The organism is Paraburkholderia aspalathi, from assembly GCF_900116445.1.
GTDB classification, from domain to species: domain Bacteria; phylum Pseudomonadota; class Gammaproteobacteria; order Burkholderiales; family Burkholderiaceae; genus Paraburkholderia; species Paraburkholderia aspalathi.
Genome location: NZ_FPBH01000045.1, coordinates 1 through 57671, shown reverse-complemented (window position 1 = coordinate 57671; position 57671 = coordinate 1). Strand labels below are relative to the sequence as shown.

The following is a 57671-nucleotide window of genomic DNA, read 5'->3' as shown; positions in this document are numbered from 1 at the left end:
CAGAAACCGCGAGGGATACGGCAACCTGTCCGAGCTGATTACGCTGGCCCGTACACGCGCTCCGAAGGGCGAATACCGCCTGACGCCGCAGGACCTGTCGCGGCCCGACAGGGAAAACCGGCACCTGCGCGGCCTACCCGACTGCCTGGCCATTCTCGTACCGGATTTTCCGGCGAAGGAAGACGTGCTAGCGGCACAGGTCGAATGGCTCGATGACACGTTCACGGGCCGCGTCTGGGTGGGTCTTGTGCTGCACCAGCGTGCGATGGATGACATCCATCGGGGTTCGGTTGAGTTTGTCGCGCGGAATCAGGACGTCCCGGTTGTCGCGCTGGGGAACGTCGTCATGCATGTGCGCTCGCGAAAGCCGCTGCAGGACACCATGACCGCGATCCGCGTTCGCAGGCCGGTGCATGAGTGCGGCTATGACCTGACACAGAACGCCGAGCAGCACCTGCGTTCCAGACTGCGGCTCGCTAACCTGTACCCCGACGACGCACTTGCCGCAACCGTCGATATTGCAAGCCGCTGCACTTTTTCGCTCGATGAACTGCGCTACGAGTATCCGGACGAACTTGTGCCAGCCGGATTCACCCCTGCCGCCTATCTGCGGCAGGAAACGTACATTGGCGCACAACGACGCTTTCCGTCAGGTATTCCGCACAAGGTGCAGGAACAGATCGAGCATGAGCTTGAACTGATAGCGGACCTCCAGTACGAACCTTACTTCCTCACGGTGTACGACATCGTGCGCTTTGCACGTAGCCAGAGCATCCTCTGCCAGGGGCGCGGCTCCGCGGCTAACTCTGCCGTCTGCTATTGCCTCGGCGTAACCGAGGTGGACCCGGCTCGCGGCAACATGCTTTTTGAGCGCTTCATCTCGAAGGAGCGTGGCGAGCCGCCGGATATCGATGTCGACTTTGAACATCAGCGCCGCGAAGAAGTCATCCAGTACATCTATCGCAAGTACGGCCGCGACCGCGCAGCAATTGCGGCGGCGGTCTCAACCTATCGACCGCGCGGTGCGCTGCGCGAAACGGGGAAGGCGCTTGGCGTTGATCCCCAGATCGTTGACGTCGTCGCAAAGTCGCATCACTGGTTTGATACGAGTCAGGATCTGCTTGCGCGATTCAGGGAATCCGGCCTCGATCCGGAAAAGCCGCTGATTCAGGCGTGGGCGAAGCTCGCATCGCAATTGCTTGGCTTCCCGCGCCATCTCTCCCAGCACTCGGGTGGTTTTGTCATCAGTCGCGGCAAGCTGACACGTCTGGTGCCTGTCGAGAATGCTGCAATGGAGGACAGGTCTGTCATCGAGTGGGACAAGGACGACCTCGAGGCGCTCGGCCTGCTGAAAATCGACGTCCTTGCACTCGGCATGCTCTCGGCCATCCGGCGCGCGCTTGATATTGTGTCGGAGCAGCGCGGCGAGCGTTTCGAAATGCAGGACATACCTGCGGAAGACCCGCAGACCTACGAGATGATTTCGGCTGCAGATACGGTCGGTGTTTTCCAGATCGAATCCCGGGCCCAGATGAGCATGCTGCCGCGGATGCAGCCCCGGACTTTCTATGACCTCGTGATCGAGGTGGCGATCGTCCGCCCAGGTCCGATTCAGGGCGGCGCCGTGCATCCCTACCTGCAGCGACGCCAGGGATTCGAGCCGGTCTCGTATCCGAGCGACGCGCTGAAAACTGCACTCGGTCGAACCCTCGGCGTTCCGATCTTTCAGGAGCAGGTCATGCAGGTGGCGATTCTGGCGGCCGGATTTACCGCCGGCGAAGCCGACCAGCTGCGTCGCGCGATGGCCGCCTGGAAACGTAAAGGCGGGCTGGAAAAATATTACGATCGAATCGTTCATGGCATGCAGGAGCGCGGCTATACCCTCGCCTTCGCCGAATCCATCTTCGAACAGATCAAGGGCTTTGGTGAATACGGCTTTCCGGAAAGTCATGCGGCCAGTTTTGCGTTGCTTGTGTACGCAAGCAGCTGGTTGAAGTGCCACGAGCCGGAGGCGTTTCTGGCGGCCATGCTGAATTCACAGCCGATGGGTTTCTACTCGCCGTCGCAGCTCGTGCAGGACGCACAACGCCACGGTGTCAAGGTTCTGCCCGTTGACGTGACAATCAGTAGCTGGGACTCGGCACTGGTAAGTCTGCCAGGCGCCGGAAGACCAGCCGTCCGGCTCGGTATGTCGCTACTGCGAGGCATGAAAGACGGCGCTGCGGAACGCATCGAAAACGCGCGCGCGGTTCGGCCCTTTGAAAGCGTCAACGACCTTGCCCGCCGCGCGCAACTGGATCGCAAGGATCTTCATGTGCTGGCCGATGCCAATGCGCTCGCCTCCCTCGCCGGCAATCGCCGTGAAGCGCTGTGGCAATCCGTTGCAGCGGTACCAGACAAGGACATGCTCGCGACAGCAGCCGTTCAGGACGAGACACCCGCTCTCGGTGCGCCAACCGAGGCAAACGACATCGTTGCTGATTACCGCTCAGTGGGTCTGACGCTAGGCCGGCACCCGCTTGAGCTGCTCAGGCCACAACTACTCGCGAACAGGCTGATGCCGGCGTCGACGCTTCGCACCTATCGCGATGGGCGACTCGCCCGTGGCTGTGGGCTCGTCACGGTGCGTCAGCGTCCGGGCACCGCCAAGGGTGTGATGTTCGTGACGCTCGAGGACGAGACCGGCAACGTGAACGTGATCGTGTGGCCAAGTCTCCTTGAAAAACAGCGACAGGAAGCGCTGGGGGCGTCACTGCTCGCCGTCTATGGGACGTGGCAATGCCAGGGGGAAGTACGACACCTGGTTGCACAGCGGCTGGTAGACATGTCACACCTGCTCGGCACGCTCGTCACGTCGACGCGAAACTTCCATTAGGAACCGGCGTACCATATTGACGCACCTTTGTTCAGGGAGAGCAACCATGTGCTACTCAGCCCAGATCCAGGCGGACTATCGCAAGTACGTCAGGATGTTTGGCGCGCACATGAGCATCCGGGAGTTCGCGCAGCTGTACTGGGAACGCGCCAAGGGCAGCAATGTCAGGATTCCGAAGGCGATGGACGCCGCGTTCTCGGCACCCCAGACGGACGAGGAGCGTCGGATCAAGGAAGCGATCGACCGGTTCAACAGCGAGCAGGCAACAAAGCTGGAACAGGAACTGTTCAAACAGCGCGCGCGACTCGCCGACGCTGAGCGCACCCTTCAGGGCAAAACGACGAAGGCGGCCACCGAAAGCAAACGGATCGCAACCAGCAAGATCGAGTCGACGTTGCGCGGACTCGACGATCTCCGGCGCACCGAACTGAAAGACCGCGACTCGCGAATTTTCCCCGGCAACTATGCTCCGATGATGATCATGGAAGACGGCAAGCGCGTCATCAAGCCGATGCGATATCACTGTCGCCCGGCTGGCAAGCCTGCGTTCTACCACAAGAAATATCCCGGGACTTACAACGCCAGATTTGACAACCTCGAAGGCTTCTGGAAGGGACTTTTTGGGTATTCGCACGGTCTTATCGTCGCGAATGCCTTCTATGAAAACGTGAAACGACATCGCCTGGAAGGGCGCGAGCTCGCTGAAGGCGAACTGGAGGAAAACGTGGTCCTGGAGTTCAAGCCGCAGCCCGCTCAGGACATGCTCGTCGCCTGCCTTTGGTCACACTGGCAAGCCCCTGGTGAGCCGGACCTTCTTTCGTTCGCTGCAATCACCGATGAACCACCACCCGAGATTGCCGCTGCGGGCCATGATCGCTGTATCATCCCGATCAAGCCGGAGCATATTGACGCGTGGCTCAGTCCCGATCCACTCAATCTCGCGGCACAGTACGCGCTTCTGGACGACCGCCATAGACCGTACTACGAACATCGCATGGCGGCCTGAGCAGCACAAGTCGAGAACGACATTGGGCTCAGCCTTGGTGCACATAAGCAGGTCGAACCGTCGCCCAATAAAGAAAGGCTCCGTGCGGCTAGAAGCAGACCTTCGACAATCACGCGGGAATCGTTGACAATTCGAACCGTGCGGCCGGGCTCATAGACATACATCCGGCGCGTCCGAACGAACACAGCGCGTCCCCTGAAAAGGGGCGATGGAGGAGGACGGGGTGATTCGCAAAATTAAGATTCAAGGTTACCGCATCCATAAGAATCTGACGGTTGAACCGAACCGGAAATTCAACCTGATCGTCGGAGCCAACGAGTCTGGCAAGTCAACACTCATGGAGGCTGTCGCGCTTGCGCTCACTGGCCGGATCAACGGCCGCAGCGTCTCCGAAGAGCTGAATCCGCATTGGTTTAACACGGCCGTCGTTGAAGAGTTCGTCAAGAAGAGAGCCAGCGGTGTCCCGGTCAGTTTTCCAGAGATATTGATTGAGCTGTCTTTCGAAGACCTTCCCGAGCTGCAAAGCTTGTGTGGTGCAATTAACTCGCATGTGCCGACAACCGCGTGTCCCGGCGTGACTATGCGGGTTTCGGCGAATCCGGAGTACGCGACAGAACTGGAGGAATGGGCCACATCTCCGACCTCTCTTCTGCCCGTTGAGTACTACCGCTGTGACTGGCGATCTTTTGCAGACAAGGAGCTGACGACGCGGCCGAAAGTGCTGGCCACGGCCGTCATTAACTCACACACCGTCCGAACGTCGTCCGGGATTGACTATCACCTGCGCCAAATCCTCGGCGATCAATTGGAGCCCGCTGAGCGAGCACAGATTTCGCTTGAATACCGCCGCGTAAAGGCTTCAATGTCAAAGACAGCGTTGAACGCGGTCAATACCAGGATGAGTTCCGTGCACGCAACCTTGCACAGCCGGCCAATCGCGCTCGCAATGGACCAAAGTGCGAGAACGTCGTGGGAAGGTGTTGTCACTCCGCACGTTGAAGACGTGCCGTTCAGCATGTCCGGTCAGGGGCAGCAATCGGCGATCAAAATCTCGCTCGCGATGAGCCGTCACGCCGGAAGCGCCAAGTTCGTCATGATCGAAGAGCCCGAGAATCATTTGACACACACAAGCCTCGTCACCCTGATGTCGAGAATCGAGTCACTTGCGGGTGAGCAGCAACAACTGTTCGTCACTACACATAGCTCATTCGTGCTCAACCGCTTGGGACTGGATGCCCTTCTTTTGATGGGCAATGATGTCGCTGCCAAGCTTTCGATTCTAGACCCGGAAACAGTCAACTACTTCAAGAGGCTGCCGGGATACGACACCCTGCGCATCGTCCTCGCGCACAAGATCGTACTGGTCGAAGGTCCATCCGATGAGATCGTGTTCGAACGGATATTCCAAGACATGTACGGCAAGCGTCCTATGGAGTGCGGGATCGACGTTCTGAGTATGCGTGGCCTCTCGCTGGCACGTGGTCTTGAACTGTGTGCTGCACTCAACAAGCCGATAACCGCTCTTCGGGACAACGATGGCGTTGATCCAGCTGAACTTCGTGGCCCTCTAGATGCGTGGCTAAAGAAGGGCGAACGCGAAGTCTTCATTGGTGAGGTCGTTCACGGCAAAACGCTTGAGCCTCAGCTGGTTCACCATAGCGGTGAGACCTTGCTGCGTGACATTCTCGGGATTGCTGCTCACGCAGACCTGCTGAAATGGATGACCCGGGAGAAAACCGAGGCGGCACTTCGGATCAGCGCTGCCAGCAAAAAGATCGTTCCACCGGCCTACATGCTCGACGCGGTCAAGTTTGCCCATGGTTAACCATTTGACGCTGGCAGTCGCAGGCTCTCGTAAGACACAAGGCCTCGTTGAGCACTGCGCGTCGCTGCCGCACGAGCGCCGTGTGCTGGTTCTGACGTATACACAGGCCAATCAGGAAGAGCTGATCAGCCGGCTGAAACAGCACGCAGGAAATCACCATTGTATCGAAGTGATGGGCTGGTTTACGTTCCTGCTTCGACATTTCGCAAGGCCTTTCTTGCCATTCAAGTTCGCCGGACAGCGCGTCCTCGGCTTCAATTTCGACGGGCGACCTTATCGTATGGCAACCGGTATCGGTCGATTCCTGGACTCCAACGGCGCTGCATACGGGTGTGAACTTGGCCGCCTTGCTCACGAGCTGGTTGCAGAAAGCAAGGGGGCACTCCTGAGGAGGCTGGAGTGCATCTACGACGAAATCCTAATCGATGAGGTTCAGGATCTCAGCGCCCACGACTGGGAAATCATCGATGTGCTGCTGCATTCTTCGATCGACATCCGCATGGTCGGTGACATCCGACAGTCGGTGCTGGCGACAAACCCGCGTAGCTCCAAGAATGCAAAGTATTCTTACAACGGAGCAATTAAATGGGCGCGCGAGCGTCAGTCAAAAGGACTGCTTGAGATCTTGGAGAGCGTGACGACCTGGCGATGCCATCCCGTCGTCGCGAAATTCTCCGACAGCATCTTCGACCCGTCCTGGAGTTTCCCCGAGACGCAATCCAAGAACGAAACGGTCACAGAGCACGATGGCGTGTTTCTGGTTTCGACGAAGCACGTCACCGAATACGTTCGCCTCTTCCAGCCTCAATGTCTGCGGCACAGCGTCAGTTCAGGCAAGGCCTTCGACCTTGACTATCTCAATTTCAAGGTTTCAAAGGGCATGACCTATGAACGCGTTCTGATAGTCCCGACCGCGCCGATTGCCAAATTCGTCGCATCTGGCACCTATCTAGAGGCTAACTCCGCTTCCAGCTTCTACGTTGCAGTTACGAGGGCGAGGCAGAGCGTTGCAATCGTTCTGGATAAAGCAGGCTCATCTTCCTTGCCCTTTTGGAGGCCAGCGGTGGTGACCGCGGAATGCATGGAACTTGAGAATTAATCTGTTCCATCACTCGAATGTGTTACCTGCTCCACATCCGCCGTACCAATCTGGAGTCGCAGGAGTTCGCCCGTCAGGAGAATGTCCGACAGTTCGGAGTCGCTGCCTCTCACTGAAAGACCGCTATAAAGTGGTCGATCGGCGACCTTCGGAACGCCACCTGGACCTCGTGTACGAAAAGGTCCGGATCCTGACGCCCCCCGCCTGAAGGCGTGTCTGGCCAGGTTCCCGGGCGCCCGGAGTTACTATTGATAAAATATGTTATCAAGAGTAGATTGGTCAGCAGCATGGCCGACAGGTCAGTGGCCAAAAAATCACCGACCCGTCACGGACAACGGGGTGACGGAGAGAACTATCGGGATTGGCGCTTAGTGAACGAGGTGCTGGATCTGGGCCACCATGATCGTCTCATGCGCATGAATGGCGGCAACCGTAATTGCCGCGAATGCATGGATGAGGGCGACGATGATCCGGGTCCGATCGACCTTTTTCATTTTTGCTTGTGCCAATAAAAAACCCGCCTCGAGGGGCGGGTCAGCAATGCAAAAGGCCGCACGAATGGCGGCCTTTTGCGAAGAGTCGGGGCGCACGAACGCCCACTGGCGAAATACTACGCGATATCCGCCAGAAACAATAGGCCCCGGTTCAATGGTTCAGGTGCCTCTCCGGATTCGCGGCCGACCGCCGCACAGCAAGGAAACAGGATGGACTACCGCGTCAGCTACGAACACAGCCTCGCCGATGCGCCGGACGACTTCATCGCCCAGGTGCCTGACCAGCTCGTCACCGACGTACCGGTCAGCGTGCCACGCGCGCTGCTGCCGGAATACATCGCCGGGCTGATCCGCGAGCGGTCTCCCAGGATCGGCAGGATCCGCAACCTGCGCATCCTGTAAGCGTCATAACAGGGAGACCTCACCGATGACCGGGACCAGGGGTGCAATCAATGCCGCGTCCGCGGCTGGCCGCCGCGAACTCACTGCGCGTCTTGACCGGCCGCTGACGGCTGCCGAATTCCACCAGCTCGCGGCTGTCCCGGCTGAAGCCGAATGGTTTGCCAATCTCGACAATCCACGCACGCGCCGTGCGTACCAGACCGATCTGCAGGACTTCATGGGTTTTGCCGGGATCCGGCAACCGGACGAATTCCGCATCGTCACCCGCGCCCATGTGCTCGCCTGGCGAAAAGTGCTCGAGGAGCGTGCATTGTCCGGCGCAACGATCCGGCGCAAGCTCGCCGCGCTGTCATCGCTGTTCGAATACCTGTGTGAAAAGAACGCCGTCGATTTCAATCCGGTCAGGGGCGCGAAGCGTCCCAAGGCCGACAGTAACGAGGGCAGGACGCCAGCGCTCGGGGACAATCAGGCCCGTGCGCTACTCGATGCGCCCGATCCCGCGACGCTCAAGGGGCAGCGTGACCGTGCGATGCTCGCCGTGCTGCTGTACCACGGGCTGCGTCGCGAGGAGCTTTGCCTGTTAAAGGTTCGCGATATTCATGATCGCCGCGGCGTGCCGCACCTGCGCGTCCACGGCAAGGGTGGCAAGACCCGGTACGTTCCGCTTCATCCGGCTAGCGCGGAACGGCTCTACACCTACCTGGAAGCAGCCGGCCACGCGAAGAAACCGGACGCCGACTTATTCCAGCCGACCCGAAAAACCGGCAAGGCGATCACGGCCGACGGCGTATACAAGTGCGTGGTCGCGTATGCGGGGCAAGCACGGATCAGCGTGGAGGGCTTCGGGGTACACAGCCTGCGTGCGACCGCGGCGACCAACGCGCTCGACCACGACGCCGACATTGCGAAGGTGCAGGAATGGCTCGGCCACGCGAACATCGCGACCACGCGGATCTACGACCGGCGCAGGAGCCGCCTCGAGGATTCGCCAACGTTTAAAGTGGCATATTGAATCGAACGACGCGGAAGTGGCGAAGAAGCAGGACGGGCAGGCACGAACGTTGAGCCGACTTAGTAAAGGAAAAGGAGCATGGCCGTCGATCCTATTTAACTTGCCGTCGCGCGAATAGCCCACGCCCTGTTGGACGGATACTACGCCTTCCTGGTAGCACACCTGGTTGCCGACAATCCGCTGTCGATCTATTCGCTGCCGCCCGCGAAGGTTTTGGGCGGAAGACATCAACCGAAAGGACGGCACGTTTCACACTTCTCGATCTCCGGTTTTATCTCGACTTGCTTCGCGAGGATCACGACCTCCAAAGGCACTTCCTTCGCGCTTGGGCTATGGGCGCGCTATTGATGTTAGGGGATGAAACCCGCGATCATCGATACTTCGACCACGCACTGAACCTTGAGCTGGTCTATCACCTGCGCAATGGCATCGCCCACGGCAACACGTTCAATATCACCGACGAGGGTAAGAAACGCTCGGCGAAGCATCCGGCCCACAACCGCAATGCGGCCGTGAAGAGCCCGCTGGGAACTGTGTACGAGATCATGCCTAACCTGACCGGGCCGGTTCTCTTTGATTTCATAGGTGCCGCAGACGTGATCGATATCTTGCGGTCGGTCGAGGTCTATCTCTCGCGATAGTCGGAACGAAAAAGGTGTGGAAACCGCTAGGACCGGACTCGAACTGGCATTTTCACTAGGCAACCCGATGCGAAAATAGCCGCCCGATAGCAGATGTCATTCCGTCACGACTTCCTCGGTATAGAACTGCGCCGACAGCAACAAGACGACAGCGCACATGGAGTCAAACATGTGCTCGAAGGTGGTTTTTTGAAAGCTTGTCTAGGTTCAGCCGGACAGGAATTCAAATACAGCTGCGTTGACAATATTCATCATCTTTCGCGATCGCACAGGACCGATATACATCGCTTTTTGGAACGTCGCCTCCGACGAAGTCAGAGCTTGGCCTACTGTTGATATGCCAATCGATTTCAGTGCCGCTTGCTGATGGTCCGTTAGATCAAGCACAGTGGTCGGTTCGCCGAGCAGGCGCTCCAATGCAGTCGAGATATCGGCGTCGACCATCTTCCCGACGCGGCCGGCAATCTCCACAAATGCCGGGAAATTCTGTCCGTATTCCGTATATCTCTTGATGGTCAGCCCACGTCGCAGTTCCGATATAAATGCGATGGGATTTGCAGATGGTGCAGCCAGACAGCCAATGTTGATGGCGTAGCGAACGCCGACCTCGCGACGCGTTGCCACGACGCCAGAGTCCAGCTTTGTAAGCACGCCGGTGTAGGTAAGCAAGCGGAGCGCTTCCTTCACAGCCTCCGGTGTGTCGCGATGAACCCAAAGGTAGCATGTGCGTTCAGGCTTCCCTTCCGCCTTCCATATTTCGTTCTTTTGGATCGCATCAGGGATTGCATACTGTTCTACAAACACGCGCCCCCAGTCAATAAGTTCCTTGTGACCGGGATAGCGTTCCGCAAGAGCGCTATGCTCCGCCCATATCGAGCTTCGATAAAAGTCCTTGAGTACAGTCTGCACTTCAGAGAATCGAAGTCGACCTGCGAGTGCAACAGTTTTAAGTAGCAGCCTCGGATTACCGTTCACAGCAAGGGCGAGCACATCGAAGTTTTCGCCATTCCTTTCGATGTCGCTCTGCAGTTCCGCACCAGATTGTCTGAGAACAATCTCACGCATCTGCTCCCGATACGTTGACGCGTACACGTCTCGATTCAGCGTCTCAATCTGCGCATCGTGAATCGCCTCGAACGATGGACCGTATGAAGTGACACCGGGATACACCGCAGCGTTACATGTCATGTACGGCGATCGAAGGTCGCGAAAGAGTGTGAAGAACTGACGTTGTTGTTCAGGTCTGAAAATATGCGCCGCCTCGTCGAACAGCACATTGATTCTTCGCAGATCGAGTTCCTCGCACAAGTCTTGAATAGCATCCTTGAACGATTCCACGTCCGGCACGGCATCATCGTCGACCACTTCACCCGGCTTCTTGAACGAATCCTCAAAACGTTGCGCGATCTTTTCTAACGGAGTCTCCTCTCCTGCCGGCCCTAACGTGCCGCCGGCAAGCACGTTTACGGACGCCGTGGGTTTTGCAAGCAGGCCTAGTTGGTACAAGGTGCGCAGGACTCGTGAAGCAAGGCGAGCCAGCATCCAGTGTTGGAACTGCTGATCGTTCCTCGTGCTCAATAGTGAGCTCTTGACAAATGAAACGTACACCGGGACGACCTTCATGGTCGCGTACTCCGCAAGCTGCTGCTGTTCACAGACGCGCAGCAAGAAGGATTTGCCCGTTCCGCGACTCCCTTCAAGAATCAGAGGGCTCGGAGACTTCAATCCCGCAGTCAATTGCAGGTCTCGCTCAGTCGGAACGAACAGGCCTAACACTTCTTCGGGACGGAGATCTTCCGTTCGGATGATGAAGCTTTTTGAATCGTTCATTTCAAACCCCAGAAGTGCATTCGACGCGGATTGCCTCGATGTGTCCCAGCTGGTCCAGAAGTAAGCTATCAATCATCGAGCGCTTCGGCTTTGGAAGTACGCGCAAATACCTAACGGCAAAAGCAAAGTGAACAACGAGGCGCACGAGCCTTGCCTTTTCATGCCACAAGTCAAAGCTCTCCTTCGAGAACTGCAAGCTCGACGGCAGGGGGATTTGATTCGGCACGTTTCCGTGAATACATTCAGACAGCTCCCGATAGAGCGTTTGGCCCAGCTGGCGGAAATGCGCCGTGTGCTCGCACAACTCCGGATAGAACGCACGGCAGAATCGCGTACTAAACGGACCGGCCTCAGGGTCAACCAAATTGGCCCAGACCGTGTCCCTCTCACCCCTCAGCCATTCTTCCCGCAATACAAGGTTTGCAGAAAGATGGACGCTCTGGATGCATAGTTCGAGGACAAGGCGCAAACCCTTAAACCCGTTGCGATACTGTCCTTGGCAAACGTTGAGCATTGATACCACGTATTCAGCAGCAGCAGCCGCTAAGAGTTGTGCTTCCGGATGCTCTGAAATCGCCTCTCGCCACGCCTCAATATCGCTGGCGAAAACGTAACTCTCACCCAAGAGAGCCTCGTTCGCGGCCTGCGTTGACGAAATTACGACTTGCGCACATTGTTCATGAAGACCTCGTAACACCGCGCCCGGACTTTGCGATACTCTTTGGTCAAGTACAGGCTTATCATTTTGGTCTCCCACCCCGCCCTCCTCAATATGCCGCCAATGGATCGAGTAATCTGCCCGATCCCGTATTTTGGTCTACGCAGTCTGTAATAGAGTCAGCCAGCGCTCAAGGCTGATGAGCCGGCCCGAATCGATGAATTCAACGATCCTCCTCATTGACGGTTCCTTGCTACCGCTATAGGTCGCCTTGAGCGCATCAGTGCTAATGTGGACCACGTGCGTGAACATGGGAGCGTTAGTTGCTAACTTCTCGCAGGCTCGCATGAGCCGCGCGGGGTCGAATTCATTGGTCACGAAGACGTACTCGAAAGGCTTGCCATCCGATTCCGCTTGTACATAGTCACCAAAGTCCGCGGCGAACTGCTTCTCGCGATCAGCACGAACGCTCCATTTCGCCGTTACCAGCGTGCGCATCGAGGGCCGAACGATTGCCAGATCGACCTTGTTGGGCTTCTCGTTTTTTTTCGGAGGATTAAACCCGGGAATGTCCTGCAGCAGACGACGCGCGCGAACATCAAGTGGGCTAGCGCTACATGTGCGCCGCACAATCTCCGCGAGCACGTCTTCAAACCCTTCGCCAACCAGATTCTTCCGTTTGTTTTCGAGTGTCAGATACTGACGGATTTGCTGAATCAGCCTCTGCCAGACTTCATCCGGAGGTGGCGTTCCAAGATATTTGTCCAGCGCATCCTTAACGATCGTCATCAGTTCCGGATCTTCGCCCGGCTTTGGAAACCCTCTGCCGCTGTAGGGCGCCCGCTGTTGGCGGGTTGCGTGCTCGATCTTTACCGCACGCCGCAAAACTTCCGCTGCAAGGTCTTCGGTCGCCCGAAGGAATAACCAGTCGATACGATGCGCGAGATCCGCGGGCGAAGTGCCAAGCGCGTTCGAAAGCCAATCATGGAAAGCCAGTGACCGCCCGTACCACGGTTTCCCCGGCTGACTTTTGTCGCTCTCGTAGCAGTGCGCAAGCCCCGTGGTCTGATCGATCCACAGCAGCAGGCGATACACATGTGCCCACGCATCGACTGCCGCGCACTGCGTGTCTTCGCCTTCTGCAAAATACCTTGCGATAAGCCGAGCGCGATTTTTTGCCCCAAACGCAGACTTAACTGCTTCAGCGTTGGTTTCTTCTTTTTCTTGGTTTTCCTGGGTCGCCACGATAATTATCCAGCTCTCTTCCGACGCGATTGTTTCTGCAGGCAAGTAGCCACCTGTGCGTACAGGCTTGCCGCCACCGACCGCGCAAGGAGTGGCGGGACCGCGTTGCCCACCTGACGATAGCGTGAGTGCGCGGGCCCTCCGTCATGGCGGCCTTCAATCGGGCCGCGGCGCGGGTCTGTCGTAAACACGAAGCGGTCGGGGAACGATTGCAGGCGTGCAAACTCGCGGACCGACAGCGCACGGGCGACGCTGTAGTGATATACCGAGTCGCCCTTCGTATTGAGCGTCCAGGCCCAGATATCAGGATGTAGTCGTCGATATGCGTAAAAGTGCTTTCGTGACAGCTTGCCAGATCCGTTGTCCTGTCCCCACCTCTGGCCAGTCAAATAACGTTCGAGCAGTTCTTCCTCAAGGTCGCGATAATTGCCACCCGGCGGAATACCATTCAAACGCAACTCCGTGTCGGCGTTGATACGCGGAACCTGGACGTTCGCCAATACTTTGTCGGCGCCTTCTCGCATCGCCCTCTGATACGCGCTACGCGGTTTTGACAACTGACTGTAAGGAAGAACGTCCACGCGGTTGCCCACAGGCAGATTGACCAGATCTCCGATTGCTTCGGCGGCGGTCACAGCCAAAAGATCGTCGAAGTTAGAGAGCGCCTCGCCTGTCCGCAAACTTCTAATGTGCTGTTGCACGACAACCTGATATCTCGGCTTTCGACTGCCGGTGAACCTGGTCAACGTGATGGAATCAGTCGCCCCGGAACCGTCTAATACTGGAGCCTCCATTCCCCTCCCGGCTCGGACACCGATGAAGAGCAGTCGTTTTCGCGTTTGTGGCACGCCGAAGTCCGCAGCGTCGACGACCTGCGGATGCACCACATACTCGCCTTCGAGCGCCAGGTCAGTGGCAATCTGCTCCCTGACCCCCATCTGATCCATGCCAGTAACGTTCTCGACGACGAATGCAAGAGGCAGCGTCTGCCTGAGAACATCGACGAATTCCCGGTAGAGGCTATTGCGGGGATCGTCGATCATCCGCGTGTGGTTCCGGACTTGCGAAAATGCCTGACACGGCGGCCCTCCCACAAGAACATCCGCTTTTCTCGCTACCGCCAGAATGCGTGCTTTGACGTGCGGAGCGCGGATGTCGCCTGTTATGACCGTTGCTTCGGGGAAATTCTTGCCATACGTAGCAGTCGCGTCCGGGTCGTTGTCCGAGCCGGCAATGATGTCAAAACCAGCCTGCCGAAAGCCTTCAGACAAACCGCCCGCACCGGCGAAAAGATCTACAACCTTTAACGCGGTCATTTGTTTTCCTCAATCAAGCTTGCCTGTCTCGGCGTGGTTCGCGTCTTGCGGAGTGCAGCCGCGCGATCGGGACGCGCTTTTCGTACACGACCACTCACGTATCCGTTGGTGTCGACCGTGAATACGGTGGCGCCGAGTTTTCGCAAGAAAGTCGCGAGCGTTGTTAGGTTCGGGAATACGCGAGCACCGCCGCGCGTGCTGGCGAGAAGGCGCTCAGAAGTCCCGTAACAAATGACAACGACGAATCCGCCCTCCTTACCGACGGCGGCCACCGAATTTATGGACCCGGCGAGCAGCAGTTCACGGAAAGTCGCCTCGACGATCGTATCGTCCACAGCCCCAGTTAAATCGGCAAATAAGATCAATGGTACACGCAGATAGCGTTATCTGTCGAGAAACCGGCGGAGGCGAGGCCGATCGGCCATTGCGTTCGCAAGCCGACCGGGGTGCTGAACCCAGCAACGATTACAGCATCTCGCCAATCCGTCTGAACCAGCCGGCCACCTCGCCGATTGGATCCCGTTCCGCAATCATCGCAGCGGTCATCCTCGGGAACGCTTTCTCTGAAAGCCTCTGTTTTGCCTTCGTATCCGACATCACGGCATCGGTGTTCTGCTTGGCAAAGAACGCTTCCGCGAAGAGCTTCGGCACCGCTTTCCCATTTGCGTCTGGCTGATCGGCCACTGCGACATTGACTCCGAACGCTTCCCAAATGGCGCCGCCATGCAGATAACACTCGATTTCGTGCTTGGTCGTCAAGGCAGCCCATGAACCGTCGCCCCGCTGATTCACTGCGGCGACGGAGTCGGCATATTTCGGAACATCGTTATCGTAGATGTGCACCTCCCTGCGATTCAGCGCACGAAGGTAATGCTGCGTGACCCAATGTCTAAGCGTCGATCCACCAAGCAGTACAAAGGCGACGCGATCGTCGTTGCTCAAATCCGGGAGGGTGTTGTCGGCTTCATGCAGGATTCGGCTGAGGTGCTTGAACGCGGGAACATCGGTCGGCCCTTCAACACAAAGGAGCACCTTCACGCGGCTGTCAGGCACAACACCCAAGGTTTCCGCCACTTGGCCAAACACGTCGGCCCCTTGTTCGATCACTGGCCGACGGTCTGCGTCACGCTTCACGAATCTGATGCTCGCGGTTGGCAACTCCGACGCGAAGCCAGGGCTATGCGTAGTCAGCAGAACCTGACAGCCGGCCTCCGATGCGAGCGTTTTGAACGATTCTATGAGAATGCGCTGATTGTTCGGGTGCTGCGCGGTTTCAGGTTCCTCGATCGCGTAGATGATGCTGCGGCTGGTGCCGATCTTAAGTCGGCGCTCAGCTTCCGCCTTGAAAAAACTGACCAGCACCAGGCGGCGCACGCCGCTACCACGCTTATTCAGCGGAATACCATCGTCAGTGTCCATGCCAACTGCAAACAGTCCCGTCCATTTGGCCACGGTCGGCGGCGTGAATTGCGGCGTTAGTTCCTGGGCCAAGCCCGGATCGATCGTCATCAGCGCCTCATGAGTGCTTTTGGCGATCTGCTCGGCCTTCTCCTGGACCTTCGCCTGGATGCGATTGATGTCGTCCTGCACCTCGGCGATGGCTGCAGCGACCGCCGCCTTCATCGGGTTTTGCACTTCGCCATCGGAATCACGGCTGCTGCGGTCACTCTGGAACAGCGCATACATCGGAAGGTAATTTTCGAGCTGATCCCAAATCCGCTTGCTGTCTTCCTTTGGCTTCGAGACGGGCAACGCAACTTCCCGCAGGCCAAGCTCACCAGCGCCAGCCCACAGCGCTTGACGCATGCCTGGATTGCCCTTCAGCGCGATATCAAGCTTTCGTTCCTTGATGAGCTTCTGCAGATCCTTTTCCTTCAGGTCAAGCAAGTCAGCAACACCATCGGCCGTTGGGTGGTTCGCAAGAATGAACACCTCGCAGCCCGGCGTTTTCTTGCTGCAATCGAAAACCTTTTGGATCTTCAGCCTGCCTGCGGCGGAGAGGAGATATTCGGCTGCGAGAGTTGTATCCGCGCCCGCGTCGAGCGTCAGCTTTTCAGGCAGACCGGAGAATTCGCAGGTTATCGTTACCAACGGGTCGCCGCTATATATGTTTGCGTCCCCCGACTCGATCTTCACTGTCTCGTTGTTGAAGAAAATTTCCAAGGCTTCGAGGACTGTGGACTTCCCGATATCGTTTTTGCCCACGAACGTGGTCAGGTCAGCCATCGAAATCGTGACCTCATCGCGGTAACAGCGGAAATTCTTTATCGATACAGATTCGAGTCTCATGGCAGCCCTCTCGTGTAAGTTTTATTCGCCCCGTGGTCTGGGCGTTTGGGATACTACTTTGAGGTGCTTCTGTCAGGGAGATTTCGCCACATTTGCCTATGAAAGATATGAAACATGCATCCGGCGATGCGCCGTCGACGCTCATTGCGGAGTAGCTATCTGATCGCATGGACGTGCCATGAAGCAAAAGTAGAGGCGCTTTGGGAGGAAAAGTAAAAGCAGCCTGGGCGCAACTGCTCGACGTCGCCCGCCCAGACGGTCGTCATGTCCATTCCGTTCGCACCCTATTCACCGCGACGTGCGCAGAGGTCCTACTGTTGTAGCATGCAACGCCGACCCCGCGGATTTCTGGTGGCCAGGAAAACATCGCTTGTTTCTTGATCTTCCGGATGTAGTCCTCGAAACGGACCATACAGACGACCGGTCATTTGCATCAGGCTTTCTCAAGCAGCGCGTTGAACGTCTTAAACAGCTGCTCGGCGCGGTCTAGCAATGTCGCCGTGTCGGCGTCCTTCGCATCGAGGAATGCGGGATTGCGGATCAACCAGCCGGAAGGCGCGAAGTGATCGAACTCGTCCACCTCAGCCGGCATGACGCGAAACGCTGCTTCGGCCTGTTTGACCACACGGTGCGTCTTCGTGTCAGCGGCTTGCAGCCGTTCGGCGGTCAGTTTGTCCCTGGCTTTTAGCCCATAAGCATCGTTCAAAAGTTCGGCATATTTCTCATGGGGGAACAGGTCCTCGACGTCGCCTTCCTCCTGCCCCGTGAAGTCGGCGATCGTGAACACGTGATCGGCCTGAAGTAGTTGATGTTTTCGCAACCCTTCGATCTTCTTTTTATCGCCGATTGCGATGTCGCATAACACGGCCATGTTCAATCGGTTCGACCCGAACAGCGACGCGAAGGATGCGATCTTATCGATGCCGCCGCCGGGGCATAGCGTCCAGCGCGGATCCAAGCCAGTGCGCTTGCGTTGGGTCAACGCCGACGACAGCGCTTGCAAATACAAGACGTCCGACGGGCCTTCGACCAACAACGTGTTTTTGCCGACGAACAGGCTTTGCGTCAGGTCATAACCCAGCGCGCCCTGCAAAGGGAATAAGGTGTCTTTGCTGACCATCAGCACATCGTCGCGGACCTTCGTGCCTTCAACCTTCGCGCGTTGGCGTTGGTCGTAGTGCACCACGTCTTCAACGATCAGCACGTCAGCGAGCCGATCGCTGGGTACCATGAACGGCGAGTGCGTCGTGAAGATCACCTGATGGTTGGGCAACAGACGTTCTTCGATATAGCGCAAGAGGTCCGCTTGCGCCCTTCCGTGTAAGGTCAAGCCGGGCTCGTCCAACAGGATGATGGCGTTGCCAGTGGTCTTTTTCAATTGCTTGAACTGCGCGAGGAACGAGAAAAACCACACGAAGCCGGCGCTGCGCTCCGACAACGGCACGCTGGCGCGATGGTGCCGGTTGGTGATCCACGCCTTAGCGACATTGCCGGCGTTCATCGGCGGCTCGTCCTCCGGAAGACCCGCGGCGATGTCGATCTTCACCGAGAGCGCGTCGTTTTGCGTCCAGAATTCGAAGATTTCATCGGAAATCTTGTTCGACGCGCCCTCGCACTTGGCTTTCAGCTCTTCAAGTTTTGTCGATGCCAGCAGCTCCTCAACGGACGTGCCCGCATACGCCAGAAAGTCGAGGAAAATCCTGTCGGACGCGTCGAGTGTGTTCGCGGCCTTGGCGGCGGCAAGGGCAGTGATTGACACCTCGCCGGACATGCGCTCAAAGTGTGAGGTCAAGAAAAACTTGGGAAGCCGTGGGGCCAGCAAGTCGATGACCGCGAGGGAAAAACGTTGGTCACGGAATGCCGTGAGTACGGCCAGCAACGCCTGCAGACGCGGGGATTGTTGGGGTTGTGCGGCGATCGCTGCAGCGGCGGCCTTCGCGTCGTCCACTCCTTTCAGCACCTCTTGCTCCACTGCGTCGAGCTCATGCTTCTTCACCAAGAACGCTAGCGCCGCAGCGTCATCTACGGGCACTTCCCATTCTTTCTTCTCGTAACCGATCCCACGGGTCAGCCCGATTACAGGCCTGATCAGCGCCTTGTCGCCCAGGACCGCGGCGACGGCAGCAACATCGGTATCATCTAAAGCCCATGAGGTGTTAACGACGATTGACCGTCCTTCAGGATGCCGCTCGTCGAAGTCGCTCACGAAACGACGCGGGTAGTCCCTGGTCTTGTCGTATATGAACGTGCCATAGGGGTTCAGACCGTAAAGCGCGGACAGTAGCGCTGTTTTGCCTGCCTCGTTTTTCCCGACGAGGCACGTCATGTTGCCCACGTTGAACTTGCCGCTGTCTTCGACGGATCGGAAGTTCGTCACCTGCACCGCGTTTAGTCTCATCGCCGGCCCCTGCTTTATTGAATTATGTGGATACGGGCCTCGGCGCCCGACGCGAAAACATAGCACAGGAATGGTACGGATTTCGATTTGTCGATTGCACTTGCTTTGGTACGGGAATCGACACAACAAGGAAGGACGTGCATCAATGATTAGGGAGCGATGACGTAAATAGAGCGGGGAAAAGTGACGCCGCGCGAGTTCACTGACTCAGTCTGATTTAACGGCTGCTGGGTCAGTCACCGTGGCGTTCGGTACCGCGCGACATATTGCCGGAAATGCGCTTCGGTTCCGGACCGCGTGACCACCGAATCAATCTCGCTGCGGATATGCTGAAAGATCGTACTCGCACGCTCATGCATCTTTGCCCCTGGCCGCATGACTCTTCTCTCCACAACCTCTACCAGCGTTCAGGGCGTCGTCGTGACTTCGCCGCACTGCGCCCTCGCCCGTCAGGCAACTTTCGCATGCAAAAACGCGCAGTCGATGCCAGATGAAGGTTCCAGTGACAGCGGCGGCTGACCAACTGGCCGTCACGCCGCCGAGAATGGGGCGCCTTACTGGGTCGCGAAAGTCGACCGGAGATGTTCATACGGCGGCGTCGCCGACAGCAGGTGGCAGTATCCGTCCAGAAACGTCACGGCCGTGCTTACGCTCCACTCGGCCGCGCCGTGGCCCATTACGCGGTCCGGGAAGTAGGGGTTGCCCGGGCCGGTCAGCGGATTATCTGCAAAGTAGGCCTGCAGCTTCTTCTCGAAGTTGCCCGGCGTCTGCTCAGCGGGCGGCTTGCCCACGTCCTGCGTCACCAGCTTGTAGTGCATCAGGCTGTTGCGCAGGGCGAGCAGCGTGTCGACTGCCTTGTACGGCTCCCCTTTCCGATCAAGGGCGGGCAGATCCAGCAGGCGCAGCGCCAGGTCGTATTTCTCCAGCACCGATTCCCGCTCGACTTTGGGCACATCGATCCAGACACGGGTGATCAGCACCGCCTTGTCAGGGGCGATGCCCAACTGGTTCTTTGCCCCTTGGTCACGGCATTCGGCAAACAGTTCATTCACGAAGGCCTCGACGGCTGCCGCACTCATCGTGATTGCGCCGGCCACGAACGCGAAATGTTCGTCGCGCTCCACGCTGGGAATGTTGTCCTTGAAGGTGCGACCTGCTTCAAGCGCGTGGGCCTTCCTCGCCAACAGCGCCGCACTGGTCAAGTAGTTCATCGACAGGTACGTGCGCATCGTGATTTGCATGGATTCGTTAAACGCAATGGTGCTCATTGGAAGGCTTCCGGAGGTGTGGTGTTTCATTGTCGATGGCGGGCTGACTGGACGGTCGGGCCGGTCAGCGCGTGCGCGTGTGTCGCGCGCATCCATACGTTGAAGCGAAGCGCGGCGGTTGCAAGGGTCAAAACAAACGATTTCTCCAGAACCCAAAATCGCCACATCTGATAACTGGAGTCATCACGAATGGCGATTTGGCCCGGCGGATTTCGCCCGTTCCACTACGCCGCGCGGAAAGCCCCGCCCGGCAAGCCTTCCAGCCGTCCTGGCTGCAGCGACGGCAAGGTAGCGACAGGTAACGCGGACGGGTGTCCCCGGCCGATGGTGCGGCCCGCGCAATCAAGCGCTTTTCGCCCGAAGAAGTCCTTTCAGGCCTCGGGTGTAGGCGTCACGGCCCCAGTTTTCGCCGCCGCAGATGTTTTGATACCCATTATTTGGGAAATCCATTTGCGGACCGACTGTTACGTACTAGACTGAATATCCCAACTCCCGCGACTCTATCGGGCGTCTCCGGACGCAACTGCTATGCGCCTGACAATCCTCATCAATGGCCCTGATCCCACCGTCAACCATGACTACGCGGTGCTGTGGCTCGACACAGGCGAGCAACGCTGGTCCCGCGAGGCCCATGCGGGCATCGATCTGCCAGAGTGGGGCGAAATACATTACAGCAGCGATTCGACGGTCCTCAGTAGATCCGCGGAACCGCTCTGCGTCCTGCATGATCTGCGTGTGAACGGTCGTGAGGACGTAAGCTGTGCGGACGGTATCGCGACGTTGTCGCCCGAAGCTTCATATGCCCAGATTGTCTGGCATTGGCGCCTGCAGGCAGTTGATCGCACGCGGATATATGCGGACAACGCACTGTTCGCGGGCGAAGTATCAGCGCGCGCATCGTCCCCTATGACCGCGCTGACCGGTGCCACGGCAGCTCGCGTGCTGCCGGGCGACGTACGGCGCCCCGGTTAGCGATCTTCCCTTCCGACGCGGCAATTCCCAGCGGAAGCTGCTCGCCGTCCGGGTTTGGTATGTACTGCCGCCGAACGGGCAGTGCCCGATATACTCCGCTCTGTACTTGCGCACGCAGACACTGGAGATGTTCTTCCAGTCCTGCTTAGTAATTCCTGTCAAACGACGGTCACAAAGTCATACAAGCGCCGCTACAACGGTTTGTCCTTCTGCGCATGGGGCTGGAGCCGGCTATGCGTGTATGCGCAAACGGCCGCCTGGCGCTGCACACGGGATTTGCCATCCAGACGTGGTCGCGGGCGGTCTTCCGGCTTCCTCCTTGCGTTGATGTCAGTTCGCGACACGCGGCAAGCGGTGTTCCCGCGCGGCTGCGATGCACCCGCGTTCCCGAGCGTACCGTTCTGCGCGGGATGCATGGTTCCGGGCACGTGTGATGCTGCAGTCAGCATATCCTGTCCCCGCGGAGCGACCGATGCCGCAACACGCCACTCACGCGCAGGACCATCATCCGGGCCAGCCGAATCCGGTGGGATGTTCAGAACGCGCTCGGCGGCGCCAGCTTGTCCGACGATACGCGAGAAACTGGTGGAAACTGCGCGCCGCGACGGCGCGAATCTGGACATCATCGATCTGGTCGACGACTCGCCCGAAAAAGTTACTACGGCCGGCGGGAGTGTCCAGGCAGAACTCGGAAACGCAGTAGTTGTCGTCGTGATTGGCCTCACGTAGCCGCGTCACGTAGTTTCATCAAGCCATTGTTGAGAAACAGGGAGCCCTATCATGAACCAGACCAATCATTCCGCCACTGAAGGCCACGCAAAGATCGCCCCCGCGAGCGACGATCCGGCCGACGGGCCGGGCCCCGATGTAATGGCGGCGGCGACGCTCGACGGCATTACCGTGCTGAGCGCGGACGGCGACGACGTCGGCAAGATCAGGGAGATCATGCTCGACGTGCGCACCGGCCGCGTAGCGTACGCGGTACTGGCAAGCGGCGGCTTTCTTGGCATGGGCGGCAAGCTTCTCGCGATCCCATGGCGCACGCTGACACTCGACAGGTCGCGCGAATATTTTGTGCTGTCAGCATCGTCCGGGCAGATCAGGAATGCACCGGGCTTCGACAGGGATAACTGGCCGGCGATGGCTGATCCGGATTGGGCCGCCACCGTGCATGCGTACTACGGCAGAAAGCCATACTGGAAAGGCCGCACGGAAGCACCCGTGGACGAGCGCGGCGATCTGCGGATCGGAGAAAGCGTTGCGGATTCGCCGGCGTCGCCGGAGCGAGGGGACGTCAAACTTTAACACTGGCGACGTCCACGTCGCGCGGAACTAACGACCGGCGCATCACCTGAAAACGGGCCGCCGGTTTTTCCAGGTGAGCCTTTCAAGCTGAGACAACCGGTGCCCCCGTCGCCGCAACGGTCACGCCGGATATAGCTCGTCTCGCCGGGAGCCAGCATGACGTACCACGTTGCTGCGAGGAGTACACGCCATGACGCTATCGAGTCTCTTGCGTTCGCCCGCGGAACAGCAGATCGCCGGCCCTGCCGTTGCCCTGTTCCGTGGCGCTCGACGGCCAGCGCATCGGAGCACAGCAGCCGCGTCTGTCGTTCGTGATCCGCGACATGCGGGCGCTGCTGCATCTGACGCAGGGTGCGATCGGGCGGCTGGTGGAAGACTATGTAGAAATGCCGTGTTTTTGAACGCTGGCATGCTAGTCGGCCCGTTGCGAGATTTCGGAGTCGGCCATGTGTCCAACAGCACGGTGACATTGAACATGCGAGAAGTCGACCGTCTGAAGGTCATACAGGTACCTTGTCGGACCATGGTCGTCCATCTGGACGGCGGAGCCATACTTAAAACTTCGAGTTGTATTTGACTCGCTTCCGCGCACGGTGCTGTCCTTGACGAAAATTATTTCGTGTCTGCCAATTCATTGAATTTGCGCGACCGACGTCAAGCGCCGAAACGATCGGGTCCCCGGACGGCCTGGAAGATCATGATCGGCGTCTAAACCATCCCGTGAGCGACATGCGGTCGCGCGTAGCAGGCAATACTTCGTGCAGCATGTCGGCGGATAGAAACACTGCGAGCCGGCTGCCGACGGGCGAGATGTCCTGCGTGCTCAAACCTTCAGGGTGTAGCCGCAACGCACCGCCGTGCTCAGGCAGCCAGTCCGCATTCAGATAGACGATGACGGACACCGTGCGGCTATCGTCATCGCGAAATTGATCGCGGTGTCGCTGATACGAAGCGCCCGGGGCGTAGTATGCGAAGTGGCTTTCGTATTCATCGAGTCCCATAAAGAGCCTGCGATTCAACGCAATGCGCAGCATTTCCATGATCGCGAGATACCGGTCGCAGGCTTCGGACCGGCCCGCCTTCAGCCACTGAATCCGGTCGCCGCGCACATCGGGCTGGAGAGAACGTGCCGCGCCCTGGCCGACAAGCGCCAAGGTGAGCGTCCCGGCCGTCGCAAGCGCTGCACATTCCGACGCCAGCGCGAGCGTCAAATCCGCCGGGAAAAAATTGTCCTGTTCCGACCAGCCATGATCATGAATGGCATCCACGATACGTCGATGCTGTTCATCTGCGGGTGCATCGAAACGCGCCGGCGGGTGTGATCCGGTCACTGCCTGTTCCTTCGAACGAAGGTGCTGTGTGGAAATTCAAAGGGCCGTCCGGGGCGGGTATCGGCAAGGGGGCTTGATCTGAGCCAAAGATGCGACGCGTCGATGCGGAACACTTTGTAGTCGAACTTCACGACCGAAAGGGTGCTCCACTCGTCGTCGCGCTGGACCAGCTGCGGGCGCCCTGCTGCGTCTCGACCTATGTCCGCCAGCTTGTTCCGGTAGTCGCAGCCAGGACAAATGAAAAAAATCCTTCGTCGTCGATTTGGGGCTTGACCTCATCGGAGGCGAACCGCGCATTGCAGTTTCGGCAGGTCCACATGGCTGCCTCCATCGCCGTTTTCGACGCCTCGCCCGCTGTGGAGGATCGGGGAGGTGACGCCGTAATTCAGAACTCGTGCTCTTGAAGCAACTTGCTGGCAAGAGCGCGCGCTGCATCTCGCGCCTGATCCTCACGCACGAATTCCTGTTCTGTTTCGTGTGGATCGTCGGACTCAGGTTCAGCGCCCACTCGCCGCAGATGCACGATGCCCCGATAAGAGCCTGTGACCGTCTTCATCACGCGAACTCGCGCCAGATGCGTGTGAGTTGCATAGATCTCATCTTCCACAGCGGGCTCCCTTGTACTTCCCAAGAATCGTAGCATGCAATACCCGACCCATCACGGCCGCGCTGGCGAGCGCGGTGCGCACATCACTGACTGCGGCGCTTGCCGGTATCGACTCCGGCGCGAGTGGGATCACTGCGGGACGCCGCAGGTGCGAGCTGCCATACGTTATTCGGACAGGGAACAACTGTGCACGATTGTTTCGTCGTTGCCTGGCGTTTGGCGTTCAGATGTTGGGTGAACTCGTAGAGCGCTCGGTAGAAGCGGTCGCCTTGAAACACGTTTACAATTCCGTTGGAGAGTGGTTGGCTCAGGGTATGCGGCTCGGTTCGACCGTACCCTTTCTCGCCCAATGGGATCCCACCCGAGGTGGAGCTTGCGCAGGCGGAGGGGGCGGCTGTTCATGCTGCGCGATCATGGTGACCGCGCGATGAGATCGTCGAACTCGCGATGACACATTGGCGGTGATTTTCTCTCGTGCTCCCGGCCGGGCAGTGAGACGGGACCGCGGCGCAGCCACGCGGCTCGTGGTCAGCAAACATCGGGGGCCAGTACACGCCTGCGCTGGCGCGCTAGCGTATCGCGATAGATGCCCGGCATGGCCGCCAGCTCGGCCGGAGAACCATCCTGAACCACGTGGCCCCGATTGATCACCACAATGCGGTCGAAGGTCTGCAGGGTGGACAGGCGGTGGGCAATTGCGATGACAGTACGGTTTTTCATCAACCGTTCCAGTGCTGACTGGATTGCAAGCTCGGATGCGGTGTCGAGCGCTGAGGTCGCTTCGTCGAGCAACAGGATCGGCGAGTCCCTGAGAATGGCGCGCGCAATGGCGATCTGCTGCCGCTGGCCGCCTGAGAGTTTCGTGCCGCGGTCGCCCGCGATCGTGTTGAGTCCCTCCGGCATGGCGACGAGAAACTCCAGGCAGTTTGCGTCCCCGCAGGCGCGGCGCACGTCGGTTTCGCTCGCGTCCTGGCAACCGTAGCGGATGTTATCCAGCAGGGAGCGGTGAAACAGCGAGGGGTCCTGTGGTACGACCGAAATCGCGGACTGCAGACTTTGCAGGGTGACGTGCGAGATATCCTGTCCCGAAATGCGCACGCAGCCGGATGCCGTTCGTAAAAGTGCTGGATCAAGGCGAAGATAGTCGATTTGCCGGCGCCGGACGGACCGATCAGACCTACGTGCTCGCCGGCGCGGATGTGCAGGTTGAGTCCGCTGAGAACCTGCCTGCGGCCAGAATACGCGAAGGTCACGTTTTCGAGATCCAGCGTCGCTTCCTGTACCTGAAGAGGTGCTGCGTGGCTGCGCTCCGTCATTGTGTGTGGTATCAGCAAGGTCGCCGAGGCCTCGCCGAGACGGGCGACGTGCTGGGTCAGATCGACCAGCGCCACCGCCAGATCACGGGTGCCATGAAGTATCGCAAAGCCGAGGGAGCCGACCAGCACCACGTCACCCGTTGTCGCGCGACCCGCACTCCACAGCCACAGGGTCCAGCCCAGCAGCGCTGCAGAGAGCGCGGCGGTGGCAATGGAGTGCTGCATCCGCAGCTTTTCGAGGTAAAGCAGACTCTGCGTGCGGGCGGTGCTTTCCATTTCCAGATGCCCGTCAAGCCGTTGGCGCTCCAGGGGCACGGCGCAGAACATCCGCACGAGACCCATGTTGCCGATGACGTCAACCAGTTCGCCGTCGACCGATGCCGCTCGTGCGGCGAACGCCTGATGCCGGGCCGTGCCCCTGCGCGCAAGCAGGAACAGGCCGAAGGCGAGCCCTGCCGAAATTGCGACGAGCGCGAGGCTCATCGGCACGCTGACCGCGGCGACCACGGCAATGGCCCCCGCTATCGTCAGGCATGGGGGCAGTGCGGTCCATGCGATGGTGTTTTCGATGACGTACACGGCGTTGGCAGTGGCTGAGACCCGGCTCGAGAGAACCCCGGGTTGCCTGTCAGCGAAAAACCCCGGGGAGTGGGTCGTCAGATAGCCGAACATTTCCTGTCTGATGTCGCCCGTCACAGCGACAAACGCGCGCGCGGCGAACCAGCCTCCGACCCGCCAGAAGAGATTGTCGGCGAAGACCAGCACGACCAGCACCAGGAAGGCCCGAATTACCGTGGCCGGATGCGCGCGCCCGGCCGGCAACGCATCGATGAGATTCCTGAGTCCATACTGCGACGCCAACGCGCAGCCCACCGCAGCGAGAACGCTTGCGAGCACGATGGCGTGCGCCAGCTTGCGCCGGCCAACATAGCGCCACAGCAGCCTGATCGGCTTGCCGGCATACCTGGCGATCTCACGCGTGCGCCTGCGCCGGCGCACGCGGCCAGCACGACTCATGTCGGTATCATCTGCAAGTTGCATCGCTTGACGCTCCCTGGCTTACCGGAGCGTCAAGCGTGCGTGCACGATCGGATGGACTGCCGCCGACAGGCGATACCCGATTGAACCACTCCCGCCACGGGAACGCGGGGATTCAGGCTGGACCATAGGTTTCTCCCCTGGCGAGCACGGCCCAGGCGACGCGGGCCAGTTCGTTGGCCGGCGCAGCAGCGATGTTCACAGACACGGTTCAACTTTCTGCTGGTGAAATTCCGGCAGAAGGTGAAACATTCACCCGCCGGGTGACTATCACCGTAAGACCCAGCGAGCCGAACGGCGGATCTAGGAGTGCAGTATCAGCAATCCGATCACCTCGGGGTCGCCGAGCGACCGGGCAAAGTCAACCCCGCGCTGGAGCGCTGACCTCGCGGCTTCTTCGGGGCCGTCGAATGGCGGACTGCAATCACCTTCGCGGAACAGAACGTTCGCGAGGGCGGGGTCGTCGATGCCAACGGAGCATTCCGATCGCCATGCGTCCCGCTCGTATCGCTCCTTCGTCACAACCACATATCGCCCGACGTTAGCCATTGCCATGGCAGCCTCAAAAAACCCGGTCTCAAACAGAAAGGATAGTCCCCGACCAACCGCAATACCAGGAACGTGGCATCTCCGCATGTAGCGGCCGTAGTCTTCGTGCGAAAAGCGTCGGCGGTTTTGTCGAAGAAACGACTATGATTCAAAGGATTGCGATGCCAGCATCCGAGTGCCCTCTTTGGTCCCGGCCATTCTGCGACGGCACGAGTCGGGCACGCGTTTCGCGACGGGCAGGAAAAGAACAATCTGGAGAAGTCGATGAAGCCTCGTCACGCATTCGCGGGGCCCGGTACGGCCTTCGTGCTCCTGATCTCGACAGCCTTCGCGGCCACGGCGCAGGCCCAGGCCGTCGCGCCACAACCGGAAAACCCGATGGCGAAACCGCCGCCCGCGGCGGCTTCAGGCGCAGCGAGCGCGACCAATCCTGACAACATGCCCGTAAAGAATCCGGACAAGCCGACCAACGACAAAATCATAAGAAACCTGCCCGCCAGTGCGGCGAACGCGAAATAGGCCGGTCCAGGGATTCGCTTTAACGCTCAGCGCGTTCTGATGACGATGCTTGGGGTCGCAATGGAATCCAGCGAATGGTGAGACTGGCCTGATCCGCATCCTGAATTCGCGAGATAGCGAGACTGACGGCCAGCGCCTGACCGGAGCCCTTACCGCGCGAGCGGTCCTTCGGCCATTTGCCGCCGCGGGAACGCCCGTTCGTGAAGACATTTGAATGCACGATTCATCCTGCCACCGGATACTCGCGCCATCTGCTTACTGGAGCACCTGTTACGATGTCGTCACCGAACTGGAGGCCCAACGAGGCAACTCGCAACCGACGCACCACGTACAGCGGCATAAATACCACACCGCCTTGCTAGCGCGACACACCTACGCCTCATCCTCCCAGTCGCGCCATTCAACCGTATGTGACTCCAGATAGCGGTTCACCGCCTGCCCGACAGTAGGAAAGAAGTGTTGCTCGCCGATCATCCCGAACAGGCCGTAATGTTTCAGGCTGTCCTTCACAGGTCCCTTCAGTTCCGCGAAGCACAGCGTCACGTTCAATGCGAGCAGTTCGTCATGGAGTCGGGCGAGCGTGTCGGCGGCGCTGAGGTCGACGTCTGTCACCGGTTCAGCTGCGATCACGATCCACGCGGTTTTCGTCGGCGCTTCGCGCACTGCCTGCAACATGCGCTCGCGAAAAATCTCCGTGTTTGCGAAGAAGAGCGGCGCATCCCATCGCAGCAGGACGAGCCCGGGAATGCGGCGGGCTTCCGGATGGCGGGCGACATCGTGATAGCCCTTGATCTGATCGATGCGGCCCAGCACAGCGGAATACGGACGCCACCCGCGCCAGAGGAATCCAAGAACCGCGAGCGCAAGCGCAACGCCGATGCCGTTTACGACCCCGATCATCGCGACACCGGCCAGACAGGCGATCGATTGTACGAACTCGCCCGGCCTTAGTCGATAAAGCCGCCACACGCCGCGCACTTCGAGCAGACCGAGACAGGCGGCGATAACGACCGCGGCAAGCGCTGCCTGCGGTGTGTTACGCAGCGCCTTTGGAGCGAACAGCAACAGCCCCGCGACGATCAGCGCGGCGACGACACCTGTCGCCTGCGTCTTCGCCCCCGCCGCCTCCGCGACCGGTGTGCGCGAACCGCTCGCGCTCACGGCGAACCCATGCGCGATGCCCGCCGCGATATTCGCGAGCCCGAGCGCGACGAATTCCTGGTTGCGATCGACTGTATCCCCGCTGCGCGCCTCATAGGTACGTGACAGGATGCTGATATCGGTGAACGAGACGAGCGCGACGGCGGCAGCGCCGCCGAGAAGCGCCACCCATTCGTTGAGTGCGAGCGCCGGAATACGCAGCGCCGGCAGCCCTTGCGGGACGTCGCCGACGACCGCCAGCCCGAAGCGCTGCGCGAGATCCAGCGCGGTGACCGCAACTGACGCGCCCGCGACCGCGATCAGCACTCCGGGCACCTTCGGCAAGTAGCGCCTGCAGCCCAGGATCACGACGAGCGCCGCCACGCCGATCGTAACGGCCAGTTCGTCAGTCTTGCCCGCGACGACGCCGCTCACGAGTTCGCGCGCCTGCTGCAGGAATGAAGCGCCGTGCACCGGGAAGCCCAGAAGCTTGGGTGTTTGTCCGAGTACGATCGTCAGCACGATGCCGTTGAGATAGCCGTAGCGGATCGGCAGCGAAAGCAGTTCGGTGACGAAGCCCAGCTTAAGCATGCCGACCACCATGCAGATCGCGCCGGACAGTAGGGCGAGACCGCCCGCGAGGGCAAGCGCGTTCTCCGTATTGCCGTGCGCAAGCGGCGCGATGCTTGCGGCGATCAGCGCGACTAACGCGGAATCCGGACCCAGCACGAGGATCCGGCTCGGGCCGAAAAGGGCGTAGGCAAGCAGCGCCGCAAACGACGCATAGAGCCCGGATACGGCGGGCAAACCGGCAGCCTCCGCGTAGGCCATCCCCGCCGGCACGAGGACGGCGCTGAGGCTGAGACCCGCCACCGCGTCGTGGGGCAGCCATGCAAGCCGGTAGTTCCGTGCCACAGCAAGCCCGTTGACCCAGCGCGATACGATACGCACGGCGTGATTCGATGGCCGCCCGGGGTTACTGGTGTCGGGTTTCACGGGGCAGCGCGGTTCGAACCGGAGCGGCTGGTGATCGGAAATGCGGCTCGCAGTGATCCACCCCGCAACCGCGAAGCGCGGCCTCGGGTCCCCGGCAAGGAAAATGAAAACGGATGCGAACAGTTCGTCGAGCCATTGCTGATGATCGCATGAACCGACCATCGCGGATGGGTTGGACGCTATATGACTTCGGGTCGTCGCGGATCATCGACATTCACGGCGATGCGTCGTGGCACCATCGATCGAATCGCGCGTGTCGCCGTCCACGATCTCGTAGCAAAAAAACAGGAACTTCCGCCAACCGCGCTTTGTCCACGAAGCTCGCGGCCGCCTGATCGGGCGGCACGAACCGCGAGGAGGACGTATCGATGGAAAAAGGACGTGTTGCCGCGCTCGACGCCGGTCGGGCGCTCGCGATCGTCGGTGTCGTTGCAGTACACCTGTCGTTCCAGTTTCCCAATCTGCCGCACAGCGTCACGCTGCTGGCACGCATGGGCCAATACGGCGTGCAGCTGTTCTTTGTAATCAGCGCGATCACGATTTTCATGACGCTTGAAGTGGACCAGAGACGTTGCACGGGCGCACGGCACGTTACATTGCGTTTCTATATCAAACGTTTCTTTCGCATTGCCCCAATGTATTACGCCGCGATCGTCGTGTATGGACTGATCAGTTACTGCGCGACACGGTCAGGCTACGAGCCCGCATGGGTGCTCGGCGCCCACGGCGCAACGGATATCCTGCTCAACGTGCTGTTTCTGCATGCGCTGTCGCCGACCGCGATCAACAACGTGGTGCCGGGAGGGTGGTCGATCGGTGTCGAGATGCTGTTCTATCTGATCGCGCCGCTGCTGTTTTTTGTCGCGATGAACCGCACGCGGTTGCTGATCGCGACAGCGTTCCTGCTGGCACTGTCAGTCATCGCCTTGTCAATCGGCGACTGTCACGGCACGCTCGACTGTCATGTGACGAACAACTCGTTCAGCTATTTCTGGCCGCCCGTGCAAGGGCCTTGCTTCATCGTGGGAATGTGGGCGTGGTACGCGTTCCGCCCGCATCTGACGGGCGTATCCAGCGTGACGCGGCGCACAGCGTGGCTGATTTTTTTGCTCGCCTCAGGTTTCGCGCTCGCGACGGCGACGCTTGGCGTGTGGCTCGCGAAAGCACATGAACTCGCGCCGGTCCTCGCCGCATGCAGCGCAGTCGCGTTTCTGCTATTCGTCTGCTCGCGCAGCCGCCTCGCGCCAGGCGACGATGCGCGCGGTGCGTACTTCCGCCGCTGTGCTGACGCACTGGGCCGCGAAAGCTACGGCATCTACCTGTGGCACTTCATCTGCATCTACGCGACGCTGCACTTTTTCGAGGGCGCGTTCGGGCAGAGCGGCCGGGAGACGTCGCTTGTGCTCTTCGTCACGACGGTGCTGGCAGTACTCGCCGCGTCGTATGTGTTCTCGCGCGTCTCCGACCGGATGATTCAGGGACGCGCGACGCGTCTGTCGCGCTGCATCCTCGCACATGTCGACCGGCGCTTTCACCGGAGTAGCCGGGCGTGACGGTCTCGGCGAGGTGGCGTGATGACGTATACGTGCAGAGACGCTTGAGGCACGTTAGTTGCTGCCAGGTAGGAGGGTCGTCCGCGACAGGTGTGTCAGTGGATTTATAGCTCATCTTTTAACTTCCAGGGGAGGATCAAATGCCTGCGAAATCGAAAGCGCAACAGATGGCCGCCGGAGTGGCGCTGGCCGCAAAGAAAGGGGAGAAACCGGAAGCAGAACTCAAGGGTGCGGCGAAATCGATGTATGAGTCGATGAGCAAGGAACAGCTTGAAGAATTTGCATCGACCAGCCAGAAAGACAAACCAACCCATAAATCAAAATCGGAATAAAAGAGTCTGCCAGGCGTGTGAGCCGCAATCCGGCGGTAGGAGCGGTCAGTGGCGAGAACGCCTCCGGGAGCAGTTTCGGCGCATGAGCCGGCAGCCGCGATCCTGTTTATCAAATGTCTGCGCGGATCCGGGGGCAATCGTGAAGACTTGTCCGACGCGCGCCGCGCAAAACTGCCTGGGAGAATGCGATGGTTGCTGTATCGGAAATCATGACAAGGGTCCCCGTCAAGCTTGCGCCAGCCGACAGCATGCAGCGTGCCGCGGAATTGATGCACGCCCTCGATGTCAGCGCGATTCCCGTGTGTGATTCGAATGTGCTGGTCGGCATGGTGACCGACCGGGACGTCCTGTTTCGTGGCGTTTCGCAGGGGAAGAACGCTCATACCGTCGTGAGCGAAGTGTGTACGCGCAACGTCAAGCGCTGCTACGAGTACGATGACGTGGATACGGTTCGCGAGACGATGCAGGCGGAGCAGATCAGTCGCCTGCCGGTTGTGAATCGCGACCAGGAACTGGTGGGTATCGTGTCGCTCGGCGACCTCGCTACGTGGGCAGACAAGGACACTGGCGATGCGCCTGGACCGACCTCGCGGCAGTCCGTGCGGGTTCGCTGAGAAACGACGGAGATTTGCCGGGGCGTACCCGGAAAGGCACGCCTGCCGCATTTTTCTGATTGCGTCTTCTGGCATTTTCCAAGCTATGGTTATGTATGGTTATGCGGCCCGCGGGATAGCGAGCCACTACGCAAGGAGGGAGAAAAACAGTGCATGAAGATTTGGCGGAGCCGCGCGAAACAATGGTCGAGCGGCAACTGCTCGCGCGCGGCATCGCGGAGCCGCGCATTCTCGACGCGATGCGGCGCGTGCCGCGCGAGGCATTTCTGAGTCCCGATCTGCGCGAATTTGCCTATGCGGACGCAGCCCTTCCGATCGGAGCCGGCCAGACCATCACTCAACCGTTCATCGTCGCGCTGATGCTGGAAGCGGCGCGGCTCGAGCCGGACGACCGTGTACTGGAAATCGGTACGGGTTCCGGTTACGCGGCGGCCGTACTCGCGGAAATGCTCGCCCACGTCGATACGGTCGAGCGTCATCCGCAACTGGCTGAAAACGCCCGCGTCCGGTTGACCGCGCTCGGCTACAACAACGTGAACGTCTACGCCGCAGACGGCACACTCGGGCTGCCGCAGCGCGCGCCGTTCGATGCAATCATCGCCACCGCGTCCGGCCCGGGCGTGCCGCCCGCGTGGAGCGCGCAACTCGAGATCGGCGGCCGGCTCGTAATGCCGGTGGGGCCGGATCCGGAACATCAGCGGCTGATCCGGCTGACTCGCGACAGCAGCACAACTTACCACGAGGAAATGCTCGACCTTGTGCGTTTTGTACCGTTGATTGGTGCTCAGGGTTGGGGCGACGTCGCAGGGCGGTGAGTCAGCGCGGGCGCAGACATCATCCGAAGCCTCTGGGAAGGATACGTCTGACGCATCTGTCCATGAGCAGGCTGCGACGCCCGCGCATGTTCAGAAGCTGCACACACGATCGCTGCGGTAGAGGCGGACTGACGGCTACCCGACCCTACGAAGGTTGTAGAGCCTCTGCGAGGTCATCGAGCGATAGCGGCTTGGTGAGGTGATCGTCAAATACCCGTTCGTCGCTCAGGAGTCTGCTGGCGCTGTTGGCGTAGCCCGTCAATGCCACGAGCTTCGTCTGCGAGCATTGCGCCCGCAGCCGGAGCAGCTGCGCAAGTGCAGCACCGTCCATGCGGGGCATGCTGATATCGATCAGGGCAACGTCCGGGGTGAATGACTCCACGATCCGAAGTGCGCCGGGTCCCTTCTGTGCCCGTTTCACTTCGTGCCCGTCCAGTTCCAGCAACGTGCCCAGCGCCTCCGTGGCGTCCGCGCTGTCGTCGACGAGAAGGATGCGCATTGACGCCATTGTGCGCCTCGCGGTCATGGGCACCTTGCTCGTCCTTTTGCAGACAATCGGGGGTTGCAGGATGACTTCTGTCCCCTGGCCTTCACCAGCGCTTGCAATCGTGACGGTGCCGTTGTGTGCGGTCACCAGATGCTTCACGACTGCCTGACCGGAATCCAGCGGGCTTTGTCGTTCTTTTGCCTATCGTACCCAGGCGATCAGACGTGCGATTAGCGCTGCAGCATAACCAGACTGTGGGGCCAGCCACCCGTTGTCGGTCCCACCGGTGATCCTTTTAATCGCGTGGCGCGCCCGGCCACGCAAATGCGCGACCCACAGATGGCGCCAGAAACGCTCGGGTGCGAATTCGGCATAGTGAGCCTGTTTTTCAAGCAGCGCCTTACCGCCGGGTAAATGGATAAACGCGCAGCGGCGAAACCACCTCAGTTCGCGGTAGTTGTTGCCGGGCCAATGACGGCCGACTGCCTGGTAGGCACCGACTTCGACTAGCCCCTGCCCTTCGTCGACCAACGCATTGAGTGCCGCGGAAATAAAGATTTCGTCGCCGTGATGTTTCACGCGCGCGCTTTCGTTAATATAGCGCGCGCAACTGCCCCGCGCGCGCACCACCAGCTGGCGCAATGCGGCCGGTGTTGCGAGCAGAAACTCGCCACCGTACCAACGCGGATTTCTGAGGCGCCGCCCCGCCGCGATTTCCAGATCCGCAACGACCCGTTCACTGCCGTACGCCGAAAATACCTGATCTGAAATATCGAACGCACCTAACCCCGCTTCAGCGCATCGTCCGACCATATTTCGGTCGAGCGGATGCATGGCCACCATGTCGGCATCGAGCAGCAGCATCATGGTGTCGTCGGGCAACGTCGCGGCGACCTGGTCCATCAGGTCCAGTTTGAAATGTGCAGCATAGAACGCTGTGTCCTTCGGCAACTCAATCGTAGCCGTGAGCGCCGTCACCGCTGGGCCGTTCTCTGGCGCGATCTTTCTGAGCCGCGTCGCGACCAACGCAGGTTCGTTCGTTACGATCGTCAGCATCGGCATGCCAATCCGTCGCAAGCTGTTGTTCAGGCAGACCGCCTGGCTCACGTACGACAGCGGATCGCGATTCGTTGCGTTGGGACCCGGCTTCGCATCGACATCCACATAGATGAGGGTGCAAGGAAAAAGAATCACGTGGCTCCTGGAGTCTGCGCAAAATGCGCGGCAGTCGATCGTGGGCTCGTTCCTTCATGGCGTCCGCCCCCGCCGTCTGACTGATCTGCGCCGATGGAGTCGGACAACACGGGTCACAGGTGCCAGATGTTTTCTATCGTTTCACGTCCCGGCATTACTTTTCCGCCATAACACAGTTGCAAAGTAGCGAATGTCCAGCATGCCATCACAAGTGCCCGGAACAACTCTACGGGAGCGCAAATGAATCGCGGCAACCGGCAACGGGAAAGGGTTGTGTCGCGAAAATGTCGCAATGCAAAAAAAATGACGCGATAACAAGGAGTCCTTATGCTGCCAACGAATAGAACTGATCGGCAGTGGTTCGAGTAACGCCGTTGTCCTCTATCTGACCTTTCCTGCTCATATGGATGGTCTCAATGCCTGACGGACACGATTGCCGCGACATGTGACGAGTGCAAATCAGTGAGCAAGCCGTCTGATTAGCGCAACCATCTGGGCACGCGGCTGACCTTTCTGGAGGTAGGCGTCAAAGTCATCATCGGTCATAAGTCGGAGCAACTCCGCTTCATCCAGTGCGCTATGGGCAATGATTGCGACATCGCGGATAGCCGGGTGGTGGCGCAAAAAGCGGGCGGCCCCGGCACCGCTGTATTCAGGTGGCGAAAGATCCATAAGCACAAGATGGGGCTCCCACGCGATCCCGATTGCGATCGCCTCCCTTCTCCCACACGCTGTGCAACACTCCATGTCAGCCAACGCAAGGCCGGCTGCCAGCGCATGCGCGGCGTTCTGGTTGTCATCAACCACCAGCACGCGCAACCTCGCGCCAGCGATTCCGGCACCGCGTGTCGTCCAGAAAGAGGCCTCTGCACAGGCAAGATTCGAAGGTTGCATTGACGATCCTCCAATATGCGCGTTTCCAGCATTTGACGTGCCCGATATGCATGGTGCGCGGAGTGAAGTGCGGACGCGGAGAGATGCACATTACTTCGGTGCCAATCCCTGTTGAGCGAGACAAAGCGTCGCCGTGCACTAGATGGACGGCGTTTGTAACTGACAGTAAATATGAAAACCGGGAAGTACAGGAAGTACAAAGTGGCGTGCGGTCACGCCTCCTGCGACCCGCCTGTCAGCGGAGGTGACCTCGATCAATGCTTCAAAGAAATAACGTAGTTTTCTTATTTACACATCTCGTTACAGACGGATACGACTGGCAGGCCATTGGCACGCGACACTACTTTTGCGGTACATCTGATGCGCCGCGATGGCAAAAGCGCACGTCCGCGTCTGATTGACGCCACCTTCTGCCAGCTCTGCGAGGCAAGGCTCCTGCAGGGCGAGTACGCAGCGCGCTTGCGTCCGTGGGCAATCCCGCCGCAACTTAAAGCCGCGGGCTGTCACGCTGAAAACTCGCGTTGAACGTTGGACCCATTTCGTCATCTCCACGAAGGCACAACGTGGATATCCTTTCGGCGGTAAAAATGGAGCAGGCCTTCCCACCGGTTCGGCACTTCAAGAAAAATGCGTCAGGCCGTGACTTCGTTGTTGGCGATCTGCACGGATGTTTCACCCGGCTTCGAATAGAACTCGAAGCTAGCCAGTTCGACCCGTCACGGGACAGGGTCTTTGCCGTCGGCGACCTGGTAGACAGAGGGTTCGAATCACCTGCTGTCCTCGACATAGTGCGTCGGTATGACATCCAGTCGGTACGCGGCAATCATGAAGATTCGATCGTACGCTGGCGTCTGTGTGGCGCCAATGACAGCTTCATTCGGGCCAATGGCGGTCGGTGGCTGCTCGATATGAGAGGGGAAGAAAAGTCCATAGACGCGATCGTTGCTTACATGGCAGCACTTCCGTATGCGATCGAAATCGAGACCGACTTCGGTCTGGTCGGGATCGTCCATGCTAACGTCCCCCTGCAATCCTGGCCCAGAACGGTTGAAGCGCTACAGAAAGAAGGTATTAACGGGAAAATACGGCACAAGGTCATCTGGGATCGGTCACGGTGGAAGCTGCGAGGACCGAACGGCTTTGGGCCGTTGCGCCGCGCCACAGCGCAGGTATTCAAGCGGCTTAAGTCTGGACGGCGTGACGCGTGCGGCAGGATCGAAGGGGTGGCGGCTGTCATCGTAGGACATACGCCCTGCCCTGAGCCGATCGTGAGCCACAATGTCATCAACGTCGACACAGGTGTTGTGTACTGCGGCAACCTTACACTGTTGCGCCTCGATGAAATTCCCGCGCTACTGAGCCGGGCGACCCGTAAGGCGCCTGCTTTTTGCCAGGTAACGCAATACACACCGGCCCGCAAATATGGGCAACTTCGATAACTACCAACCCGTCTGGTCCGTGTCCCGGCATGACCGACGGGCACGTGCCACAGAGAATCCAGGAACCCTGCCACGCTGACCGCACGTCAGGTTCGTTCTCGATGAGCAGGATGGAATGCATGAGGGGCCTTCATCCGATCGTCTTATCCAATCCTGATCGATCTGCAAGTCCTGCTCCATTTCTGGATGCACGCGTAAGAGACTTATGCGAGCCGGAGGACGGGAAAACCCTCGAAAGGTCGTCCCGCATCTGAAGTCGGGTAGATTGTTCCGGTGTCCATCCTTTTCGTGAACACACGCCATGAATTCTCATCCGGCATCGCCGCTATGGAATTTCGCCGCCTGGCTGCGCCAGCAGAATACGACGCTCACGGAAGAATGGATGGATGCGGTCTCCGCCGATCCGAATCTTGTGGAGGCCGACCGGCTGACCTACGAGGAGATGGCCGACCACCTGCCGAAACTGCTTGAGGAGATCTGCAATGTGCTCGACGCACGGGATCTCGGGTGGGTCGAGCCGGCCATCGAACGCGACGCCGTACAGCACGGCAGGGTCAGGTGGCAACAGTGCTATCGGGTCGATGAGCTTGTTCTGGAGCTGGAACTGTTCCGCAAGGTGCTCGTGAGCGCGGTGGAGGTCTTTTCTGAATCGGAGCCGGCATTCGGGAGACAGCACGAACGGCAGGCCCGACACCTCATCGACGAGGCGCTGGCCCTCGTCACCGTCACGTCCATCCGTGAGGCCATCGCCGAACGGGACCGCAAGGTCGACGCGTATGCCAGCAGGCTGGAACACACCAACGACGAACTGACACGCAAGCAGCAGCTGGTGAGTGACCTGTATGAATCACGGATGCAGATCACCCGCAGCGTGGTGCACGATTTGCGCAACTTCCTGAACGCGTTCTCGGTCGGGCTGCAGCTGATTGCCCGCGCACCATCCAGGGCGGATGCCGGCCTTGCGCTCGCCACCCGGCAGGCGGCCGACATGAAGCTACTGGTCGACGACATGACCGCGTATTCAGTTGTGCCGGGGGGCAGCACATCGCTCGCCGTCGAGCAGTTCGACCTCCGGGAACTCTTTGACGAGCTGGTGACGGTTTGCCGGCCGGATATCGAGGCGAAGGGATTGCGCCTGTCCGTGGTCTTTGATGCGGGCGTGACGTTGGTTGCCTCGAACCATGTCAAGGTGAAACAGGTTGCGCTGAACCTGCTGTCGAATGCGACCAAATATACGAAATCCGGGGAGATCGAACTCGCGATGGGTGGCCTCGCGGACGGCAACTGGTATCTGCGCGTGTCAGACAACGGCGTCGGCATCGCGACATCAGACCGGGAACGCGTATTTGGCGAGTTCGAACGGGCTGCGGGCGATGAGATTCCTGGCGCGGGTCTGGGACTCGCGATTGTCGGGGAGCTGTGCCGGCTGCTGCAGGGCAGGATCGCCGTCGCGTCTCGCGAGGGGCATGGCACCATCTTTGAAATCCGGTTTCCGCTCCATCTGTCGAAATCCGGACAGGCTCCGGTTGCTCCCGGCCAATGAAGGCGCAGGAGGAGCGGGCGCGCATCGACATCGGCTGGCGAGTCATAGGCGAAACGATGCTTTTCCTCACCACTCCGTCGCCAAAATTGGCTCACCGTTCTTCACTGTAATCTGATTGAGTGTCGGATCCACCGTATGCACGGCAACGATGTACAGGCGGCCTGCAGGAAGAACACGCACCGAGACCTTCGTCAGCAGTATTGAGCTTGCGTATATAGGTGAACGAGGATCAGGGTCCGCCTTTATTCTGCAATGCGCTTAAAACTGGCATAGTAATCGTCGGTGTAATAGCAGTCGCCGGTCTGCCTGCGCGGTCCACCACATACGATCCGGCGCTGCCCGCGATCCGTCATGCCAGGCGTGCGAACCGTGTACGTGTGGTAGTAGCCGCGCGGATGCCCCGGCAGAAAAAGCGCACTGTTACGGAACAATACACCGTCCTCCCCGAAAGGGAATGGCCCCCCCGCTTTGATCAGCCGCAGTGTTTCGACTGCTTCCCCCGGCAACTGTGTCTTCGTGACGGCGCCCAGCACGCCGGTCTCGCGCGCGCCTGATGCGGTGGGTGTATCGCTCGCGCCAGGCGCTGGCTGAACCGGCGCCTGGCTCGCAGATGCGCCCGATGCCTCAGTGACGTTTCGCGATCCCTCCTTGCCACATCCGCCAAGGATCGCACTCAAGGCGACGATGCACGAGCAAGCCCACGCGCTCTTCACGAAACGGCTCTCCGGTTGACCAGAATCCGACGATCCGGCTAGACATAAAGGTATCGCTAACGGCGGAGCGAATCAATCTTCGGCCCGTGTAGAGCGTATTAAATCTGTCGTCCTGCAAAGCGGCCAAAACGTGGCGGACAGGAAACTCACGGCGCAAACCGGCGAACGCTCAGAGTTCAGGCGCTGCGTCCCATTTAGGTTTGGTTTCTTTACTCCATTTGTGCGGATCCTGTTTATGCATCTCTTCCATTTCGTTGGCAACATCCGGATGCCTGTCCACGACATGTTTCGTCATGGCTTTCACCATTTCGTCCCATGATTCGGCCGATAATTTTTGATCACACTTGCCGCCGAGCTCTTTGCACGTCATGGTTTTCATTTGGAGTCTCCGTCTTTCTAACGATAGTATCGGCGCGAGATGACACACCGTAGACGCGCGATGGCAGACGTGTTTCCGGAACCGGCGACGCTGCTGGATGCGACGTTGAATCTCGACGCAATTACTGGACCTGCGATCTTCGGGATTTAGCGCAAGTGAACTTTGGCGAATGGCCGCCAGGCGGTGAACCAATATCAGAGTTGCCCAAACACCGGACCATGGCCGAGCTCCTGGAACTTGCCGCGTAAGTCGCGCATCGACGGGATCGGCTCGCTGGGATTCATATCCGGGTCTGGGCCCGCTGCGATTACCCGGTTTCGCTGGCCCGGCAGCGCGCCAAGGAATCCGTCGCGCAAGGCATGGCACTCCGGCGCGAATTGGACGCGGAGTAAGGGCAGGAAACCTGTTGGATACCTGTCTGGTATCCGTTTGGTGGAGATATTCAAAAGAGGGCACTGCGCTTGAGCAGCGCGCCCGGTCAGTCTACGACGTGCTATGCGTCGTGCGGCGAAGTGCGATCGGCCCTGCTAGCCAAGGCTCGGCCAGTCTCGACTGTTGGAAGCCGGGGACAGACAACCTGGCTTCCAACAGCGGTGAGGAAGGGTGATCTGCTTACTGCCCCATCGTGCCTGACGCTGCAGGCTTCATGCCCATTGCGTCGCTGCCCTTTTTCATCGTGCTGTGTGTCGTCTTGGCCTTCTTCGTGTCTTTCGACATCGGCTTCTTGGCCATCGTGCCGCTCGCCATCTCAGTGCTCGACATCGCGCCGCTCGCCTGCGCGAATGCCGCCGTGGTGGCAAAGGTAAGCGCCGTGGCAAGCGCTGCAACGATTACTTTCTTCATGATCTTTCTCCTTTGTTGGCAGCGGATCAAAAACCCGGTTCCTGCTGCATGATTCAAATAACGGCCACCGGCGAAGATCCGTTGACCTTGTTGATGGTGGATACTGGATTTTTCAGTGGTGGTGTGCGCGCGATTGCAGCTATCGGCGCGTCAAAAAAAGCCTGCCTCACAAGGGGCGGGCTGAATCCATATCGAGTACACAAGGAGGAGCCATGGAGGAAACGGAGATAACTAAAACCCTTAATTCCAGGCTCTGCTGTCCATGAAGGAGAAATAACACCCAGACCGCAAAGGCCCGGGCGAAGCCATCGGGAGTGACAGCGGAGGTATCGATACGAAACAAGCGTTGGCCGGACTCGACCGATGAACAGTTTTGTAAAAAAATTTCAATTTTTGTAAATCGCAAAAAATGCGAACGGCGCGCACCCACGCTAAAGGATCATCTGGCCGTCTATGTAGCGAAAATCATCAGATTAAATGATGTAAATAGTACTTTCGCCATTGTTACAAATGAAGATTTTTCGTCTTGAAGCGGGCCATGGCGAGCGATATGTTCAAGTCACTCGCGCGGTCTCCCCAGTCCTGCGGGTGTGTGATTCAGGCGGCGCCCCGTCATAACGCCGGTGGCGCCGCTCTTTGTGTACCCAGCCTTCCAGCTACGGCGTTGCAAGGTGCGCTGACGTGAACAAATCAGCGTGGGCGCGCCGCACGCGATATTTCATCTGGATGGAGTTTCGGCCGGAATGCCGCTCCGGGATGCCCGTGTCTCGTGCTGCATACCGTCGACGCCGTCGCGCTCGCAGATCCATTCAAACGCCCATTGTTGAGCAACCTCGATCGCTTCGTCCTCCGTGTCGAAATAGGAAAGGTCACGCTCGACGTGCATTTCACCTTCAACTTCATCATCAGCCGAAACGCGGACCAATCGCGCGTGCGCAAAGAATTTCCCAAGGGAGAACTCGGGCGTCGCGTCGATGGTCCACCCACGGTACCCGCATTGCATGATTACCTCCGATACGTAGGCTAATCGGGATTCGAAAAGACAAAGCATGGATTCGTCCGGTCGTAATCGCTAGACCTCCTTCTTCGGTCAAAATATACGCAGGCTTCCGCGCCTCGGCGGTTGGTCAGAGACCCATCTCGGGCCGTCGATACTGTTATAGACCTTCGGCGACCAGACGGTGATTCCAACTGCCTTGGGAACAAAGAAAATGCCGCGCAAACAGGCCGCCGAATCCAGCGTTCCGAGGACTCCTTCCCACCCCTGCTGTGGACATTCGAGCCTAGTTTGCGGAAGGCCTATATTGGGTCGCGTGCAGTCGATGGCGGAGAGAGGCCCCGACCGTCTACGGCCGGTCGTCCGCGTGCGTAGAATGTCGGCGCCTGCTCATCCATTGGACCGTCACGGATCATTTAACGCTAAAGCGTCGCGAGTAGCGGCTCGTGTATCGAACGAGCTGACGTTTGACCGGTACCGTACCGACTTCTTCCGCCTGATGTGAGAGGCTCTGCCGCATCCGCCGGTACATTCGCAATCCAGGTGTCATCTTCGCTGGGTGAGGTGTTTACGGCTTTTGACCGGCTGACGAGGAGCGGCATATGGAAAATGACCTTCATGGCACGGAGAATCGACTGCTGGGTCTTCTTCCCAGAATGGAATTTACGCGTCTGAAAACGCGTCTGGAGCGGGTTGAGATGGCGCCGGGATTGATCGTGTACAGGACCGGCGAACATCTCGACTACGTTTATTTTCCGACGACCTCAATAATATCGTTACGGCAAGCGACGCCGGATGGCGAATCGGCGGACATTGCAGTAGTTGGTAACGATGGCGTGGTTGGCACCGAGCTTTTTATGGGTGACGAAGAAGCTACAAACACAGCTGTCGTGCGAAAGCCGGGCGCGGCGTACCGACTGAGCGCAAGCGTCCTGATGGAAGAGTTTCGTCAGGCAGGCGTGATGCAGCGGCTGTTGCTACGTTACACCCTGGCGCTGTTTGCGCAGATTGCCCAGACGGTCGTTTGCAACGAGTATCATTCGACGGACCAGCGCCTGTCCCGGTGGCTGCTGCTCGGTATCGACCGCCTGCCGCCGAACGAACCAAAGGTGGCATCGGAACTGCTGGCCGATGTGCTTTGCGCACGGGGAGCCAGCATGAGCAAAGCCCTCGCGCAATTGCAGGGCGACGAGGTGATCCGTAAAGGCGATGGTTATATTGAGGTACTGGATAGGGCCTGGCTCGAAGACCATGCGTGCGAGTGCTATGGCGTAGTGAAGCGGGAATACGACCGACTGTTAGCCGATTCGACGGAGGCATAGTGGCCCAGGGAGCGACATTCGCCCACGCCGTGGCTCGGACATCCATGCGTCCGCTCAGTGCAGTATACGAGCGTTGACTGCGCGGCCAGGCGCTCCGTCATAACGGTGATGAAAATCACCAGGCGAGGATTCCGTCAGGCTGCAGGCGACGGTTCGGGGGTGCAGTCTCTCACCCGATAATCGTGTATCGAATTCGCGCCTCAGCTCCCCCGAACCATCAATGCCCTGAAAAGCGCCTGATGGTCGAACGGTTTCTGACAGCGCGGGTACTGACGGTACTGGCGATCGACTGCATCGACGCCATAACCGGTGGCAAAGACGAACCGGATGTGCCGCAATGCAAGCGCGTCTGCCACGGCATACGACTTCTCGCCGTTCAGATCGACATCCAGAATCGCCACATCGATGTGCTCCTTGCCTTCTTCGATCAGCATGACCGCGTCCTGCGCCCGCGCGATCGGCCCTACGACGCTCGCCCCCGCCTCTTCAAGCGTGGTGGAAAGTGCAAGCGCCACCAGGTAGTCGTCTTCGACCACCAGGATTTTTTGATTCTTCAGCAGTTTCGCAAACCCGGTCATCTGCTGCTTTCCTGGGAGGTGCTATCGCGCGAGCGAGCGGATGGCAAGGGTATCTCGATATGGCATGAGATGCCGTCCGCGTTGAAAGCCAGTTCAGTATTCGCATGAAGCGTAAATTTCAGCGCTTTCTCGATCAGTTGCCGACCGAACCCGGTTCTTGAGGCATCAGGCGCTGTTCGCAAGCCGCTTTCGAGCCAGTCAATCACGACTGAAGCGGCACCGGATGCCCCGGGCTGAACATTCCACTTCACCGCAAGTCGTGCATCCTCATCCTTCAGTGCCCCGTACTTGACTGCGTTCGTTGCCAGTTCATGCAGCACCAGCGCTATCGTCTGGACATTGCGAAATCCGAGCGGCACAGGTGGGCCATTCACAACAATCCGGTCGCTCTGCGCCACGCCGAGTGCATCGAACTCGAGCCGCACAATGTCGCTCAGGTCGATCAGATCCCCGTTCGCTTCGCCGATGAGCCCCTGAAGGCGCCCCAGCGCCGCCAGACGGCTGGTGAATGTCTCAAGTGCCGGATCGCCTGTGAGCGTCTGTTGCGCGATCGACTGGATGACCGCGAGCAGGTTGCGCGTGCGGTGCTGCAACTCCGCGATGAGCACATTCTGCCTTTCCTCAGCATGCATCATGCCCGTCACGTCTACAAACGTGACGACGACGCCGTCTGTTGTCCGGTCGCCATCGTGATAGGGCGCGAGGCGTACCAGAAAATGTGTCGCCCCGTCGCGGCTGCTTACCTGTCGTTCCCGTAGCTGACTGGTGCGAAATACGGCCGCGATATCGTCCTCCAGCTCGTGCAGGTTCAGACGGCTCGCGAGTTCCGTGATCGGGCGTCCCCGATCGCCGGGGCGAATATGGAAGATACCGCTCATCGCCGGCGTGAACGTACGGATCACGAGGTTGCGGTCGAGAAACACGGTCGCGACTGCGGTGCTCTCGAACAGGTTCTGCAGGTCACTGTTCGCCCGGTCGAGCGCATCGATCTTGCCGTTCAGTTCAAGATTGACGGTGTGCAGCTCCTCGTTTAACGAAACGAGTTCCTCTTTCGACGCCTCCAGCTCCTCGTTCGATGATTGCAGTTCCTCGTTGACCGATACCAGCTCCTCGTTCGACGATTTGAGTTCCTCGAGTGCTGTTTCGTATTCCTCGATCATCGACTGCAGACGTTCGCGGGTATCACGCAGTTCCTTTTCGGCCTGGGCCGCAGTCCCGTCATGCATGGCCTGCGCCCGTACAATGGCCTCCTCACGGGTCAGGCCCGGCCCCTGGTCGGCGAAGACGACGAGATACATGCGCTCATTCTGCGTGTGATCGGCAAGCGGTTCGACCGTCAGACTGACAGCCTGCACGCGGCCGTCTTCCCCCTCGACTACCACACCGTCGCGTGTAACCGCACGCCCCGACTCCACCGCCTCCCGGAAGACCGAGCGCAGGTCGAGGCCGAGCCCCTTGCGCGCCATCGCAAACAGCTGCCGCGTCGGTGCGCCAGGCGCCGCCTCCAGGTATTTGCCCGTACGGCCCGAGTAGTAGACAACATCGCCATCACGCGTGGCCAGCACGTGCGGCGGGGTGAACCGCTCCAGCATGTGGGTATCCACCACGTGACGGAGCGCCGCGCTTCCCAGCGGGGGACGGCTGGGCGCGAGCGCGGCCAGATGGCCGATGCGCAGGGCGGAGACCGCCAGCGGCAGACGGATCTGCGGCGCGACGTCTGCCCGGCGCCGGAAAATCCGGTGCTTCTTCTCTACGGGCACGAAAAGCTCGTCGAACTGGCTGACGTTCTCCGATGTGCCGAGGAACAGATAGCCATCCGGACGCAGCGCATAGTGAAACGTGGGGATGACCTGATTCTGGAACTCGGTACCGAAATAGATCAGCAGGTTGCGGCAGGACACGAGGTCAATACGGGAAAAGGGCGGGTCGCGGATGACGCTGTGCGGCGAGAAAATACAGAGATCGCGGACCTCCTTGGCGAGCACGTAGCTGCTGCCCTCGGGAACAAAAAACCGCTGACGGCGCTCTTCCGATACCCCGTCGAGTAACGGGAGCGGGTAGCGGGCCGCGCGCGCGGCGGCAAGCGCCCCGTCATCAATATCGGTCGCAAAAATCTGTACACGGGGCGCGTCCGTGCGGCCGTTGATCTGCTCACGCATCAGTATCGCGAGTGAATAGACCTCTTCGCCTGTCGCGCAACCCGGCACCCATACCCGCACGGTATCGTCTGCGCCGCGGCCTTCGAAGAGTTCTGGCAGGACGACATTCGCGAGACTCTCGAAGGCCTGTGCATCTCGAAAGAAGCTGGTGACGTTGATGAGCAGGTCACGAAAGAGGGCTGTAACTTCTTCAGGGTCTGCCGACAGCCGGGCCACATAGGCCTCAGGCGCCTGGATCTCCAGAACCTGCATGCGCCGCTGCACACGGCGCAGGAAAGTCTTGACCTTGTAGCCACTGAAGTCGTGTCCGATCTGGTTGCGCAAGATCGCGTAGATGGCTTCGCGCGCCTCATCGAACCCCGTCGTTTCGGCTTGTGCGTTGACCTGTCCGTCGAGCATGAAGGCGCCGCTGGCGAAGCTGGCGAGCTTCGCACCCATCTGCTCGACCGGCACCGCGAAATCGACGAGACCAGTGGAGATTGCACTGTCGGGCATGTCGGGGTGGTGCGGACCGAAGCCGTCGGGCGCCTGCGCGAGCGTCAGCCCGCCGCGCTCCTTGATCGCCTTGATGCCGAGTGTGCCATCGGAGTCTGCGCCGGAAAGAATGACGCCGGCGCAGATCTCGCCGATATCGGCTGCGAGTGCGCTCAGGAAGACGTCGATCGGCCTGCGTTCCCGCCGGTGCCTGTCCTGGGCCTGAACGTACAGTGTCCTGTTCGTGACGCTTAGCACGGCGTCGGTTGGTAACAGGTACACAGTGTCGATCTCGATTGGCATGCCATCGGTAATGATGTGCACTGGCATCGGGGAAAAACGCGAGACGATCTCCGGCAGGAGGCTTTCACGATCCGGGCTCAGGTGCGTGACGATAACGCACGCGAGGCCGGGCTTCTCCGGCATGCCGCGGAAAAAGCCCTCCAGTGCCTCGACGGCGCCGGCAGACGCACCCACGCCTACAACTGGAAATTCAGTAGCTGACATTACGGCTTCTCCCGCATCGCAGCACGGTCGCGACCGTTCGTCCGTTCCTTGCGCGTCGGCGCCGGCCTGTCGCTGTTACGGTCCAACTCAGCATGGCGCGCGGCCCGCTCTTCCAGCAGGCGCAGCCCGGCGCGGACGACCTCGCTGGCTGTGCCGTAACGACCGTTCACGATCTGTGTTTTTACAAACGAAGCGAGATGCTCCGTCAGACTGACGCTGATTGCGTATTTGGCCGGCATGGCGACTCGGAATGGGAGAGGGATAACACTTTATATTACCCCTGCCCGACTGGCACAGTGAATCGGTATGAGTCACCGCTTCATGAAACGCTTTACGGAAAGGGGGCTCAACGGGCTGCGCTCAGTGCGAGGCCGTTCGAATCGGGTCACGTCGAAGCTCTTACTATCGCAGGCACTCATTGTCTGTTGAGCATGGCTATGTGCTGAGCGGGCGTGCAGTAAATACGGGACGTGAACCGGACCGCCGCGCCACTATTACGCAGCTGGTTTGCGTGATGGCAAAGGAAAATCCTCCACGAATGCGCAGCGGCGGAGGGCCGTCGTTTACACAACCTGCCCTCGTAATCATCAGCGGGACGGAAACTCTTGAGGAATAAAAAATGCTGATGCTACAGGCGTAAAGCTGGACAAGGTGCCGGAGGGATTGAAAATGGACATACTCGAAATGGCGCGCAATTCAGGATTCGCGGTATTACTGGACGGCAGGATTGGGCACGATGAATACACCAGCGTTTCTGGCACGAAGGAAGCATTGGAACGGTTTGCAGATGCGGTCCGGATGACAGTATTGCGAGGGAGCAATCGACGTACCAGATTTCGGCCTGCCTGCATATCGACAGGGTACCGGCAGTCGCGACGCACGTACGCAGGCATTGAAAAACTGCCGTAACAATTCACTCTGATCCTGGCCACCCCCTTGTGCAGCCGCGGCGGCAACATGTTGCCGCCGCAATGCGTCGCGAACAGCGCGTAGGTCGCCTCATGGTCAGCACATTGACGAAAATTCTACTCATTGTTGTTATTGCCGCTTCGTGTAGCGGATGCACGCGCAAGGACGACAGCGGAATTACCATTCCGGGCGGACACAACAGCAATGGCAACGGTGCCTCATCGCCGAGGGCGGGCGTGGGTTCCTGAGTTCTTCCGGCGAGTTCGGCGCACACGCGCGAGACGCCTGTCAGGTGAGGGAATACAGGAGGAAACGATCATGAGGCCGATTGACCGGGAACAGCGGATCGAAGAGATCGAACTGGGATTGGCAGGGCTTTTCGCCTCACCCAAGACACCGTCGGTGCAATGTTATGAGGAAGGATCCCGCGTGCAGTTCCAGCTATCCTGGGTTGTCGAATCAAAACGCGATACGTCGCTGGATTCGCGCTGCGTCACGGCGATCCGATTTACGGCACCACAGATTAATCGCTACGCCGCGATGGACACTACCCAAGGCAGGGCGATCCGCAACCGGCTGGGGGCTTTCATCCGGCAGCGCGTTGACGAACAGTACACGCCACCTCCAGTAGAAGGCGACTGCTCGATCGAGATCAACGTCGACGACGCGCTTCTCGATGTACAGGACGAGGAAGATTATTACCCGTGAGGTAGTACTCAGGGATAAAAGTACGCATCGAGCGCCCACGGCAACGCGATCAGACGATCCACCATCGCTGCGAGCGTATCGGACGTCACGGCCGCAAACGTAATGGTCATTTCTTCGTAGCCGTGACGGCGATCAACGCGGACCCGAACGTGGTCCGCATGGTGTGCCTCGCAACCGAGAACCTGCCACGCAGCAACAACCCTCAGGTTCCCTGCCCTTGCACGCACGGTGAGCCGGTAACGATCGCACTGGACCGGTGTGCGGGCTGACGTCACCTGCATAGTGGGATCGTCCGGTGATACTTCAATTTGCTTGTCGGTCGATTGCATTCTGGACTCCGGAGGGCCAGCCCTGCGGAACAGGGACCGGAGCCGGTTGGCCGCTCGCGGGACGTCCGCTGCATGACTATCGTTATAGTCTGCGAGATTGTCAAAGGTGAGGACCGCACGTGGAAACCCAGCGACATTCTGTAGCGCGGCTGCCCAGTGGTTCGTCAATACGACGGCACGACGTGTCATAGCCATGCTGCGATGGCTCCGGCGAAGAACAGCTAGCTGTCGCGATGTTGTCGGGGTCTACTGGCTCGCACCCGACGCGCCTCCGCCCATGCCTCCCGCAGCGGCTCCGCCGCTCGCGGCCGACGGTGCGCTCATTGCGCCCGTGCTGCCAGCATCAGTTCCTGCGCCGCCACTGTTACCAGCACGCTGGCAGCCTGCTGCGCCCATCGTCAACATCGCGATTGCCGTGATTACCATGACGTTCCTGAAATTCGAGTTCATCACAAATTCTCCTGCATGGCTCGCCCCGATCACCGTCCGAACTCCTTTAACGACAAGCGAGCGTGGATCCGGCGAGCGCACAATAGTGCGCCGACAATTCAAATGCATATTTCATTGACGGTATCCGCCGTCCATCCGCTGTAAAGGTGGAAGAAGTCACTGCTCGACAACGATAGGACTAGCAATAAACGCGCCCAAGGATGCATCGCACCGGTGCGGTTCTCATACGGCTCGTAGTGTTTTGCACAAATTGCAACGCCGCGTAAAAACCGCCGCTTACGTGTTTCTTCTATAAGCAGCTACGGGATCGGCAGCGCAGCATCCCGGCGGCCTGAAACCGAACGACAGAAGCGGCCGACGTGAGCCGGGCAAAATCTCTTTGGCAGATACGCTGAAGAGAACTTTCGGTCCGTAGTCCCTCTGACTGTTCCGCTCGCGACATCGGCCGTTACTTCCATGCGGCCTGGATGGTCGTTTGGGGTCGACAAGAGGCTGTCGTGCCCTCCCGACGGCGGCCGTTCACGGACCCGGCGATGTGCTCATAGGAGGCTGGACCGCGTTTACAGATTCGCTTGGTGACCCGCCCATCAAGCTAGGTATTCCTATTTTAATGGGTTGAGTTTCTGTCTGAACTGGCGGATGTTAAAACGCGCCACCCTTTTCCACATGACGATGCGGTACCGACTCGCGGCGTCGCCTTCAGATGTCCGGGATCTGCCGGGCATCGGGACCCAACCCTACGAAGCTCCGGTACGCCGCTCCAGTTCTGCTCTCGTGCGCTCCAGCTCCTGCACGATCATCGCCTCATCGGGCAACACCGTCTGGTATTCCGCCGCGAGAACCTTGCTCGGCAGGTTGTCCAGTGCGTAGTGTGCTTCGGCTGCACCTTTTTCGGCGCAAAGGATCAGACCGACCGGTGGATTCTCCCCAGGCTTCATCCAGTGCTCGCGCGCGTAGTTCAGATAGAGATGCATCTGCCCGGCGTCCGCATAGCTGAAGCGACCGACCTTGAGATCGATGATGACGAGGCATTTCAACCGTCGATGGAAAAACAGCAGGTCGACCCTGAACCACGTGTCGTCGATTCTCAGGCGGCGCTGCCGGCCGACGAACGCGAAGTCGTCGCCGAGTTCCAGCAGGAAATCCGCCAGGTGCCGGATCAGTGCTTCCTCAAGATCCGACTCCGAGTATTCGTCCCTGATGTCGAGAAACTCGAGGACGAACGGGTCGCGAATCGCCTCCTCGGGCGTGAGGAGATCACCCGGCTGGACATCAGCGGCTTTCCTGAGCAGCGCCGCCTCGTTGCGCGACAGCGCCAGCCGCTCGTAAAGCTGGCTACCGATCTGGCGGTCGAGCTGGCGCACCGACCAGCCTTCGCGCAACGCCTCTGTTTCATAGAAAGCGCGCGCGGCTGCCGTCTTCACTGAAAGCAGGCGCACATAGGCGGACCAGGGCAAAGTAAAGCGGGTGGCCAGCGCCATGTAATCGGGCGCCGTTGCCGTGGCGTCGACGACGTCGTTCGCCGGCCGCGATTGTCCAGACGGCGACTGGACATTTCCGGGCGCGGCCGTTTTTCCAGACACTGTCTGGAAAATCTCCGCCGCCGGCCAGGCTGAATAAAAGGCGCGCATGCTGGCCAGATTGGCCCGGCCGAATCCGCGTCCGAAACGGCGCGTCAGGTCCTCCGCGAGCCGGGCGATCAGTGCCTGTCCGTAGCCGGCGCGCGCCTGCCCGCCCTGCTCGCTGGCAACGATCCGCCGCCCGATCTCCCAGTAGGCGGCGGTCATCACGGCATTGACGTTGCGTGCCGCCGTACGTCGCGCCGACTCGACGGCACTGACCACTTCCTTGTGCAGCCCGGCGTAGTCGCCGGGTTCGATCGCCACCTTCGTCATGACGCGTTGACGGCATCCTTGAACGCCTTGCCCGCCGTGAACTTGACCGTTTTCGCCGCAGCAATCTGCATTTCGGCGCCGGTCGCCGGATTGCGGCCGGTGCGTGCGGCGCGCTGCCCCGTCGAGAACGACCCGAAGCCGACCAGTTGCACGGCGTCGCCGGCGGTCAGCGCGCCGATGATCGCCCCGAGCACCGCATTGATGGCTTCGCCGGTGGCGGCCTTGGTGTCGCCGGTGGTGGTAGCGACCGCATCGATGAGTTCCTGTTTGTTCATGAACAACTCTCTTCAGTGACGGAAACCCGCACCCTACCGCATCGCACGGCCCACAGGCAAACCTGGGACCACCTGACGCGGCGCGGCGCCCTGCCCTTTCTCCGGCACCCGGTCGTCAGCGATGACCAGAAAATGACCCTCTTCCGTGCCAGCAAAAAATCGCTACATCTGATCACTGGAGTAATCACGAACCGGCACCTCCGGCTGGAACCCCCGCACCGGCCCGACGGGCGGCGAACCGCGCCGGCGCGCCGCGCGCTCAGCGACTCCCGGGCGGGCGGGTCGACAGGGTGCGCCGGTACTGATCGACTTCCAGCAGCAGATGGTCAATCCGCTCGCGCAGCTGGCCATTCTGCGCGCGCAGCGCGTCCGCCTCCCCGCTCGCCTGCAGCCGCACCGCATCGTTCTGCATCTTGAGAAAGCGCTCGGTGCCGGCTAGCTGCGTGGCCGTCTGCGCGAGGGTCGTGGCGCCGACGCCGGCGCGTTCGATCGACGCATGCAGCTCGCCGAGCAGCCGGTTCACGTGTTCACCGGCCAGATCCCGCGCGGCATGCGCTTCGCCGAGTTCGCGGTGCAACTGCGCGTTCTCCTGTTCAAGACGCTGGATCCGCGCATGGGCATCTTCCAGCGCCGCCCGCAGCAGTGGCTGCTGCACCATCGCGTTCGCGTCACCACAATCCTGGGCAGCACCGCCCGCATGCCCGAGCACCCGCTCGCGCTGCGAGGTATATAGCGGTGCGAGCGCCTCGCGCACCACCGGGGCCAGCGCCTGTCGCATCAGGTCGAGATCGACCGGCCGGCTGTCCGCACTGCCCGGCTGCGCCAGCGGCGCGTGCGCGTGCGCGTGCGCGCGCAGGATCGCCCGCTGCACCGTCGGCGCACTGGGATGGCGCTGGACGCCGACCTGCGGCGCGACATCGCGCAGCAGCCGGCTGCAGGTCGTCGCGCCAAACACGCGGCCGGTAATCGCCCGGACTTCCGCGATCAGTCCATCCAGAAAACGCGCGTTGTCGACCGGGAAATCCCGGTCGGTCGCCGCGATGCCATTCATGATGGCGAGCAGCTGTGCATCGTTCCATTCAATCCGGGGTCGGCCCATTATTCAGCTCCTCGGCGTCCGTCAGAAAAGATCGCCCTGCCGCGGATCGCGCGCGGGCGGTTTCGACGCCTTCGCCGGCCGCGCCGGGCGCCGGTGTTTCGCGATGCGGCGCAGATGGGCCGCGAGTCGCACCACCGTGCCGTCGACCGTCACGGTCAGACTGAAGGGACCGGTTTCACCCGGCGCGCTCGCGCCCGGGTTGTCCCCTGCGGCGCGCAGCGACGGTTGAAGCGCATGACGGCGGGCGCGCGCGACGAGCTGCGCGCGGCTCATCCCGGGCCAGCAGTCCGCAATGAGCCGTTTGACCGCCGTGCAATGAAGCGAAAGTAGAAGCGTTTCGGAAGGAAAAGTAGAAGCAGCCTTGGCGCAAATGGTCGACATCGCCCACCCAGACGGTCGTCGTGTCCATTCCCTTCGTACCTATTCACTGCCATGTTCGTGTGGGTCTGGCAGCTTTCCGCTTGATCCGCTATCGGTACGGTGTGGCCCTGTTGGCAGAACCGCTTTGTTGGCTTTTCTCTCCCGCCGCTCGCTACGCCCCCGTTCCGCACGCTTCGCGACTTCTTCCAGAGATTGCACGTGTTCTGGCGTAGTACGACCAAAGCGCTTGTGATAACAGTGCGCGATAAATTCGGCGAGGGGGCGCTTCCACGGCTCCTGCTGGTCGTTAGCCAGCGATCCGAATTTTCGGGGATTCATTCCCAGTTCGCGAGCCATCTGGATATGGGTATGGCTCAACCTGAAGCGCTGCCTCGCTTCAAGCCACGGCTGAAGCTTCGATGGTCCCGCCATCAGTGCTCACCTTTGCGCCAACGCGCGACGGTCAGTCGCTCCACCGCTGCGTAGTAACGCGCTGGCGAAGCCGCAGCATCGTCGTTCTGATTCGTCTTCAAAATATCCAACAGATGCTCTGCGACGACTGACCCGATCGCGTGCACAGCGTCGTGTCGCGTAAGCCCTTCTTTCCCGAGGCGATCCATCGCCCGGACCACGGGCTCAAGGTTCAGGGCGATCTGGTTTTCGACGATCGCGTGTAGCGCGGCGTGTGCCGTGACGTTGGGAAGTTTGCTGCGGGCGACGCGGTGATACGCCTCGACGAGAGCAATTCGCTCCTGCTCGTCAAGCTCAAGCCATGATTCAGGTTCGGGCGCGCACTCGGGGTTGTACTCTTTCATGATGCTAGTCCTGTACTGGCTTTTGCCTATCGTAAAACTACCGTCTACAGCTGCGTTGCGCTTCAGTTCAGTCATCGGCGGCATAACGGGCGCCCGTCCCACACGACCGGGAGCGACTCGTTGACGACAACACGTCCGGCCACGGGCCGTGCGGGAACCGTCAATCCTGTGACCTGGATGCATCTCGACGTCATGCCGGCAGATGACGCGCCAGCACCGTGGTGACGAACGAATGCCCCGGAATGGCCGCAAACTGGTCCCGCAGACGCCTTTTGAGCTGGTCTCGTTCCATGCCGGTAGCAAGGGCCGCATCCGCCAGCGCACCGTAGGCATCCAGCACATCGCTCCCCGTGATTTCGTAACCGAAGCCTGCGGCCATCCAGTGCAGCGCCGCCGTGCCACACGCCACCGCGAATTCAGGCTTGCGCTGCGCGAAATCGCGTGCGGCCCGCGTCAGGGTTCGCGGGTCGGCGGGGCCGCGCATCGCAAGCGACGCCGCCAGATCGAGCAGGCCGGCGTCTTTCGCGGCGGCGAACCATTTCCCCTCGACACCGGGACTGCTCGCGACCAGGTCGTGGAGGATACTGTCGGGACTCCTGCCCGGATATTTTTTCGCGATGGCACGGAACGTCGCGAGATGCGTGGTGGCCTGATTGGCCTCGATCGCGTAGCGTCGATATGCCTCGTCTATCATGCCCGACGACAGAAGGATCGCTTCGCATTTGCGGGCGATTGCGGCAGTGGGTGCATTCAACCCCCTCGACGCTTCCGCGTAATGCAGTGCTTCAGCCGAACGATTTAATGCGATCAGTGCATCCACCCCGTACTGGCGATACCCCCACCAGTTCAGGCGCGCGGCATTCACGAGAGCGAGCAGTTCCTCATGGCGCCCGGCGGCATTCAGCGCGCTGAGGCAGGCGGTGGTACCCGCGAAATGCTCGCCCAGACCTTCCCCGCCCATCACGCGCGCCGTCACCGGCAACAACCGGTCCGCCCATGCGGACGCGATGGAGGGCGACGTACACAGGTCACCCCAGCGATCGCCCAGCTGTTCGATATACGGCATCGGGTCGTCCTGGAGCGCGTCAAACAGGCGTTCCAGCCAACGCGTCCGTACCGGAGCAGGTACGTCCACCCCGGCGATGACCGGCACAAGGGAATCGATTGTGCGATTCACGGCAGTACCCATTGCGCCAGAAGAACTGTCTACGTGCTCGAGTGCCGGCGAAAGCTTTTCGAGCAAAGCGACCGCGCCGTCCGCGGCGAGAACAGGATCTGCGCGAGCGATCTGCCGGATTTCGATCAGGGCCTCCTTCAGACGCTGGATCGGCAATGCGGATTTCCAGCCGAAGGCGCCACGCCGGAACCGCGTGGCGAAAGCCCATTTGTGAGAGGTTGTGCGTGTCATGCTCCGGGGCGCCTGCTCAGCGCGTCTTCATGTAGGCCGCGTACAGCGCCGCGTTGAGCGCCTGCAGTTCGCGCCGGGTTTCCAGCAGTTCTTGATGCCGGCCCTGACGCTCCAGGCTGAGTAACTCGAGCATCGTCTTCGCTGCCCGCTCGGGAGGATTCCGTCGCGAAGGCTCTGCCTGTTTGAACAGAGGCGCGAGGCCGGCCTTTTCCGTGAGTACCCACGCCGGAAACCATGCCAGATCGCCAACGTCGCCGGCGCCGTCGAACGACGTATCGAAGACGCGCCGCAACGTCTTGATGGACGAGTCGCCAAGACGGCTCAAAAGCTGGTCAAACCGGGATGGAGAAAGCCACGCAAGTTCCACCAGCAATGGCCAGGCGGCGTCCAGGCCATCGAGCCGGTAACGTGCCTCCGTCATCCAGCAAAGCGGCGCTGGAATCCGTCGCCAGGACGCGATGTGCGATATCGCATCGGAGGCCTCGGCCCACCGCGCAGCAAGCAGGAAGAGCGGCGCCGCGTGCGCATCCGCGTGGTGCGGACGGAAAGGGAGCGCAGCGGCGCGCCCGGCCAGTTCTGCCCAGAGCGGTGCGAGCCAGGCCGCCCCAGTCTGCCTCGGGAACACATGCGCGACTGCGGGCTGGACTTCGTGAGATAGCGACTGGCGAGCCTGCAGGGCGTCATGACGGTCAAACGGTACCGTCGATCGACCCTCGAGAGCATTGACGATCGAACCGAAATACACCTGAGCGACATCGTCCGGATACTCGTTCACAAGGGCCTGCAGCGCGCGCCGCGCGCCTGCGGCATCGTACCGCTGCAACGCTGACAGGACGTCATTGCGCAGCATCACGTCGCGGCTGTCGTTGAAAATGTCGAGCTGCATCCGTCGGATTCAGAACAGTTGGCTGGTCAGGCTGACGAGATTAATCCATTTGACCGTGCTTCTCAATTTTCCGCGGTGCTCATCGACTGACTCGGCGACTGCACGCACCGTGTCATGCTCTGGCTCCCATCTTGTACAGCTCGCCGAACCGCTAAGGAGATGTATTTCCGCACACAGATTGCCATAGTAACAGACAGTCAGTCTCTGAATGGTTGTTGATGCTTAACCGGGCGTGATGCAATCATGACGGTGCACCTGTCACGACAGCTGACCGTCTGCACCGTCAGCGCCCTCTTCCGACCGATGTTGGGCCTCCCAGGCACGGCGGGTTCTGGCCAGTTCTTCGGCGAGGAGTTTTTCATCCGGGAGGACCATATGGTACTCAGCCGCCAGCACTTTGTTTGGCAACCCTTCCAATGCATAACGCGCCACCGCGGCATTCGTTCGCGCACACAGGATCAGCCCAACGGGTGGGTTCTCTCCTGGCAGCGTCCAGTGCTCGCGCGCGTAATTACAGTACATGTGCATCTGACCCACGTCGGCGTGATTGAGCTCGGTGAGCTTGAGATCGACGATAACAAGGCATCGCAGACGCCGATGAAAGAACAGAAGATCTACCCGGAACCAGCTTTCACCAATCCGAAGGCGACGCTGGCGGCCCACGAACGTAAAATCGCCACCCCGCTCAAGAAGAAAGTCTTCGAGCCGATGGACCAATGCCTCCTCCAGTTGACTTTCTGAATATTCGTCCTTGAGATCCAGGAACTCAAGAACGTAAGGATCCTTGATGGCCTCCTCTGCGGTCACAAGGTCGCCCGGTTGCGCCTTTCCCGCCTTCTGTAGCATCTCCGGCCTGTTCTTCGACAGCATCGCACGTGTGTGAAACTGGCTGCTGATCTGCCGATCCAGTTGTCGCACGCTCCAGCCGCCACGCAGCGCTTCGGCTTCGTAAAACGCTCTTTCTTCAACGGACCGGGTTCGCCGCATGAGGTGGATGTAATGCGTCCAGGACAGCTGGAATGTGGTCGCGAGCTGGTCGAGATCGAAATTCCGAATCGCCGATTCGGAATTTCCCGGGTGGTCTGTGGGCGTAGATTTCCGAATCAGTGATTCGGAAATCGTGGCTGGCGGGTAGGTCTGGTAGAACATCCTCATCAGCTCCAGGTTGTCGACCCCAAACCCCCGCCCGAAGCGGGCTGTCAGGTCGACCGACAACCGCTCTAGAAGCGCCTGACCGTAGGCCGCACGCCCCTCCCCGCCCTGACTGAATTCGACAATACGACGACCAATCTCCCAGTAGGTAGCCGTCATCAGTGCGTTGACACTTCGGGCCGCAGCACGACGACCGTGTTCCAGAAGCGCAACGATGTCGCCATGTATGCCACTGTAATCGGCACCGCTTAATGCGATATCAGTCATTTGTACTGTCAACAGGTAGTTTCAGCGTTAATGAGTTCACCGTGGACATTATTGAGACTTCCATAATTCATGACATCACCACAGCGTAGCCTGGATCCAGCAAGCGGCGATGATCGAGGGTCGCTTTTGAGCACTCTTGAGCTT

The 57671-nt window shown here is 59.8% G+C and carries 53 protein-coding genes and 2 pseudogenes (1 of these 55 running past the window's edge); 20 read left to right on the top strand and 35 right to left on the bottom strand.

From position 1 onward, the window contains the following. The 4 genes from BM438_RS40405 to BM438_RS40390 all read left to right on the top strand — a co-directional run. Positions 1-2875, top strand: partial view of an error-prone DNA polymerase gene (locus tag BM438_RS40405; protein ID WP_093646332.1) — the 3' portion only. The gene continues 275 nt to the left of window position 1, outside the view; 2875 of the gene's 3150 nt are visible here — the last part of the coding sequence; the start codon falls outside the window, past its left edge; it ends in the stop codon at positions 2873-2875. A 46-nt stretch (positions 2876-2921) separates the two neighbouring features. Next, positions 2922-3881, top strand: coding sequence for an SOS response-associated peptidase family protein (locus tag BM438_RS40400; protein WP_093646330.1), 960 nt, complete (start codon positions 2922-2924; stop codon positions 3879-3881). A 223-nt stretch (positions 3882-4104) separates the two neighbouring features. Next, a complete protein-coding gene (locus BM438_RS40395) occupies positions 4105-5706 on the top strand; it encodes an ATP-dependent nuclease (RefSeq protein WP_093646348.1) in 1602 nt (533 codons plus the stop codon). Then, complete coding sequence (locus tag BM438_RS40390; RefSeq protein ID WP_093646327.1) at positions 5699-6805, top strand: UvrD-helicase domain-containing protein; 1107 nt, start codon at positions 5699-5701, stop codon at positions 6803-6805. Before BM438_RS40395 ends, BM438_RS40390 begins: the two co-directional genes overlap by 8 nt. 368 nt (positions 6806-7173) lie before the next feature. Here BM438_RS40390 and BM438_RS40385 read toward each other — a convergent pair whose 3' ends face one another. After that, positions 7174-7395 carry a hypothetical protein gene (locus tag BM438_RS40385; protein WP_093646324.1) on the bottom strand — a complete coding sequence of 74 codons (222 nt, stop codon included), beginning with the start codon at positions 7393-7395 and terminating at the stop codon, positions 7174-7176. A 114-nt stretch (positions 7396-7509) separates the two neighbouring features. Here BM438_RS40385 and BM438_RS40380 point away from each other — a divergent pair, with 114 nt between their 5' ends. The 3 genes from BM438_RS40380 (at position 7510) to BM438_RS40370 (ending at position 9354) form a co-directional block, all read left to right on the top strand. Further along, positions 7510-7701, top strand: coding sequence for a hypothetical protein (locus BM438_RS40380; RefSeq protein ID WP_093646321.1), 192 nt, complete (start codon positions 7510-7512; stop codon positions 7699-7701). 25 nt (positions 7702-7726) lie between these two features. After that, positions 7727-8713, top strand: a complete 987-nt coding sequence (locus BM438_RS40375) for a tyrosine-type recombinase/integrase (protein WP_093646318.1) — start codon at positions 7727-7729, stop codon at positions 8711-8713. Between the two features lie 332 nt (positions 8714-9045). Next, positions 9046-9354 (top strand): hypothetical protein, encoded by a 309-nt coding sequence (locus BM438_RS40370; protein WP_093646315.1) that lies wholly within the window; start codon positions 9046-9048, stop codon positions 9352-9354. A 207-nt stretch (positions 9355-9561) separates the two neighbouring features. Here the strand turns inward: BM438_RS40370 and BM438_RS40365 are convergent, their stop codons facing one another. From BM438_RS40365 to BM438_RS40330, 8 genes are all read right to left on the bottom strand, one after another. Further along, entirely contained in the window at positions 9562-11184 is a 1623-nt protein-coding gene (locus BM438_RS40365) for an ORC-CDC6 family AAA ATPase (RefSeq protein ID WP_093646313.1), read from the bottom strand. Position 11185: 1 nt separating this feature from the next. Next, complete coding sequence (locus BM438_RS40360) at positions 11186-11809, bottom strand: hypothetical protein (RefSeq protein ID WP_093646311.1); 624 nt, start codon at positions 11807-11809, stop codon at positions 11186-11188. A 192-nt stretch (positions 11810-12001) separates the two neighbouring features. Continuing rightward, positions 12002-13087, bottom strand: a complete 1086-nt coding sequence (locus tag BM438_RS40355) for a hypothetical protein (RefSeq protein WP_093646309.1) — start codon at positions 13085-13087, stop codon at positions 12002-12004. 5 nt (positions 13088-13092) lie between these two features. Then, on the bottom strand, positions 13093-14403 hold the full coding sequence (locus tag BM438_RS40350) for a DNA cytosine methyltransferase (protein ID WP_093646306.1): 1311 nt from the start codon (positions 14401-14403) through the stop codon (positions 13093-13095). Continuing rightward, a complete protein-coding gene (locus BM438_RS40345) occupies positions 14400-14738 on the bottom strand; it encodes a hypothetical protein (protein WP_093646304.1) in 339 nt (112 codons plus the stop codon). The genes BM438_RS40350 and BM438_RS40345 overlap by 4 nt, the downstream gene beginning before the upstream one ends. 130 nt (positions 14739-14868) lie before the next feature. Beyond that, complete coding sequence (locus BM438_RS40340; protein ID WP_093646301.1) at positions 14869-16692, bottom strand: ATP-binding protein; 1824 nt, start codon at positions 16690-16692, stop codon at positions 14869-14871. Between the two features lie 433 nt (positions 16693-17125). After that, the gene (locus BM438_RS40335; protein ID WP_093646298.1) at positions 17126-19090 is read right to left on the bottom strand and encodes an AAA family ATPase; all 1965 of its coding nucleotides are present in this window, start codon (positions 19088-19090) and stop codon (positions 17126-17128) included. Positions 19091-19644: 554 nt separating this feature from the next. Next, positions 19645-20358 (bottom strand): hypothetical protein, encoded by a 714-nt coding sequence (locus BM438_RS40330; RefSeq protein WP_093646296.1) that lies wholly within the window; start codon positions 20356-20358, stop codon positions 19645-19647. A gap of 528 nt (positions 20359-20886) precedes the next feature. Between BM438_RS40330 and BM438_RS40325 the strand changes: the two genes are divergently transcribed. The 4 genes from BM438_RS40325 to BM438_RS40305 all read left to right on the top strand — a co-directional run bounded on the left by BM438_RS40325 (position 20887) and on the right by BM438_RS40305 (position 23036). Beyond that, complete coding sequence (locus BM438_RS40325) at positions 20887-21330, top strand: DUF3564 family protein (RefSeq protein WP_093646293.1); 444 nt, start codon at positions 20887-20889, stop codon at positions 21328-21330. 585 nt (positions 21331-21915) lie between these two features. After that, positions 21916-22059, top strand: a complete 144-nt coding sequence (locus BM438_RS45955; RefSeq protein ID WP_208620756.1) for a hypothetical protein — start codon at positions 21916-21918, stop codon at positions 22057-22059. 51 nt (positions 22060-22110) lie between these two features. Next, positions 22111-22635 (top strand): PRC-barrel domain-containing protein, encoded by a 525-nt coding sequence (locus BM438_RS40310; RefSeq protein WP_093646288.1) that lies wholly within the window; start codon positions 22111-22113, stop codon positions 22633-22635. A 248-nt stretch (positions 22636-22883) separates the two neighbouring features. After that, positions 22884-23036 carry a hypothetical protein gene (locus tag BM438_RS40305; protein WP_244179575.1) on the top strand — a complete coding sequence of 51 codons (153 nt, stop codon included), beginning with the start codon at positions 22884-22886 and terminating at the stop codon, positions 23034-23036. Between the two features lie 294 nt (positions 23037-23330). On the opposite strand, the gene BM438_RS40300 is transcribed toward BM438_RS40305, so the two are convergent. From BM438_RS40300 to BM438_RS40290, 3 genes and pseudogenes are all read right to left on the bottom strand, one after another. Further along, a complete protein-coding gene (locus BM438_RS40300; protein ID WP_093646286.1) occupies positions 23331-23966 on the bottom strand; it encodes a 2OG-Fe(II) oxygenase in 636 nt (211 codons plus the stop codon). A gap of 385 nt (positions 23967-24351) precedes the next feature. After that, positions 24352-24573, bottom strand: coding sequence for a hypothetical protein (locus BM438_RS40295; protein ID WP_093646284.1), 222 nt, complete (start codon positions 24571-24573; stop codon positions 24352-24354). Between the two features lie 528 nt (positions 24574-25101). Next, positions 25102-26930: pseudogene (locus tag BM438_RS40290) on the bottom strand (ABC transporter ATP-binding protein). An 810-nt stretch (positions 26931-27740) separates the two neighbouring features. Between BM438_RS40290 and BM438_RS40280 the strand changes: the two are divergent. Next, positions 27741-27995 (top strand): hypothetical protein, encoded by a 255-nt coding sequence (locus BM438_RS40280; RefSeq protein WP_093646279.1) that lies wholly within the window; start codon positions 27741-27743, stop codon positions 27993-27995. Between the two features lie 372 nt (positions 27996-28367). Here the strand turns inward: BM438_RS40280 and BM438_RS40275 are convergent, their stop codons facing one another. Further along, positions 28368-30086 carry a SulP family inorganic anion transporter gene (locus tag BM438_RS40275; RefSeq protein WP_244179574.1) on the bottom strand — a complete coding sequence of 573 codons (1719 nt, stop codon included), beginning with the start codon at positions 30084-30086 and terminating at the stop codon, positions 28368-28370. A 413-nt stretch (positions 30087-30499) separates the two neighbouring features. Here BM438_RS40275 and BM438_RS40270 point away from each other — a divergent pair, with 413 nt between their 5' ends. From BM438_RS40270 to BM438_RS40255, 4 genes are all read left to right on the top strand, one after another. Continuing rightward, positions 30500-31684: an acyltransferase family protein gene (locus BM438_RS40270; RefSeq protein WP_093646274.1), complete on the top strand. Its 1185-nt coding sequence runs from the start codon at positions 30500-30502 to the stop codon at positions 31682-31684. A 140-nt stretch (positions 31685-31824) separates the two neighbouring features. After that, positions 31825-32016 carry a DUF3008 family protein gene (locus tag BM438_RS40265; RefSeq protein ID WP_093646272.1) on the top strand — a complete coding sequence of 64 codons (192 nt, stop codon included), beginning with the start codon at positions 31825-31827 and terminating at the stop codon, positions 32014-32016. Between the two features lie 188 nt (positions 32017-32204). Then, positions 32205-32630: a CBS domain-containing protein gene (locus tag BM438_RS40260; RefSeq protein WP_093646269.1), complete on the top strand. Its 426-nt coding sequence runs from the start codon at positions 32205-32207 to the stop codon at positions 32628-32630. 149 nt (positions 32631-32779) lie between these two features. Further along, positions 32780-33445 carry a protein-L-isoaspartate(D-aspartate) O-methyltransferase gene (locus BM438_RS40255; RefSeq protein ID WP_093646267.1) on the top strand — a complete coding sequence of 222 codons (666 nt, stop codon included), beginning with the start codon at positions 32780-32782 and terminating at the stop codon, positions 33443-33445. A gap of 145 nt (positions 33446-33590) precedes the next feature. Here BM438_RS40255 and BM438_RS40250 read toward each other — a convergent pair whose 3' ends face one another. From BM438_RS40250 to BM438_RS40240, 4 genes and pseudogenes are all read right to left on the bottom strand, one after another. Continuing rightward, positions 33591-34091, bottom strand: coding sequence for a response regulator (locus tag BM438_RS40250; protein WP_244179573.1), 501 nt, complete (start codon positions 34089-34091; stop codon positions 33591-33593). 42 nt (positions 34092-34133) lie between these two features. Beyond that, positions 34134-35126 carry a hypothetical protein gene (locus BM438_RS40245; RefSeq protein ID WP_244179572.1) on the bottom strand — a complete coding sequence of 331 codons (993 nt, stop codon included), beginning with the start codon at positions 35124-35126 and terminating at the stop codon, positions 34134-34136. A gap of 325 nt (positions 35127-35451) precedes the next feature. Further along, positions 35452-35550, bottom strand: a pseudogene (locus BM438_RS45950) (IS6 family transposase); the annotation flags it as partial. Positions 35551-35585: 35 nt separating this feature from the next. Further along, complete coding sequence (locus BM438_RS40240) at positions 35586-36020, bottom strand: response regulator (RefSeq protein ID WP_093646263.1); 435 nt, start codon at positions 36018-36020, stop codon at positions 35586-35588. 563 nt (positions 36021-36583) lie between these two features. On the opposite strand from BM438_RS40240, the gene BM438_RS40230 reads away from it, so the two are divergent. Both BM438_RS40230 and BM438_RS40225 read left to right on the top strand, forming a co-directional pair. Continuing rightward, complete coding sequence (locus BM438_RS40230; RefSeq protein WP_093646258.1) at positions 36584-37459, top strand: metallophosphoesterase; 876 nt, start codon at positions 36584-36586, stop codon at positions 37457-37459. 301 nt (positions 37460-37760) lie between these two features. After that, complete coding sequence (locus BM438_RS40225; RefSeq protein WP_093646256.1) at positions 37761-39002, top strand: sensor histidine kinase; 1242 nt, start codon at positions 37761-37763, stop codon at positions 39000-39002. Positions 39003-39244: 242 nt separating this feature from the next. Here BM438_RS40225 and BM438_RS40220 read toward each other — a convergent pair whose 3' ends face one another. From BM438_RS40220 to BM438_RS45945, 5 genes are all read right to left on the bottom strand, one after another. Continuing rightward, positions 39245-39715, bottom strand: coding sequence for a ribonuclease (locus BM438_RS40220; protein WP_093646254.1), 471 nt, complete (start codon positions 39713-39715; stop codon positions 39245-39247). A gap of 169 nt (positions 39716-39884) precedes the next feature. Continuing rightward, positions 39885-40094 carry a DUF1059 domain-containing protein gene (locus BM438_RS40215; RefSeq protein ID WP_093646251.1) on the bottom strand — a complete coding sequence of 70 codons (210 nt, stop codon included), beginning with the start codon at positions 40092-40094 and terminating at the stop codon, positions 39885-39887. A gap of 194 nt (positions 40095-40288) precedes the next feature. After that, complete coding sequence (locus tag BM438_RS45775) at positions 40289-40450, bottom strand: hypothetical protein (protein ID WP_167378531.1); 162 nt, start codon at positions 40448-40450, stop codon at positions 40289-40291. A 256-nt stretch (positions 40451-40706) separates the two neighbouring features. Then, positions 40707-40937 (bottom strand): hypothetical protein, encoded by a 231-nt coding sequence (locus BM438_RS40210; protein ID WP_093646248.1) that lies wholly within the window; start codon positions 40935-40937, stop codon positions 40707-40709. A gap of 718 nt (positions 40938-41655) precedes the next feature. Continuing rightward, positions 41656-41988 (bottom strand): hypothetical protein, encoded by a 333-nt coding sequence (locus BM438_RS45945; RefSeq protein WP_208620755.1) that lies wholly within the window; start codon positions 41986-41988, stop codon positions 41656-41658. A gap of 548 nt (positions 41989-42536) precedes the next feature. Here BM438_RS45945 and BM438_RS40200 point away from each other — a divergent pair. Further along, positions 42537-43256 (top strand): Crp/Fnr family transcriptional regulator, encoded by a 720-nt coding sequence (locus BM438_RS40200; RefSeq protein ID WP_093646246.1) that lies wholly within the window; start codon positions 42537-42539, stop codon positions 43254-43256. A gap of 200 nt (positions 43257-43456) precedes the next feature. Here the strand turns inward: BM438_RS40200 and BM438_RS40195 are convergent, their stop codons facing one another. Genes BM438_RS40195 through BM438_RS40185 form a run of 3 tightly spaced genes read right to left on the bottom strand, consistent with a single transcriptional unit; the run spans position 43457 to position 47213 of the window. Continuing rightward, complete coding sequence (locus tag BM438_RS40195) at positions 43457-43834, bottom strand: response regulator (protein WP_093646244.1); 378 nt, start codon at positions 43832-43834, stop codon at positions 43457-43459. Continuing rightward, on the bottom strand, positions 43831-46944 hold the full coding sequence (locus tag BM438_RS40190; protein ID WP_341865806.1) for a CheR family methyltransferase: 3114 nt from the start codon (positions 46942-46944) through the stop codon (positions 43831-43833). The genes BM438_RS40195 and BM438_RS40190 overlap by 4 nt, the downstream gene beginning before the upstream one ends. 29 nt (positions 46945-46973) lie before the next feature. Then, positions 46974-47213, bottom strand: a complete 240-nt coding sequence (locus tag BM438_RS40185) for a type II toxin-antitoxin system ParD family antitoxin (protein ID WP_093646239.1) — start codon at positions 47211-47213, stop codon at positions 46974-46976. A 988-nt stretch (positions 47214-48201) separates the two neighbouring features. Between BM438_RS40185 and BM438_RS40175 the strand changes: the two genes are divergently transcribed. Next, the gene (locus BM438_RS40175) at positions 48202-48591 is read left to right on the top strand and encodes a DUF3022 domain-containing protein (RefSeq protein ID WP_093646234.1); all 390 of its coding nucleotides are present in this window, start codon (positions 48202-48204) and stop codon (positions 48589-48591) included. Between the two features lie 8 nt (positions 48592-48599). Here BM438_RS40175 and BM438_RS40170 read toward each other — a convergent pair whose 3' ends face one another. The 10 genes from BM438_RS40170 to BM438_RS40125 all read right to left on the bottom strand — a co-directional run bounded on the left by BM438_RS40170 (position 48600) and on the right by BM438_RS40125 (position 57527). Then, complete coding sequence (locus tag BM438_RS40170) at positions 48600-48920, bottom strand: hypothetical protein (RefSeq protein ID WP_093646231.1); 321 nt, start codon at positions 48918-48920, stop codon at positions 48600-48602. A 246-nt stretch (positions 48921-49166) separates the two neighbouring features. Continuing rightward, a complete protein-coding gene (locus tag BM438_RS40165) occupies positions 49167-49370 on the bottom strand; it encodes a hypothetical protein (protein WP_093646228.1) in 204 nt (67 codons plus the stop codon). A gap of 737 nt (positions 49371-50107) precedes the next feature. Then, a complete protein-coding gene (locus BM438_RS40160) occupies positions 50108-51265 on the bottom strand; it encodes a PDDEXK nuclease domain-containing protein (RefSeq protein WP_093646225.1) in 1158 nt (385 codons plus the stop codon). Further along, the gene (locus tag BM438_RS40155; RefSeq protein ID WP_093646222.1) at positions 51262-51540 is read right to left on the bottom strand and encodes an HU family DNA-binding protein; all 279 of its coding nucleotides are present in this window, start codon (positions 51538-51540) and stop codon (positions 51262-51264) included. The genes BM438_RS40160 and BM438_RS40155 overlap by 4 nt, the downstream gene beginning before the upstream one ends. Before the next feature lie 259 nt (positions 51541-51799). Beyond that, positions 51800-52639, bottom strand: coding sequence for a hypothetical protein (locus BM438_RS40150; RefSeq protein WP_093646220.1), 840 nt, complete (start codon positions 52637-52639; stop codon positions 51800-51802). Between the two features lie 21 nt (positions 52640-52660). Further along, complete coding sequence (locus BM438_RS40145) at positions 52661-52912, bottom strand: hypothetical protein (RefSeq protein ID WP_244179571.1); 252 nt, start codon at positions 52910-52912, stop codon at positions 52661-52663. A gap of 518 nt (positions 52913-53430) precedes the next feature. After that, positions 53431-53889 (bottom strand): hypothetical protein, encoded by a 459-nt coding sequence (locus BM438_RS40140; RefSeq protein ID WP_244179570.1) that lies wholly within the window; start codon positions 53887-53889, stop codon positions 53431-53433. Between the two features lie 115 nt (positions 53890-54004). Further along, entirely contained in the window at positions 54005-55222 is a 1218-nt protein-coding gene (locus tag BM438_RS40135; RefSeq protein WP_093646214.1) for a hypothetical protein, read from the bottom strand. Between the two features lie 16 nt (positions 55223-55238). Next, positions 55239-56108 (bottom strand): hypothetical protein, encoded by an 870-nt coding sequence (locus BM438_RS40130; protein WP_093646211.1) that lies wholly within the window; start codon positions 56106-56108, stop codon positions 55239-55241. 258 nt (positions 56109-56366) lie between these two features. Next, positions 56367-57527: a PDDEXK nuclease domain-containing protein gene (locus BM438_RS40125; protein ID WP_093646208.1), complete on the bottom strand. Its 1161-nt coding sequence runs from the start codon at positions 57525-57527 to the stop codon at positions 56367-56369. Positions 57528-57671 lie beyond the last annotated feature (144 nt).

Coding starts and splice junctions, on each gene's coding strand:
- BM438_RS40325 (WP_093646293.1), top strand. CDS start 20,887: ATGCGCCTGACAATCCTCATCAATGGCCCTGATCCCACCGTCAACCAT.
- BM438_RS40375 (WP_093646318.1), top strand. CDS start 7,727: ATGACCGGGACCAGGGGTGCAATCAATGCCGCGTCCGCGGCTGGCCGC.
- BM438_RS40150 (WP_093646220.1), bottom strand. CDS start 52,639: ATGGGCCGACCCCGGATTGAATGGAACGATGCACAGCTGCTCGCCATC.
- BM438_RS40400 (WP_093646330.1), top strand. CDS start 2,922: ATGTGCTACTCAGCCCAGATCCAGGCGGACTATCGCAAGTACGTCAGG.
- BM438_RS40170 (WP_093646231.1), bottom strand. CDS start 48,920: ATGCAATCGACCGACAAGCAAATTGAAGTATCACCGGACGATCCCACT.
- BM438_RS40125 (WP_093646208.1), bottom strand. CDS start 57,527: ATGACTGATATCGCATTAAGCGGTGCCGATTACAGTGGCATACATGGC.
- BM438_RS40225 (WP_093646256.1), top strand. CDS start 37,761: ATGAATTCTCATCCGGCATCGCCGCTATGGAATTTCGCCGCCTGGCTG.
- BM438_RS40365 (WP_093646313.1), bottom strand. CDS start 11,184: ATGAACGATTCAAAAAGCTTCATCATCCGAACGGAAGATCTCCGTCCC.
- BM438_RS40135 (WP_093646214.1), bottom strand. CDS start 55,222: ATGACACGCACAACCTCTCACAAATGGGCTTTCGCCACGCGGTTCCGG.
- BM438_RS40195 (WP_093646244.1), bottom strand. CDS start 43,834: ATGACCGGGTTTGCGAAACTGCTGAAGAATCAAAAAATCCTGGTGGTC.
- BM438_RS40260 (WP_093646269.1), top strand. CDS start 32,205: ATGGTTGCTGTATCGGAAATCATGACAAGGGTCCCCGTCAAGCTTGCG.
- BM438_RS40370 (WP_093646315.1), top strand. CDS start 9,046: ATGGGCGCGCTATTGATGTTAGGGGATGAAACCCGCGATCATCGATAC.
- BM438_RS45945 (WP_208620755.1), bottom strand. CDS start 41,988: ATGCTTTGTCTTTTCGAATCCCGATTAGCCTACGTATCGGAGGTAATC.
- BM438_RS40390 (WP_093646327.1), top strand. CDS start 5,699: ATGGTTAACCATTTGACGCTGGCAGTCGCAGGCTCTCGTAAGACACAA.
- BM438_RS40280 (WP_093646279.1), top strand. CDS start 27,741: ATGAAGCCTCGTCACGCATTCGCGGGGCCCGGTACGGCCTTCGTGCTC.
- BM438_RS40350 (WP_093646306.1), bottom strand. CDS start 14,403: ATGACCGCGTTAAAGGTTGTAGATCTTTTCGCCGGTGCGGGCGGTTTG.
- BM438_RS40200 (WP_093646246.1), top strand. CDS start 42,537: ATGGAAAATGACCTTCATGGCACGGAGAATCGACTGCTGGGTCTTCTT.
- BM438_RS40270 (WP_093646274.1), top strand. CDS start 30,500: ATGGAAAAAGGACGTGTTGCCGCGCTCGACGCCGGTCGGGCGCTCGCG.
- BM438_RS40240 (WP_093646263.1), bottom strand. CDS start 36,020: ATGCAACCTTCGAATCTTGCCTGTGCAGAGGCCTCTTTCTGGACGACA.
- BM438_RS40130 (WP_093646211.1), bottom strand. CDS start 56,108: ATGCAGCTCGACATTTTCAACGACAGCCGCGACGTGATGCTGCGCAAT.
- BM438_RS40330 (WP_093646296.1), bottom strand. CDS start 20,358: ATGAGCACCATTGCGTTTAACGAATCCATGCAAATCACGATGCGCACG.
- BM438_RS40175 (WP_093646234.1), top strand. CDS start 48,202: ATGAGGCCGATTGACCGGGAACAGCGGATCGAAGAGATCGAACTGGGA.
- BM438_RS40165 (WP_093646228.1), bottom strand. CDS start 49,370: ATGAACTCGAATTTCAGGAACGTCATGGTAATCACGGCAATCGCGATG.
- BM438_RS40340 (WP_093646301.1), bottom strand. CDS start 16,692: ATGAGACTCGAATCTGTATCGATAAAGAATTTCCGCTGTTACCGCGAT.
- BM438_RS40310 (WP_093646288.1), top strand. CDS start 22,111: ATGAACCAGACCAATCATTCCGCCACTGAAGGCCACGCAAAGATCGCC.
- BM438_RS40185 (WP_093646239.1), bottom strand. CDS start 47,213: ATGCCGGCCAAATACGCAATCAGCGTCAGTCTGACGGAGCATCTCGCT.
- BM438_RS40215 (WP_093646251.1), bottom strand. CDS start 40,094: ATGAAAACCATGACGTGCAAAGAGCTCGGCGGCAAGTGTGATCAAAAA.
- BM438_RS40155 (WP_093646222.1), bottom strand. CDS start 51,540: ATGAACAAACAGGAACTCATCGATGCGGTCGCTACCACCACCGGCGAC.
- BM438_RS40265 (WP_093646272.1), top strand. CDS start 31,825: ATGCCTGCGAAATCGAAAGCGCAACAGATGGCCGCCGGAGTGGCGCTG.
- BM438_RS40380 (WP_093646321.1), top strand. CDS start 7,510: ATGGACTACCGCGTCAGCTACGAACACAGCCTCGCCGATGCGCCGGAC.
- BM438_RS40210 (WP_093646248.1), bottom strand. CDS start 40,937: ATGAAGAAAGTAATCGTTGCAGCGCTTGCCACGGCGCTTACCTTTGCC.
- BM438_RS40160 (WP_093646225.1), bottom strand. CDS start 51,265: ATGACGAAGGTGGCGATCGAACCCGGCGACTACGCCGGGCTGCACAAG.
- BM438_RS40335 (WP_093646298.1), bottom strand. CDS start 19,090: ATGAGACTAAACGCGGTGCAGGTGACGAACTTCCGATCCGTCGAAGAC.
- BM438_RS40140 (WP_244179570.1), bottom strand. CDS start 53,889: ATGACTGAACTGAAGCGCAACGCAGCTGTAGACGGTAGTTTTACGATA.
- BM438_RS40145 (WP_244179571.1), bottom strand. CDS start 52,912: ATGAGCCGCGCGCAGCTCGTCGCGCGCGCCCGCCGTCATGCGCTTCAA.